Annotated in this window: 48 protein-coding genes and 4 pseudogenes (1 of these 52 running past the window's edge); 28 read left to right on the forward strand and 24 right to left on the reverse strand. The window is 72.8% G+C overall.

Translation table 11 applies throughout. The features are described 5' to 3' along the window. The first annotated feature begins 115 nt into the window (after positions 1-115). Entirely contained in the window at positions 116-1,156 is a 1,041-nt protein-coding gene (locus DEP02_RS13160; protein ID WP_112467511.1) for an NUDIX hydrolase, read from the forward strand. A gap of 147 nt (positions 1,157-1,303) precedes the next feature. On the opposite strand, the pseudogene DEP02_RS13165 reads toward DEP02_RS13160, so the two are convergent. After that, positions 1,304-2,980: pseudogene (locus DEP02_RS13165) on the reverse strand (nuclease/transposase family protein). 95 nt (positions 2,981-3,075) lie between these two features. Between DEP02_RS13165 and DEP02_RS13170 the strand changes: the two are divergent. Next, positions 3,076-3,387, forward strand: a complete 312-nt coding sequence (locus DEP02_RS13170; RefSeq protein ID WP_269809360.1) for an oligopeptide/dipeptide ABC transporter ATP-binding protein — start codon at positions 3,076-3,078, stop codon at positions 3,385-3,387. Further along, positions 3,384-4,451 (forward strand): ABC transporter ATP-binding protein, encoded by a 1,068-nt coding sequence (locus DEP02_RS13175; RefSeq protein ID WP_112467512.1) that lies wholly within the window; start codon positions 3,384-3,386, stop codon positions 4,449-4,451. Before DEP02_RS13170 ends, DEP02_RS13175 begins: the two co-directional genes overlap by 4 nt. On the opposite strand, the gene DEP02_RS13180 is transcribed toward DEP02_RS13175, so the two are convergent. Then, a complete protein-coding gene (locus DEP02_RS13180) occupies positions 4,424-5,476 on the reverse strand; it encodes a protein kinase family protein (RefSeq protein WP_112467513.1) in 1,053 nt (350 codons plus the stop codon). The genes DEP02_RS13175 and DEP02_RS13180 overlap by 28 nt on opposite strands. A gap of 84 nt (positions 5,477-5,560) precedes the next feature. Further along, complete coding sequence (locus DEP02_RS13185; protein ID WP_112467514.1) at positions 5,561-6,916, reverse strand: dipeptidase; 1,356 nt, start codon at positions 6,914-6,916, stop codon at positions 5,561-5,563. Positions 6,917-7,131: 215 nt separating this feature from the next. On the opposite strand from DEP02_RS13185, the gene DEP02_RS13190 reads away from it, so the two are divergent. Then, positions 7,132-8,388 (forward strand): geranylgeranyl reductase family protein, encoded by a 1,257-nt coding sequence (locus DEP02_RS13190; RefSeq protein WP_112467515.1) that lies wholly within the window; start codon positions 7,132-7,134, stop codon positions 8,386-8,388. Here DEP02_RS13190 and DEP02_RS13195 read toward each other — a convergent pair. Next, positions 8,378-8,794 (reverse strand): nitroreductase family deazaflavin-dependent oxidoreductase, encoded by a 417-nt coding sequence (locus DEP02_RS13195; RefSeq protein ID WP_112467561.1) that lies wholly within the window; start codon positions 8,792-8,794, stop codon positions 8,378-8,380. The genes DEP02_RS13190 and DEP02_RS13195 overlap by 11 nt on opposite strands. Positions 8,795-8,983: 189 nt before the next feature. Between DEP02_RS13195 and DEP02_RS13200 the strand changes: the two genes are divergently transcribed. Then, complete coding sequence (locus tag DEP02_RS13200; protein WP_112467516.1) at positions 8,984-9,694, forward strand: TetR/AcrR family transcriptional regulator; 711 nt, start codon at positions 8,984-8,986, stop codon at positions 9,692-9,694. Positions 9,695-9,836: 142 nt separating this feature from the next. After that, positions 9,837-12,344, forward strand: a complete 2,508-nt coding sequence (locus DEP02_RS13205; protein ID WP_112467517.1) for an ATP-dependent Clp protease ATP-binding subunit — start codon at positions 9,837-9,839, stop codon at positions 12,342-12,344. A gap of 45 nt (positions 12,345-12,389) precedes the next feature. Here DEP02_RS13205 and DEP02_RS13210 read toward each other — a convergent pair whose 3' ends face one another. From DEP02_RS13210 to DEP02_RS13220, 3 genes are all read right to left on the reverse strand, one after another. Next, positions 12,390-13,553, reverse strand: a complete 1,164-nt coding sequence (locus tag DEP02_RS13210; protein WP_112467518.1) for an MFS transporter — start codon at positions 13,551-13,553, stop codon at positions 12,390-12,392. 111 nt (positions 13,554-13,664) lie between these two features. Beyond that, the gene (locus tag DEP02_RS13215; protein ID WP_112467519.1) at positions 13,665-13,898 is read right to left on the reverse strand and encodes a hypothetical protein; all 234 of its coding nucleotides are present in this window, start codon (positions 13,896-13,898) and stop codon (positions 13,665-13,667) included. 43 nt (positions 13,899-13,941) lie between these two features. Further along, positions 13,942-14,514, reverse strand: coding sequence for an Rv1733c family protein (locus tag DEP02_RS13220; RefSeq protein ID WP_232839083.1), 573 nt, complete (start codon positions 14,512-14,514; stop codon positions 13,942-13,944). Between the two features lie 240 nt (positions 14,515-14,754). Here DEP02_RS13220 and DEP02_RS13225 point away from each other — a divergent pair, with 240 nt between their 5' ends. Then, the gene (locus DEP02_RS13225; protein ID WP_112467521.1) at positions 14,755-15,135 is read left to right on the forward strand and encodes a luciferase domain-containing protein; all 381 of its coding nucleotides are present in this window, start codon (positions 14,755-14,757) and stop codon (positions 15,133-15,135) included. Between the two features lie 19 nt (positions 15,136-15,154). Here DEP02_RS13225 and DEP02_RS13230 read toward each other — a convergent pair. Further along, positions 15,155-15,856, reverse strand: a pseudogene (locus tag DEP02_RS13230) (DeoR/GlpR family DNA-binding transcription regulator); the annotation flags it as partial. Between the two features lie 117 nt (positions 15,857-15,973). On the opposite strand from DEP02_RS13230, the gene DEP02_RS13235 reads away from it, so the two are divergent. Further along, the gene (locus tag DEP02_RS13235; protein ID WP_112467522.1) at positions 15,974-16,855 is read left to right on the forward strand and encodes an SIS domain-containing protein; all 882 of its coding nucleotides are present in this window, start codon (positions 15,974-15,976) and stop codon (positions 16,853-16,855) included. 25 nt (positions 16,856-16,880) lie between these two features. Continuing rightward, the gene (locus tag DEP02_RS13240; RefSeq protein ID WP_112467523.1) at positions 16,881-17,753 is read left to right on the forward strand and encodes a ketose-bisphosphate aldolase; all 873 of its coding nucleotides are present in this window, start codon (positions 16,881-16,883) and stop codon (positions 17,751-17,753) included. On the opposite strand, the gene DEP02_RS13245 is transcribed toward DEP02_RS13240, so the two are convergent. Further along, positions 17,743-18,876 carry a methyltransferase gene (locus DEP02_RS13245; RefSeq protein ID WP_112467524.1) on the reverse strand — a complete coding sequence of 378 codons (1,134 nt, stop codon included), beginning with the start codon at positions 18,874-18,876 and terminating at the stop codon, positions 17,743-17,745. The two genes, DEP02_RS13240 and DEP02_RS13245, sit on opposite strands and share 11 nt — an antisense overlap. 68 nt (positions 18,877-18,944) lie before the next feature. On the opposite strand from DEP02_RS13245, the gene DEP02_RS13250 reads away from it, so the two are divergent. Continuing rightward, entirely contained in the window at positions 18,945-19,595 is a 651-nt protein-coding gene (locus DEP02_RS13250; protein WP_112467525.1) for an alpha-ketoglutarate-dependent dioxygenase AlkB family protein, read from the forward strand. Between the two features lie 48 nt (positions 19,596-19,643). Beyond that, the gene (locus DEP02_RS13255; protein ID WP_112467526.1) at positions 19,644-20,882 is read left to right on the forward strand and encodes an ROK family protein; all 1,239 of its coding nucleotides are present in this window, start codon (positions 19,644-19,646) and stop codon (positions 20,880-20,882) included. Between the two features lie 57 nt (positions 20,883-20,939). Here the strand turns inward: DEP02_RS13255 and DEP02_RS13260 are convergent, their stop codons facing one another. Further along, a complete protein-coding gene (locus tag DEP02_RS13260; RefSeq protein WP_112467527.1) occupies positions 20,940-21,455 on the reverse strand; it encodes an ATP-binding protein in 516 nt (171 codons plus the stop codon). A 174-nt stretch (positions 21,456-21,629) separates the two neighbouring features. Then, positions 21,630-21,953, reverse strand: coding sequence for a hypothetical protein (locus tag DEP02_RS13265; protein WP_112467528.1), 324 nt, complete (start codon positions 21,951-21,953; stop codon positions 21,630-21,632). 376 nt (positions 21,954-22,329) lie between these two features. Here DEP02_RS13265 and cds1 point away from each other — a divergent pair, with 376 nt between their 5' ends. Next, the gene (gene cds1, locus DEP02_RS13270; RefSeq protein ID WP_112467529.1) at positions 22,330-23,454 is read left to right on the forward strand and encodes an L-cysteine desulfhydrase Cds1; all 1,125 of its coding nucleotides are present in this window, start codon (positions 22,330-22,332) and stop codon (positions 23,452-23,454) included. Positions 23,455-23,463: 9 nt separating this feature from the next. Here cds1 and DEP02_RS13275 read toward each other — a convergent pair whose 3' ends face one another. Both DEP02_RS13275 and DEP02_RS13280 read right to left on the reverse strand, forming a co-directional pair. Continuing rightward, positions 23,464-23,976, reverse strand: coding sequence for an SRPBCC family protein (locus DEP02_RS13275; protein ID WP_112467530.1), 513 nt, complete (start codon positions 23,974-23,976; stop codon positions 23,464-23,466). Between the two features lie 70 nt (positions 23,977-24,046). Beyond that, positions 24,047-24,874, reverse strand: coding sequence for a DeoR/GlpR family DNA-binding transcription regulator (locus tag DEP02_RS13280; RefSeq protein WP_112467531.1), 828 nt, complete (start codon positions 24,872-24,874; stop codon positions 24,047-24,049). Between the two features lie 374 nt (positions 24,875-25,248). Between DEP02_RS13280 and DEP02_RS13285 the strand changes: the two genes are divergently transcribed. Further along, positions 25,249-27,534 (forward strand): hypothetical protein, encoded by a 2,286-nt coding sequence (locus tag DEP02_RS13285; RefSeq protein WP_112467563.1) that lies wholly within the window; start codon positions 25,249-25,251, stop codon positions 27,532-27,534. Here DEP02_RS13285 and DEP02_RS13290 read toward each other — a convergent pair. The 4 genes from DEP02_RS13290 to DEP02_RS13305 form a co-directional block, all read right to left on the reverse strand. Then, positions 27,504-29,942, reverse strand: coding sequence for a right-handed parallel beta-helix repeat-containing protein (locus DEP02_RS13290; protein ID WP_198668425.1), 2,439 nt, complete (start codon positions 29,940-29,942; stop codon positions 27,504-27,506). The two genes, DEP02_RS13285 and DEP02_RS13290, sit on opposite strands and share 31 nt — an antisense overlap. A 111-nt stretch (positions 29,943-30,053) precedes the next feature. Further along, entirely contained in the window at positions 30,054-30,653 is a 600-nt protein-coding gene (locus tag DEP02_RS13295) for an Rv1733c family protein (protein ID WP_112467533.1), read from the reverse strand. 171 nt (positions 30,654-30,824) lie between these two features. Beyond that, on the reverse strand, positions 30,825-31,649 hold the full coding sequence (locus DEP02_RS13300) for an MOSC domain-containing protein (RefSeq protein ID WP_112467534.1): 825 nt from the start codon (positions 31,647-31,649) through the stop codon (positions 30,825-30,827). A 41-nt stretch (positions 31,650-31,690) separates the two neighbouring features. Beyond that, positions 31,691-32,143: a DUF6643 family protein gene (locus tag DEP02_RS13305; protein WP_198668426.1), complete on the reverse strand. Its 453-nt coding sequence runs from the start codon at positions 32,141-32,143 to the stop codon at positions 31,691-31,693. A 248-nt stretch (positions 32,144-32,391) separates the two neighbouring features. On the opposite strand from DEP02_RS13305, the gene DEP02_RS13310 reads away from it, so the two are divergent. Then, a complete protein-coding gene (locus DEP02_RS13310) occupies positions 32,392-33,684 on the forward strand; it encodes a TerD family protein (RefSeq protein WP_112467564.1) in 1,293 nt (430 codons plus the stop codon). A 15-nt stretch (positions 33,685-33,699) separates the two neighbouring features. On the opposite strand, the gene DEP02_RS13315 is transcribed toward DEP02_RS13310, so the two are convergent. Beyond that, a complete protein-coding gene (locus DEP02_RS13315) occupies positions 33,700-34,899 on the reverse strand; it encodes a glycosyltransferase (RefSeq protein ID WP_112467536.1) in 1,200 nt (399 codons plus the stop codon). 39 nt (positions 34,900-34,938) lie between these two features. Between DEP02_RS13315 and DEP02_RS13320 the strand changes: the two genes are divergently transcribed. The 12 genes and pseudogenes from DEP02_RS13320 to DEP02_RS13370 all read left to right on the forward strand — a co-directional run bounded on the left by DEP02_RS13320 (position 34,939) and on the right by DEP02_RS13370 (position 46,923). Further along, entirely contained in the window at positions 34,939-35,724 is a 786-nt protein-coding gene (locus DEP02_RS13320; RefSeq protein WP_112467537.1) for a glutamate racemase, read from the forward strand. A gap of 57 nt (positions 35,725-35,781) precedes the next feature. Further along, positions 35,782-36,324: a hypothetical protein gene (locus DEP02_RS13325; RefSeq protein ID WP_112467538.1), complete on the forward strand. Its 543-nt coding sequence runs from the start codon at positions 35,782-35,784 to the stop codon at positions 36,322-36,324. A 42-nt stretch (positions 36,325-36,366) separates the two neighbouring features. Continuing rightward, complete coding sequence (gene lnt / locus DEP02_RS13330; RefSeq protein WP_112467539.1) at positions 36,367-37,977, forward strand: apolipoprotein N-acyltransferase; 1,611 nt, start codon at positions 36,367-36,369, stop codon at positions 37,975-37,977. A 66-nt stretch (positions 37,978-38,043) separates the two neighbouring features. Continuing rightward, complete coding sequence (locus DEP02_RS13335; protein ID WP_112467540.1) at positions 38,044-38,523, forward strand: NUDIX hydrolase; 480 nt, start codon at positions 38,044-38,046, stop codon at positions 38,521-38,523. A gap of 54 nt (positions 38,524-38,577) precedes the next feature. Next, positions 38,578-39,378, forward strand: a complete 801-nt coding sequence (locus DEP02_RS13340; protein WP_112467541.1) for a 3-hydroxybutyrate dehydrogenase — start codon at positions 38,578-38,580, stop codon at positions 39,376-39,378. 79 nt (positions 39,379-39,457) lie between these two features. Then, positions 39,458-41,422 (forward strand): helix-turn-helix domain-containing protein, encoded by a 1,965-nt coding sequence (locus tag DEP02_RS13345; protein ID WP_112467542.1) that lies wholly within the window; start codon positions 39,458-39,460, stop codon positions 41,420-41,422. 28 nt (positions 41,423-41,450) lie between these two features. After that, positions 41,451-41,615 (forward strand): hypothetical protein, encoded by a 165-nt coding sequence (locus DEP02_RS33425; RefSeq protein ID WP_157977437.1) that lies wholly within the window; start codon positions 41,451-41,453, stop codon positions 41,613-41,615. A 17-nt stretch (positions 41,616-41,632) separates the two neighbouring features. Beyond that, the gene (locus DEP02_RS13350; protein WP_112467543.1) at positions 41,633-42,523 is read left to right on the forward strand and encodes an IS3 family transposase; all 891 of its coding nucleotides are present in this window, start codon (positions 41,633-41,635) and stop codon (positions 42,521-42,523) included. Between the two features lie 30 nt (positions 42,524-42,553). Continuing rightward, a pseudogene (locus DEP02_RS13355) lies at positions 42,554-43,783 on the forward strand (aminotransferase-like domain-containing protein); the annotation flags it as partial. Positions 43,784-44,347: 564 nt separating this feature from the next. Continuing rightward, complete coding sequence (locus DEP02_RS34655) at positions 44,348-45,148, forward strand: glucuronyl esterase domain-containing protein (protein WP_232839085.1); 801 nt, start codon at positions 44,348-44,350, stop codon at positions 45,146-45,148. Between the two features lie 26 nt (positions 45,149-45,174). Beyond that, entirely contained in the window at positions 45,175-45,936 is a 762-nt protein-coding gene (locus DEP02_RS34660) for a cellulose binding domain-containing protein (protein ID WP_438947760.1), read from the forward strand. 195 nt (positions 45,937-46,131) lie between these two features. After that, complete coding sequence (locus DEP02_RS13370; protein ID WP_112467565.1) at positions 46,132-46,923, forward strand: SAM-dependent methyltransferase; 792 nt, start codon at positions 46,132-46,134, stop codon at positions 46,921-46,923. 106 nt (positions 46,924-47,029) lie between these two features. On the opposite strand, the gene DEP02_RS35495 is transcribed toward DEP02_RS13370, so the two are convergent. Then, positions 47,030-47,386, reverse strand: coding sequence for a CAP domain-containing protein (locus DEP02_RS35495; protein ID WP_332871960.1), 357 nt, complete (start codon positions 47,384-47,386; stop codon positions 47,030-47,032). Positions 47,387-47,396: 10 nt separating this feature from the next. Here DEP02_RS35495 and DEP02_RS35500 point away from each other — a divergent pair, with 10 nt between their 5' ends. Together DEP02_RS35500 and DEP02_RS13380 are read left to right on the forward strand one after the other, a co-directional pair. Further along, on the forward strand, positions 47,397-47,798 hold the full coding sequence (locus tag DEP02_RS35500) for a hypothetical protein (protein ID WP_332871961.1): 402 nt from the start codon (positions 47,397-47,399) through the stop codon (positions 47,796-47,798). 491 nt (positions 47,799-48,289) lie between these two features. Then, a pseudogene (locus DEP02_RS13380) lies at positions 48,290-48,762 on the forward strand (catalase/peroxidase HPI); the annotation flags it as partial. A 111-nt stretch (positions 48,763-48,873) separates the two neighbouring features. On the opposite strand, the gene sbnA reads toward DEP02_RS13380, so the two are convergent. The 5 genes in view from sbnA to DEP02_RS13405 are tightly spaced (at most 52 nt apart) and all read right to left on the reverse strand, a layout consistent with a single transcriptional unit that may run on beyond the window. Next, positions 48,874-49,911 carry a 2,3-diaminopropionate biosynthesis protein SbnA gene (sbnA, locus tag DEP02_RS13385; protein WP_112467549.1) on the reverse strand — a complete coding sequence of 346 codons (1,038 nt, stop codon included), beginning with the start codon at positions 49,909-49,911 and terminating at the stop codon, positions 48,874-48,876. Positions 49,912-49,948: 37 nt separating this feature from the next. Beyond that, a complete protein-coding gene (gene sbnB, locus DEP02_RS13390) occupies positions 49,949-51,028 on the reverse strand; it encodes a 2,3-diaminopropionate biosynthesis protein SbnB (protein ID WP_112467550.1) in 1,080 nt (359 codons plus the stop codon). Further along, positions 51,025-52,029 carry a TauD/TfdA family dioxygenase gene (locus tag DEP02_RS13395; RefSeq protein ID WP_112467551.1) on the reverse strand — a complete coding sequence of 335 codons (1,005 nt, stop codon included), beginning with the start codon at positions 52,027-52,029 and terminating at the stop codon, positions 51,025-51,027. Before DEP02_RS13395 ends, sbnB begins: the two co-directional genes overlap by 4 nt. Before the next feature lie 52 nt (positions 52,030-52,081). Beyond that, positions 52,082-55,345: a non-ribosomal peptide synthetase gene (locus DEP02_RS13400; RefSeq protein ID WP_112467552.1), complete on the reverse strand. Its 3,264-nt coding sequence runs from the start codon at positions 55,343-55,345 to the stop codon at positions 52,082-52,084. A 14-nt stretch (positions 55,346-55,359) separates the two neighbouring features. Next, positions 55,360-57,671 carry the 3' portion of a Pls/PosA family non-ribosomal peptide synthetase gene (locus DEP02_RS13405; protein WP_112467553.1) on the reverse strand. It continues 217 nt past the right edge of the window, so the window shows 2,312 of its 2,529 coding nt (coding positions 218-2,529); its start codon lies beyond the right edge, outside the window; the stop codon is at positions 55,360-55,362.

Genomic DNA, 57,671 nt, shown 5'->3' on the forward strand with positions numbered 1-57,671 from the left:
CCGGCACCCCCTCGCGGGGTGCCGGCGCCGTCCTGTGGGATTCCTCAGCCGGGGCTGGTTTCCGTGGCAGGGTGGAGCGGGCAAGCCACAGGGGGCCAACAGAAGAGGGGGACTTGTGATCGTCTGGGTCAACGGCGCTTTCGGTGCGGGAAAGACCACCACCGCACGGGAACTGATCGAGCTGATCCCCAACAGCACGCTCTTCGACCCCGAGGTCATCGGCAGCGCGCTCGCGCACCTGCTGCCGCCCAAACACCTCGCCGAGGTCGGTGACTACCAGGACCTGCCGATCTGGCGGCGCCTGGTGATCGACACGGCCGCCGCGATGCTCGCCGAACTGGGCGGAACCCTCGTGGTCCCCATGACCCTGCTGCGTCAGGAGTACCGCGACGAGATCTTCGGCGGCCTCGCCGCCCGCCGCATCACCGTCCGGCACATCCTCCTCACCCCGGCGGAAACGATCCTGCGGGAGCGGATAGCCGGCCGCGAGGTCCCGCCCGGCCTTCCCGACGGCGAGATGCGCGTACGGCAGTGGGCCTACGACCACATCGAGCCCTACCACGCCGCCCTCGCCTCCTGGCTCACCGCTGACGCCCACCCCGTCGACACCAGCGCCCTCACCCCGTACGAGACCGCCGTCCGGATCGCCGAGGCCGTCAGCAACGGTGCCGTGCCCGTCTGCGACATCGTGCAGACCCCCGAGCCCACCGGCGAGACGGTCGCCTCCGGAGTGCTCCTCTTCGACGAGCAGGACCGGGTGCTGCTCGTCGACCCCACCTACAAGCCCGGCTGGGAGTTCCCCGGCGGCGTTGTCGAACCCGGCGAGGCCCCGGCCCGCGCGGGGATGCGCGAGGTCGCCGAGGAGACCGGGATACGGCTGGACGACGTGCCCCGCCTGCTCGTCGTCGACTGGGAGCCGCCCGCGCCCCCCGGCTTCGGCGGCCTGCGCTTCCTCTTCGACGGCGGCCGGCTGGACTCCGCGACGGCCGAACGCCTGCTCCTGCCCGGCCCCGAGCTGCGCGACTGCCGCTTCGTCACCGAGCGGGAGGCCGCCGGCCTCCTCCCACCCGTCCGCTACGAACGGCTCCGCCGGGCGCTGCGAGCGCGCGAGCGCGGAGCGGCGGTGTACCTGGAGGCGGGCGTCCCGGTCGGCTGACGGCCGTTCACAAGCCCCTCGGGGCTGCTCGTAACTTCCCTTATTCTCCGCGCCGTTGGCCGAAATTTTACTCTTCCGGCCGTGCCACCCGGTGATTTTGCCCGGTGTGGGGGATTTCGAGGTGAAATCCAGGGGGAATTGTCGCCGTCACGGTATGAACACGGGACCGTCCCGGACTTGTGTCACTACTCGTACCAGAAGTACACCGTTCCTGAAGACTGAGCATGAGTTGCACAGGCTCAGCCGTGCGCCCCGAACGGTTGTGGGCACACTGGTCGCCCGCTTTCGCTCCGCGTCCGGCGCCGGCGGATCGTGTCCGTGGTCCGGGAAGGCGGGGGCGGGTCCCTCACGCCCCGGGGCGCCCGGTCGGGCCTGGACGGTCCGATGCCCCGCACGATCGCTCCGGTCGTGTGGGGGCGGTGCCGTCCGACGCCGGATCGGGTGTCCCAGGGCGCGTCGTCCGATCGCCACGGCGGCCGCGTCGTGCCGCGTGGGCTTGCGTGTCTGGCTGGTGAGGGGTTTTTGCCAGTGCTGGGCGCCCCAGCGGCTGGTGTAGGCCGGATCGACCGCGACGACGGGCACGCCCAGCTCGGCGGCCATCGACACCAGCCGGGCCCGCAGTTTCGTGGTGGGCAGGCCGGAGAGCAGCTTGCGGAACCGCTTGCGGCGGCCGTGCTTCTCCCGGGTCTTCTCCATCGCGAAGTCGAGGTCCTCGATCGCCAGGGCCAGGCCGTGCCGCTTCGCCCAGTGCAGCAGGCGGATCAGGGCATGGCGCACCTGGGCGTCCCGGTGGCCCGCGCTGCCGGTCAGCCGGTAGTCGAAGCGGCGGGGGTCGCCGACGGGGTTGCCGTGGGTGTCCAGGCGCCAGGCGGCCAGGTGGTCGGCGTTCAGGTCCACCCCGGCCAGCCCACCCGCCCGAACCGCCTCCAGCGGCACCGCCTGCACCGGCGGGATCTGCCAGGCGGCGGTCACATACCAGCGGCCTCGGTCCGGGTCGTAGTGGATCCGGTAGGCCACCGCACGGCTCGCGGCGACGCGGTCGGCCCACTCCTCTTCCCGGTGGCGGAAGCGGGCCCGGCAGGCGAGCACGTACCGGCCGTGGGGGGCGTTGGCCAGGTGGGCCAGCGGCGCCGGCAGCTTGATGCTCACCTCCCCGCCGGGGCTGATGCGGATGGTCTCGTTGCCGTACCGCTTGCCGGACTCGCCGTCGGCCTGCAGGAACCACCGTTCGGCCTGCCACCGCAGCCGCCACTGCGCCTCGGTGAGCTGGGCAGCCTGAAGGTGGTGCCGGGCGCGCGCCAGCTTCCTGCCGCCGCGTACCACGCGCACCCGTCCGGCCTCGACGTCGGCCCGTACCTGCGCCAGCCGGTCCTGCAGCACGTGCAACCGCCGGGCCTTGGCGAACCACTCCCGCCGGGAGCGGTAGCCGCCCGGCGCGCCCTGGGTGCCCTTGGTCCCGAGGGGCTGCGCGAGCCGGCGTGTGATCACCTCGATGCCTGCCTGGAGATTCTGCAGGTGGGCGAGCTGTCCGCGCCGGGCCAAAGCCCACTGATCGTGGGTGGCCCTGGTGATGCTGCCCGCCCACCGCGCAGAAGACTGGCCCGTCAGCGCCCGCTTGCGCCGTGCCCACTGCTCGCCGTCGTGCTCCAGGCCCGCCGCGCAGCGGGCCTTCAGATCGCCGGAGGCCAGCGAGCCGAGCAGAGCGCCGACCCGGCGCAGCACCGTCTCGTCCTGCCCGGTCAGCCCCTTGAGGCCGGCGCGGACCGCCACGCCGGACGGGCTGGGCACCACGAAGGGTGCCGCCACCTTGCGCAGCCCGCTCACAGCCCACCCCCATCCGATGCCGACCCATCCGTTACCGCACCCAACGACCACCCCCGGTCAAAGGTCACGCATGCGAAACCAGAACTCCTGTCGCTTTGCTGCCCCGCCTGGACCGCGAGGAGGAACGCCTCACCCCCATCAGCGGCTCCCCGCCCTCCCTGCTGAACCTGCCGCCCGGCTGCCCCTTCGCGCCCCGCTGCCCCATGCGCCGTGAGGCGTGCGACAGTTCGGAGCCGCTGCTGCGCGGGGCCGGGCACGACGCCCACCTCAGTGCCTGCCACTTCGCCGACGAACTCGTCGACACCGGCGCCGAGGACGTCTTCGACGCGGTCGGCGCGGACACCGAGGCGCTGGCACGCTTCGCCGGCACACCGCCTTCGACGCGCTCCGAGGAGGACTCCGCGTGAACGTCCCCGCGCACACCGCCACCCTGCCGCCGCTGCCCGGCCACGGCGGCACCGGCGAACCGGTCCTGCAGGTCCGCGACCTGGTCAAGCACTTCCCGGTGATGTCCCGCGGCGTGATCCGCCGACGGACGGGCGACGTGCACGCCGTGTGCCGGGTCTCCTTCGACCTGTACGAGAACGAGACCCTGGGCCTGGTGGGGGAGTCCGGCTCGGGCAAGACGACGATCGCCCGTACGGTCCTCAGCCTGGAGACCGCCACCTCGGGTCAGGTCCTCTACCGGGGCCAGGACCTGACCCGGCTCAGCAGACGCCGGATGCGGCCACTGCGGCGCGAGCTGCAGATCGTCTTCCAGGATCCCTACGCCTCCCTCGACCCGCGGATCTCCGTGCACGAGATCGTCGCCGAACCGCTGCGCATCCACGGCCGCTACGGCCCGCGGGCCGGCGACGAGGTACGGGAACTGCTCCGTCTCGTCGGCCTCAACCCCGAGCACGGCAACCGCTTCGCGCACGAGTTCTCCGGCGGTCAGCGTCAGCGCATCGGCATCGCCCGGGCGCTGGCACTGCGGCCGAAGGTGATCGTCCTGGACGAACCGGTCTCGGCGCTGGACGTGTCCATCCAGGCGGGCGTGCTCAACCTGCTGATGGACCTGCAGAGCGAGCTGGGCCTGTCCTTCCTGTTCGTCGCCCACGACCTGTCCGTGATGCGCCATGTCGCCGGCCGGGTGGCGGTGATGTACCTGGGCCGCCTGGTCGAGATCGCCCCGTCCGCCACCCTGTTCGCCCGCCCCGCGCACCCCTACACCCAGGCGCTGGTCTCGGCCATCCCGCTGCCCGATCCGCGCAAGGAACGTGCCCGCAGGCGGATCGTGGTGCAGGGCGACGTGCCGAGCCCGGTCCGTCCCCCCAGCGGCTGCCGCTTCCGCACCCGCTGCCCGAAGTTCGCGGCGCAGCTCACGGAGAGCGAGCGCACCGCGTGCGTCGAGCAGGTGCCGGAACTGACCGACCGGGGCACCGGCCACCCGGTGGCCTGCCACTACGCGGAGAGCGTGGAGCTGCTGTAGAGGCGCCGCAGCTCGTCGTGCGGGTACGGGGTCAGCCTGCTCTCCTCGAGCAGGCGGTCGTGGAAGTCGTTCAGCCGCGCGGCGAGCGGCGCGTGCCGGCTCAGGAGCGCGGCCGCGGCCACCGGGACGCCGTCGGGCCGGGCTCCCTCGGCCAGGGCGCGGACGAAGGCGCGGCGGTCCTCGAGCCCGTACCCGTACAGCTTGTACGCCAGCCAGTTGACCAGGTGGGTGAGGGTGTAGGCGCGGTCGTAGCCGCGATGACGGTCGAAGAAGGCCTGCTCCTGCTCGGTGAGCCGGAACCGGTGGCTCAGAGCGAGGCCGAAGTCCGTGAGGTACAGCCGCCGGCCGTCGGTGAGGATGTTCCGGAAGTGCGCGTCCAGGTGCAGCAGCCGCTGCTCGTGCAGGAAATCGGCAACGGTCTCCAGGCCGCGTACGACGAAGTCGCACGCGGTGTCCGCCGCGTCCGTGCGCAGCCGGGCGCCGAACCAGTCGTCGAGGGTGTGCGGCACGTACTCCAGGAACAGGATCAGGCTCGCGGTGGCCGTGCGCAGGGCCTCGACGCGGGCCCGTACCTGCGGGGTGTCGCCCCAGTGGGCGACGGTCCGCTCCACGTCGGCCAGTTCGTCCGGCAGCGGCCCGGGCTCGTCGGGCAGCACCCGCCAGTGGTGCAGCAGCGGAAAGCCGGGAAAGCGGCCGGAGAGCACCCAGTTGGTCGCCATCCGGTGCGCGGCGAGCTCCCTCCACGCACCGAGCCCCGGGCTGCCGATGCCGTAGTGGAAGTACGGCGGCAGGTCGAAGACGTTCGCCGTCGACAGCCGGTTGTCGGGGTGCCGTTCGACGTCCGTCAGGCGTACGTGCTTGACGAAGACCGGCCGGCCGTCCACCTCGACGAGTACCGATCGGCCGCCGATCCCGGTGCCGAACGGCTCGCCACGCGCCAGGAGCCGTGTGAGTTCACGGTCGCCGAGGAGCGCGAGCGAGGTGGCGATGTCGGTGTGGGCGGTGATGCGGGCGGAGAGAGGCATGACTCATGTTCAGCCGGACACCGTGTGCCTGTCCGCCGGTTCGGGAAGTGTCGCCCCGGCGCGCCGTGCGCCGGGGCGGTTGGCTCAGCCCGTCGCGTAGTTGCGCAGGAACAGTGCCTCCGTGACCGACAGGCGCTCCAGCTCCTCGGGGGAGACGCTCTCGTTCACGGCGTGGATCCGGGCCTCGGGTTCGCTCAGGCCGATGAGGAGGATCTCGGCCTGCGGGTAGAGCGCGGCGAGGGTGTTGCACAGCGGGATGGAGCCGCCCTGGCCGGCGTACTGCATGTCCTGGCCGGGGTAGGCGACCGCCATCGCGTCGGCCATCGCCCGGTAGGCCGGGCTGGTGGTGTCGGCGCGGAAGGGCTGGCCCTGGCCGACCTGCTCGATGTGCACCCGGGCGCCCCACGGGGTGTGGGCCTCGAGATGGGCCTGGAGCAGTTTGGCCGCCTCGGCCGCGTCGACGCCCGGCGGCACCCGCAGGCTGACCAGGGCGCGGGCGCTCGCCTGCACGGACGGGGTGGCGCCGACGACCGGCGGGCAGTCGATGCCGAGGACGGTGACGGCCGGACGGGCCCAGATGCGGTCGGCGACCGTGCCGGAGCCGATCAGCTCCACTCCGTCGAGCACCTTGGCGTCCTTGCGGAACTGCTCCTCGTCGTACTGGAGGCCCTCCCACGCCGAGTCGCCCGCCAGCCCGTCCACCGTCGTCGAGCCGTCCTCGGCGCGCAGTGAGTCCAGGACGCGGATCAGCGCGGCGAGCGCGTCGGGGGCGGCGCCGCCGAACTGGCCGGAGTGCAGGTTGCCTTCGAGGGTGTCGACCTGGACGCGGACCAGGGTCATGCCGCGCAGGGTGGCGGTGACGGTGGGCAGGCCGACCCGGAAGTTGCCGCTGTCGCCGATCACGACGGCGTCGGCCTTCAGCAGCTCCGGGTGCTCCTCGGCGTAGCGCTCCAGGCCGCCGGTGCCCTGCTCCTCCGAACCCTCGGCGATCACCTTGACGTTCACCGGTATGCCGCCGTTGGCCTTCAGGGCACGCAGCGCGAGCAGGTGCATGATGACGCCGCCCTTGCAGTCGGCGGCGCCGCGTCCGTACCAGCGGCCGTCGCGCTCGGTCAGCTCGAAGGGCGGGGTGGTCCAGCCGGCCTCGTCCAGCGGCGGCTGCACGTCGTAGTGGGCGTAGAGCAGGACCGTCTTCGCGCCCTCGGGGCCGGGCAGATGGCCGTACACCGACTGGGTGCCGTCCGGGGTGTCGAGCAGGGCCACGTCCGTGAAGCCCTCGGCGCGCAGCGCGTCGGCGATCCAGTGCGCGGCTCCCTCGCTCTCGCTCCTGGGGTACTGGTCGAAGTCCGCCACCGACCTGAAGGCCACCAGTTCGGCGAGTTCGGCCCGCGCCCCGGGCATCAGTGAGGCGACGGTCTCGGCGACCGGATTCGGCGACATGGGCACGCTCCTTGTGAGTGCGACGTCGCGCCCGTGGGTACCGGGGTGGTACGTCCGAGCACTTCTGTGTTGCGGATGACCGTGTCAGCGTAGGTGCGACCCGGTGTACGGGGCACGTACGCCGCTGATCCTCCCACAGCGGTCCGCGGCGAGGGCCGCCGTAGGATGCCTCAGACAGCAGCGGCAGCCGGGTTGATCGGGAGCGGTAGACCATCGTGAGCAGCGAGAACTCTTCGGCGGACGACGTGCGGGACGACGCGCGGCAGGTGTGGGACGTCGTCGTGGTGGGCGCGGGACCCGCGGGTGCCTCGGCCGCCTACGCGGCGGCGGTCACGGGGCGGCGCGTGCTGTTGCTGGAGAAGGCGGAACTGCCCCGGTACAAGACCTGCGGCGGAGGGATCATCGGCCCCTCGCGCGACGCGCTGCCGCCCGGTTTCGAGCTTCCGCTGAAGGACCGCGTGCACGCGGTGACCTTCTCCCTGGACGGCCGTTTCACCCGCACCCGCCGCTCCAAGCAGATGCTGTTCGGGCTGCTCAACCGGTCCGAGTTCGACCAGCAGCTCGTCGAGCACGCGCAGAAGGCCGGCGCCGAGCTGCGTACGGGCGTCACCGTCTCGCGGGTCGAGCAGCACGGCTCGGCGGTGCCGGACCGGCGCACGGTCGCCGTGGTGCTCCAGGGCGGCGAGACGGTGCTCGCGCGCGCGGTGGTCGGCGCGGACGGCAGCGCCAGCCGCATAGGGGCCCATGTCGGGGTGAAGCTGGATCAGGTGGACCTGGGCCTGGAGGTGGAGATCCCGGTGCCGGACACCGTCGCCGAGGACTGGCGGGGACGGGTGCTCATCGACTGGGGCCCGTTGCCCGGCAGTTACGGCTGGGTGTTCCCCAAGGACGACACGCTGACCGTCGGCGTGATCTCGGCACGTGGTGAAGGCGCCGCCACCAAGAGGTACTTGGAGGACTTCATCGGCCGCCTGGGCCTGGCCGGCTTCGAACCGGGCATCTCCTCCGGGCATCTGACGCGCTGTCGCGCCGACGACTCGCCGCTCTCGCGCGGGCGGGTGCTGGTGTGCGGCGACGCGGCCGGACTCCTGGAGCCGTGGACACGCGAGGGCATCTCCTTCGCGCTCAGGTCCGGGCGGCTCGCGGGGGAGTGGGCGGTGCGCGTCGCCGAGGCGCACGACGCGGTGGACGCCCGGCGCCAGACCCTGAACTACGCGTTCGCGATCAAGGCGGGGCTCGGCGTCGAGATGGCCGTCGGCAAGCGGATGCTGGCGCTGTTCGCGCGTCGGCCCGGACTCTTCCACGCCGCCCTGACCGGCTTCAGGCCCGCTTGGAGGGCGTTCAAGGACATCACGCGGGGCTCGACCACGCTCGGCGAGCTCGTCCGCACCCACCCCATGGCCCAGCGCGCCCTGGCCGCACTGGACCGGCGGCCGGCCGCGTCCGGCGCGGAGGACCCGGTCAGTCCGTGACCGTGATCCGGAAGACCGGGTGGTCGGGGGCGGCCACGGCGATCTCCTCGTCGGAGGACTTCGCCGTGACGCCCCGGAAGTACTCGTCGACCTGCCAGCCCCACCGCTCCAGATAGGTCCGCAGGACCGGCGGCTTCTCGGCGTCGGACAGTTCCACCGCGGTGAACGTCCGCACCTTCCGCCCGACGCGCAGCTCCCCGCCGCCGGCCGCGCGCATGTTGCGGACCCACTGGGAGTGGCCGCGGGCCGAGACGAGGTACTGCGTGCCCTCGTACGTGTGCGGGTTGACCGGGATGCGCTGCGGCTTGCCGCTCCTGCGGCCCCGCACGGTCAGCTCGGCGGACCCGGCGAGGCTGAGCCCGTACCGGGCGAGCCGGCCGATGACGCTGTTGAGGCGGGCATTCATCCGGCTGCCCTTGAGGTAGTACGGCGACGGTGACGACGACACGGTGACCCCCACGGGTTGGGAGAGCAGTGCTCTCGTTCGAGGACAGTGTGCACTGGATCGGCGATCCGATGCAAGAGCAGCGCTCTCTTTCTGGTTCACCGCTCCGTTCGGTGTGCGCCGCTCCCAAATCGTGGAACACTCCTCTCCATGAGCACCGTGAAAGGCGCCCGCGCCCGGGCCAGGACGGAGATCACCGCGGCGATCAAGGACGAGGCGCGCAGACAGCTCGCGAAGGAGGGCGCCGCGAAGCTCTCGCTGCGCGCCGTGGCCCGTGAACTCGGCATGGTGTCCTCCGCGCTGTACCGGTACTTCCCCAGCCGCGACGACCTGCTGACCGCGCTCATCATCGACGCCTACGACTCCCTGGGCGCGGCCGCCGAGTCCGCGCAGGAGGAGGTGGCCGTCGCCGAGCCCCTCGCGCGCTGGACCGCCGTGTGCGAGGCGGTGCGCGGCTGGGCGCTGGCGCACCCGCACGAGTACGCCCTCATCTACGGCTCGCCCGTGCCCGGCTACACCGCGCCGCAGACGACCGTCCCGGCCGCGGCCCGCGTCGGCCTGGTCCTCATCGGCATCGTGCGCGACGCCCACGAGCACGGGGGGCTGACCGTGCCCCCCCTGCCCGCCGAACTGCTCGGCGAGGCCGAGCGGATGACCGCCGAGCTCGCGCCCGGCCTGCCGCCCGAGGTGGGGGCCGCGCTCGTCGCCGCCTGGGCGCAGCTGTACGGACTGGTCGGGTTCGAGCTGTTCGGTCAGTTCAACCGGGTGGTGGAGGACCGCGAGCCGTTCTTCCGGCACGCGGTGGTCCGGCTCGCCCACGGAGTGGGCCTGCGCCCCGGACTCCCCGGGGAGCGGGCGTGATCACCTCGCTCGGCTGACACCCCCGGCCGCGCGACCGGTACGGGCCCTGTACGACACCGGGTCGGCGTATGTCGCGTTGCGGTGGGCCATTCGGTGGGTTGGGGTGGTGGGAGACACGCTTCCCCTGTCCCGGACGGCGATCATGACGATGTCACCCTTCGGCGCCTCCTTCGGCGGCCCGGACCCATTCTCCGAGATCCTCAACCGCTTCTTCGGCATGACGCCCGCCGCCTCGCCCCCGCAGGTGCAGCGCGTACCGATCGGACGGCTGCTGACCGAGTCCGCGCGTGAGCTGATCAACCAGGCCACCGGGCGAGCGGCCGAGGACGGCAGCTCCGACCTGGACACCGAGCACCTGCTGTGGGCGTGCACCCAGGTGGAGCCGGCCCGGGGCCTGCTCGCCCAGGCCGGAGCCGACCCGGACCGGCTCGGCGCGGACCTCGCCGAGGCGTTGCCCGGTGAGAGCGGCATGCCCTCCGCACAGCCGGGCCTGACCCCGGCGGCCAAACGGGTGCTGCTGCGCGCCTACGAGCACTCCCGGGCGGCCGGAGTGTCGTACATCGGCCCCGAGCACGTCCTCGGCGCGCTGCTGGACACGCCGGGCGGGGCGGCGTCACGCGTCCTCGCCGCGCACGGCATCGAGGCCGACCAGCTGCGCCGCAGCGCCGACACGGCCTCCCGCCCCGACACCGCGCCCGGCGGGGGAGAGACGCCGAGCGCCACCCCGACCCTGGACCAGTACGGCCGTGACCTGACCGAGGAGGCCCGGGCCGGAAAGCTGGACCCGGTGGTGGGGCGCGCCGCGGAGATCGAGCAGACCGTCGAGGTCCTCTCCCGCCGCTCGAAGAACAACCCCGCCCTGATCGGTGAGCCGGGCGTCGGCAAGACCGCGATCGTGGAGGGACTCGCCCAGCGGATCGTCGCCGGGGACGTGCCGAAGACCCTGGAGAACAAGCGGGTGATCGCCCTGGACCTCACCGGGCTGGTGGCGGGAGCCCAGTACCGGGGCCAGTTCGAGGAGCGGCTGAAGAACGTCATCGACGAGGTCAAGGCGGCCTCCGAGTCGACGATCCTGTTCCTGGACGAACTGCACACCGTCGTCGGCGCCGGCGCCACCGGCGAGGGCTCCATGGACGCGGGCAACATCCTCAAACCGGCCCTCGCCCGCGGCGAGCTGCACGTCGTCGGGGCCACCACCCTCGACGAGTACCGCCGGTACGTGGAGAAGGACGCCGCCCTGGAGCGCCGCTTCCAGCCGGTCATGGTGCCCGAGCCCAGTGTCGAGGAGACCGTGCAGATCCTGGAGGGCCTGCGCGACTCCTACGAGGCCCACCACCAGGTCCGTTACAGCGACGACGCCCTGGCTGCCGCCGCCGAACTCTCCGACCGGTACGTCACCGACCGTTTCCTTCCCGACAAGGCCATCGACCTGCTCGACCAGGCCGGGGCACGGGTGCGCCTGCGCTCCATGGGCCGGTCCACCGAGGTCGTCGAGCGCGAGGACCGGCTGGCCAAGCTGCGCCGGGAGAAGGACCAGGCCGTCGCCGCCGAGGACTTCGAGCGGGCCTCCGAGCTCAAGGACCGGATCGCCGAGGTGGAGACGGAACTGGCGGGCCTGGCCGAGCGCCGCGAGGGGGTCCTGGAGGTGACCGTCGACGACATCGCCGACGTACTGTCCCGGCGCACCGGCATCCCCGTCGCCCAGCTGACCGAGAGCGAGAAGGAGCGGCTGCTGAAACTGGAGGAGGCCCTGCACGCCCGGGTCGTCGGCCAGGACGAGGCGGTCACCGCGATCGCGCAGGCGGTGCGCCGCAGCCGGGTCGGCATGAGCGACCCGAACCGGCCCGTCGGCTCCTTCCTCTTCCTCGGCCCCACCGGCGTCGGCAAGACCGAACTGGCCAAGGCCCTCGCCGAGCTGTTGTTCGGCGACGAGAACCGCATGGTCCGCTTCGACATGAGCGAGTTCCAGGAGAGGCACACCGTCTCCCGGCTCGTCGGCGCACCGCCCGGCTACGTCGGCCACGAGGAGGCCGGCCAGCTCACCGAGAAGGTCCGCCGGCAGCCCTACAGCGTGCTGCTGTTCGACGAGGTGGAGAAGGCCCACCCGGACGTCTTCAACACCCTGCTCCAGGTCCTGGACGACGGTCGGCTCACCGACGCCCAGGGCCGTACCGTCGACTTCCGCAACACCGTGGTCATCATGACCTCCAACATCGGCGCCCAGCGGATCCTCGCCCACCACGGCGACGTCTCCGCCGTCAAGGACCAGCTGATGGGGGACCTGCGCGCCAGGTTCCTGCCGGAGTTCCTCAACCGCATCGACGACATCATCGTCTTCCACGGCCTGAGCGAGGACGACCTCGGCCGGATCGTGGAGCTGCTGCTGGACCACAGCCGCCGCCGGGTGCGCGCCCAGGGCCTGGAGCTGGAGGTCACCGACGCCGCGAAGAAGCTGCTGGTCGCCCACGGCCACCAGCCCGAGTTCGGGGCCCGCCCGCTGCGCCGCACCATCCAGACCGAGCTGGACAACCGCATCGCCTCCCTGCTGCTGAGCGACTCGGCCGATCCCGGTGACACGATCGTGGCGGACGTCGACAAGGACGCCCTGGTCTGCCGGGTCGAGCACCCGCAAGCCGCCCCGGCCGCCTGACCGCACGCCCCGTGCCGTCCGGGTGCCCGGCCCGCCGGCCGCCCGTCACTCGTACGCCGACCGCCGGATCGCGAAGGCGATCACGGCGGCGCCGGCGGCCAGCACGGCGACGCTGGTGAGCGCGGCCGGCAGGGAGATCCAGTCGGCCATGAAGCCGATCGCCGGCGGCCCGAGCAGCATGCCGCCGTAACCGAGGGTGGAGGCGGTCGCGACCCCGCTCGGACCGGCCAGCGCACCGGCCCGCTCCACGGCCACCGGGAAGAGGTTGGCGAGCCCCAGCCCGGTGACGGCGAAGCCGAGCAGCGCCGCCCACACCGACGGCGCGAGCGAGCCGAGCAGCATGCCGACCGCGGCGACCGCGCCGCCGGCCACGACCGTACGGGTACGGCCCAGCCGCTCCAGCAGGGTCGTACCGCTCAGCCGCCCGAGGGTCATCGCCAGGGCGAAGCAGGAGTAGCCGGCCGCCGCCGTGCCCGGAGAGGCGCCCAGGTCCTGCTGGAAGTGCAGCGCGCCCCAGTCGGCCATGGCCCCTTCGCCGTACGCCGTGCACAGGGCGATCAGGCCCAGGACCAGGACGAGTCCCCGGGTACGCCGGTCGAGGCGCTGTGGGCGGTCCTCCTCGGGTCGTACGCGCTCCGTCGGCACCGGGGGTTCGTGCCGCAGCAGGGTGGGGCCGGCGAGGGCGGTGACGAGCAGGCCGATCACGGTGAGGCCGAGCAGGTGGCGGGTGGGGGACAGGTGCGCGGCCACGAGCCCGCCCAGGCCCGCGCCCACCATGGCGCCGAGGCTGAAGGCGGCGTGGAAGCTCGGCATGATCGGCCGGCGCAGCGCGGCCACCAGGTCCACGGCCGCGCTGTTGAAGGCGACGCTGATGCCGCCGTACGCCGCTCCGAAGACCAGCAGGACCGCGCCGAGGGCCAGGACGGAGTGGGTGAGCGGGGGCAGGGCGATGCTGAGGGAGAGCAGCACGGCGTACACGACGGTGATCCGGTGGCTGCCGTAGCGGCGGCACAGACGGCCGGTCAGGGCCATCGTGACCACCGCGCCGGCGGAGACGCCGAGGAGGGCGAGGCCCAGGTCGCCGGCCGAGGCGTTGGTCTGCTGCTTGATCGCGGGGATGCGGACCACCCAGCCGGCGAAGACGAAGCCGTCGAGGGCGAAGAAGGTCGTGAGGACGATACGGAGACGGGTGAGGGAGTCGTCCCGCACGGCAGTGTGCGGACGGGTTTTGTTTATGAGCGGCACAAAATCAGGCTAGCAAGCGTCCGCACCGGGGCGAGCGACAGCCCGCCCCGGTGCGGTATGTGCGTCGGGCGAGCGTCACCTCCACCGGGAGCCGCTTGATGCCGTTGACGTGATGCCGTTGACGAAGTTGAAGCGGACCCGGGACACGTCCCCGGCCAGGCCGATGCCGCCGGGCCCGCGGGCCTGCGCGAGCTTCTCGCCCCGGTGAGGGAACGCCGGCCGGGCACGGGCACTCTTCCGCTGATCGCCGGTACCGGGCAGGCCGGTACCGGGCAGGCTGGTGCCGCCCGCCGGGTCGTTCGGGCTCAAAGTGCAAGGCGCCCGGCCTCGGGGGCGGGGTCCGGAGCCGTCGTCAGCCGGTCTTCCAGCCCCAGGGCGTGTCCACGCGCGCCCACTCCTCGTCCCACTGGTCGAAGCGGCGACGGTCGAGCCGGGTCCGTACCAGCTTGGCGCCGCCGATGACCACGCCCGTGGCTGCCGTGCCCGCCCACAGGCCGCCCAGGGTCGACTGGAACGCGCTGTCGGCCCGCGAGGCGGGCGGGGAGGTCAGGACGCCGTGCCCGCTCGTCCACACCGTGACGTGGGTGCCGGGCGTCGCGGAGGCCGGGACCCTGGTCCGGCCCGTGTGCACCGAGCCGTCCGGATCCGTCCAGCGGACCGTCGCCCACATCAGGGCGCCACTCGTCGGCCGGGCCGCCCCGTGGGTCGCGTCCTGGGTCAGCACGGCGGGCAACGGGCGGGTCTCGGCGCGGAGCCGGTCCGCGCTCCGCTGCATCGCGCCCGCCGTCAGCACTCCCGCCAGCACACCGCCGACCACGGCGAGAACCCAGGCGGCGAGCAGGATCCACGCCTCCACGGCGTCACTGGTCCGCTTGAGCGGATTCCGCCGCCACCGCCACAGCCACACTCCCGCACGACGTGTCACCTTCGACACCCCCTCGTGAGCACCGATGGCCCTCCCTCCAGTGTGCCCCCAGAAGCGATCAGAGGCTCCCGGAAGCACGGAGAAGGGAAGCCGAGGCCCTTCAGGCGGTCACGAGCAGGGGCGTACGCCCGCGCGCCCGCTCCTTCCTGCCACCCCGGTGTCGCGCCCTCTTCGGACACGGATCGGTCAAGGCTTGCGTACGCGTCGGTTGCCGTGCGGTGAGCGCGCCATGATGAGGCCATGACGCTCGCCGCGCGCGCCCTTGCCCACCTGGTCACCTGGCCCGATCTGACGGAGGCGGTGCCGAGTTGCGGCACCGGGCAGGCGCTCAGCTCGGCCCGGGGCGAGATCGCGCACTTCCACTCCGGCCGGGACGTCGACCTCCACCTGACCGCCCCGGCCGTCCGACGCCTGGCGGGCGACCTGCGGCGCTTCGCCGCGGTCCGCGTCGTGCCGGACTCCCCCTGGGTGACGCTCCGCCTCGACGCCTCGGCCGACGTGGATCTCCTCGTGAGCCTGATGAGCGTCGCGCTCCAGGCCCACCAGGGCCCGCAGGACGACGGCCGGCCCGCCTCCCGCGGCTGCAACGACGGCCGCGGCGTGGGCTTCCTGCGCACCTGACGACACACGACGGGCACCGTCAGACGGTGAGGACCCGCACCCCCGCCTCCTCGAACCGGCGCACCGTCTCCTGCCCCGCCGCCGTGTCCGTGACCAGCGTGTCCACCGACTCGGCCGGGCAGATGCGGGCGAAGGCACGCCGGTCCGGCTTGCTGGAGTCGGCGGCCACGACGACGCGTTCGGCGCGCTCGAACAGCAGCCGGTTGACGGCGGCCTCGGCCTCGTCGTGGGCCGCCGCGCCGTGCGTGACGTCGAGGGCGACCACCCCGAGCACCGCCACGTCGAGCGTGATCTGGCTCAGCACCCCGTCCGCCGGCGGGCCGACCAGCTCGTACGACTGCGGACGCGCGACCCCGCCGGTCGGCACGATCTTGAACTGGGGCCGTACGGCGAGCTCGTTGGCGATGTTGAGCGCGTTGGTCACCGCGGTCAGCGCGGGTGAACCGGAGACGAGGTCGCCGCGCACCGCCAGGACGCGGGCCACCTCCGTGGTGGTGGTGCCGCCGGCCGTCAGCCCCACCGCCTCGCCGGGCACCACGAGGTCCGCGACCGCCTTAGCGATCCGCTGCTTCTCGGAGGCGTGCCGGGCCGTCCTGTAGCGCAGCGGCAACTCGTAGGAGACACCGTGCACGACCGCGCCGCCCCGGGTGCGGACGAGCACCTGCTGCTCGGCGAGCCGGTCGAAGTCCCGCCGGATCGTCGCGGCCGACACCCGCGGCTCGGCCTCCGTCTCCCGACCCCCCGCGACCCTGGCGCACCCGGCACCCGGCCGGATGATTGAAGATGCTCGGAAGGTGGCACTGTCCTGCAAGAACAAGCAGACGCGGGAGGACGGGTCATGAGCCACGCCGAGGACGAACTGACCAGCCAGCCCGAGTGCTGGGCCCGCGTCGCGGGCGACGCCGCCGCCCACGGCCGGGCGCTGCCCGCGCAGGGGGAGCGGGTCGCGATCGTCGGCTGCGGCACGTCGTACTTCATGGCCCAGGCCGCCGCCGTGCTGCGCGAGGGCTCGGGGCAGGGGGAGACCGACGCCTTCGCCGCGTCCGAGTTCCCCCACGGCCGCTCCTACGACCGGGTCCTCGCCCTCACCCGCTCCGGCACCACCACCGAAGTGCTCGAAGTGCTCACGGAGCTGAAAGGACGCACACCCACCACGGCCGTCACCGCCGACCCCGGGGCCCCCGTCATGGACGCCGCCGACGAGGCCGTCGTACTCGACTTCGCCGACGAACGCTCGGTGGTGCAGACCCGGTTCGCGACCACCGCCCTCACCCTGCTGCGCGCCCACCTCGGACTGCACGGCGACGACGTCGTCGTCGACGCCGGCACGGCGCTGTCCGCTCCGCTGCCCGAAGGGCTCGTCGACCGCACGCAGTTCACCTTCCTGGGCCGGGGCTGGACCGTCGGCCTCGCCAACGAGGCCGCGCTGAAGATGCGCGAGGCATCACTGTCCTGGACCGAGGCCTATCCGGCGATGGAGTACCGCCACGGCCCCATCAGCATCACCACCGGGGGCACGGCCACCTGGATGCTCGGCAGCGCCCCGCAGGGACTGGCCGAACAGGTCCGGGCCACGGGCGGGTCGTGGATCGAGAGCGAACTCGACCCGCTCGCCGAACTGATCCGCGCCCAGCGCCTCGCGGTCGCCGTCGCCCGGGCCCGCGGCCTGGACCCGGACCGCCCCCGCCACCTCACCCGCTCGGTGATCCTCGCGCCGTAACCCCCCGGAAAGGTCAGGACAGGCCGTGCCGCTTGCAGCCACCGGCGAGCTGGTCGCCCGCGCCGCCGCCGCGCGTTCCGCCGTCGTCGCCTTCAACATCATCACGCTGGAACACGTCGAGGCCGTCGTCGCCGGCGCCGAGGCGGCCGGCGCGCCCGTCGTCCTGCAGGTCAGCGAGAACGCGGTCAAGTTCCGCCACGGACGGCTGCTGCCGCTCGCCCGGGCGGCCACCGCCGCGGCCGAACGGGCCACCGTGCCCGTCGCGTTGCACCTCGACCACGTGCGGAGCGACGACCTGCTGCGTCAGGCGCCCGACGCGGGCTTCAGCTCCGTGATGTACGACGCCTCCCGGCTGCCGTACGCGGAGAACCTCGCCGCGACCAGCGCCGCCGCCGCCTGGGCACACGCCCGAGGGCTGTGGATCGAGGCCGAGCTGGGCGAGGTCGGAGGCAAGAACGGCGCGCCGCCGCTGGACGCCCACGCCCCCGGCGCACGTACCGACCCCGCGGAGGCGCACGCGTTCGTCACCGGCTCCGGGGTGGACGCCCTGGCCGTGGCCGTCGGCAACACCCACGCCATGACCGAGCGCACCGCGGCCCTCGACCACGACCTCCTCAAGCGCCTCGCCGGGGCACTGGACGTACCCCTCGTCCTGCACGGTTCCTCCGGCGTGCCCGACGGCGAACTGACCGCCGCCGTCACCGCCGGCATCACCAAGGTCAACGTCGGCACCGCCCTCAACATCGCGATGACCGGAGCGATCCGCGACTTCCTCGCCGCCCACCCCCGGGCGGTCGACTCCCGCACGTACCTCGGCGTGGGGCGGGAGGCGATGGTGGGGGAGGTGCGGCGGCTCATCGGCCTGATCGGCACGCCCCGTACGACGGCTACCTCCTGACGGCCTTCAGCACCACGAACTTCGGGTCGCTCGCGACGAGCCGGCTGTTGCCGAACACCCGGCGCAGCTTGACGTGGTAGCCCAGGTGCCGGTTGCCGATCACCCACAGCTCGCCGCCGGGGCGCAGCGCGCGCCGCGCCCCGGTGAACATGCGCCAGGCCGTCGTGTCCGTCGTCGCCTGGTGCGAGTGGAACGGCGGGTTGTTGAGCACCAGGTCCACGCTGCCGGCCGGCACCCCGGCCAGCCCGTCGCCGACCCGGAACTCGGCGTGCCCGGGCACGCCGTTCTCCCTGTACGTCGCCTCCGCCGAGGCCACGGCCTGGAACGACTCGTCCGTGAACAGCACCTCCGCGTCCGGGTTCGCCAGCGCCAGCGCCGTACCGACGACACCGTTGCCGCAGCCCAGGTCCACCACCCGGCGGGCGCCCCGGCCGTCGGGGAGGTGCCGCAGGAAGAAGCGGGTGCCGATGTCGAGGCGGTCGGCGCAGAAGACCCCCGCGTGGTTGACGACCCTCCGGCCGGACGCCGCGCCGATGCCGTCGGGCAGCGTGTAGCTGTACGGCCACGGATTGGCGGGCCGCTCCAGGGCGGGGTCCGGGGTGCAGAGGATCAGCCGGGCCTTGCGCCGGGCGAGCGAGGTCCTGGTCGGGCCGAGGATCCGCTCGAACAGCGTCAGCGTCGAGGTGTGGATCTCCTTCACCATCCCGGTGCCGACGACGACCGTGCCCTCGTGCAGGCAGGGCGCCAGGCGCAGCAGCTGGTCCTCCAGCAGGGCGAGGCTCTTGGGCACCCGTACCAGCAGCACGTCGATGCGGTCGGGCGGCGGGTCCTGCGTGGTGAGCAGGCGTACCGCGCCGGGCCCGGCGCCGTTGCGGGCGAGGTTCGCACGGGTCGCCTCCTGCCCGAGGAACGAGTCGGTGATCTGCACCGGCCGGTGCGCCGTCAGCGCCGTGACCAGGGCACCCCACCGGTCGCCCACGACCACGACGGTCCCGGACAGGTCCACCCCCTGCTCGTCGAGATGCCGCAGCAGATACTCGTCGGAGGCGTCCCAGGCCCGCAGCCGGTCACGTGGATCCTCGGGAAACCGGGCGAGCACCGGCTCGCCCCAGGGAGTTGTCATACGCTGGTTCATCGCCCGTCAAGGCTAGCCGAGCCGCAGCTCACGGCCGCTGCGGCAGGAGGGGAGACATGGACGCCGAGCTGTTCCCCCGGAGCCGTACACAGGTCGCCCCGGGAGCGGTGCACGTACCGGACTGGCTGGAGCCGGCACGCCAGCGCGAGCTGCTCGCCGCCTGCCGCGAGTGGGCCCGCCCGCCCGCCGGCCTGCGCACGGTGCGCACCCCGGGCGGCGGGACGATGACCGCGCGGCAGGTCTGCCTGGGCCTGCACTGGTACCCGTACGGCTACGCCCGCACGGCCGTCGACGGCGACGGCGCCCCGGTCAAGCCGTTCCCCGCCTGGCTGGGCGAACTGGGACGCGCGGCGGTGGCGGACGCCCTGGGGCCCGAGGCGGTCACGGAGGCGGCGTACGACATCGCGCTGATCAACTTCTATGACGCCGACGCGCGCATGGGCATGCACCGCGACAGCGACGAGAAGTCCGGCGCGCCGGTGGTGTCGCTGAGCCTCGGCGACACCTGCGTGTTCCGCTTCGGCAACACCGGGACCCGTACCCGGCCCTGGACCGACGTCGAACTGCGCGGCGGTGACCTGTTCGTCTTCGGCGGCCCCTCCCGCCTGGCCCATCACGGCGTACCACGGATCCATCCGGGCACCGCCCCATCGGAGTTGGGCCTGACGGGGCGGCTGAACGTCACCCTGAGGGTGAGCGGCCTGTAGACCGCGCCGCTGGTCACCACAGGTGCGGATCATGGGAGACTCGCCCTCATGAGCGGCAAGGCGGGCCCCCGGGCGGCGGGGGAAGGGAGCACCTCGAGGACGCGGCTGGACCGGGGGCGCGGTGCGCTCGGGCCCGCGCTGGAACTCGTGCACACCGGACGCGCCCCGACCCGCGCGGTCCTCACCGCCGAGCTGGGGGTGACCCGGGCGACGGCCGGTGCGGTGGCCGCCGAACTGGAGGCGCTGGGCCTGATCCGGGTGGACGCCCGGCCGGGCGCGGCGGCCGGCTCCCAGGGCCGCCCCTCGCACCGTCTCTCGGTCGCCGAGGACGGGCCCGTCGCCCTCGCCGCGCAGGTGCACGCCGACGGCTTCCGTGCCGCCCTGGTGGGCCTGGGCGGCCGTATCGTGGCGACCGCCCCCGGCTGCGAGAGCGTCGACCCCGACCCGGCCAAGGTGCTCGGGTCCGTCGTCGAGGCCGGCGCGGAGCTGCTGCGCACGACCGGCCGGCGCTGCGTCGGCGCCGGGCTCGCCGTGCCCTCCGCGGTCGCCGAACCGGAGGGGCTGGCCCTGAACCCGCTCCACCTGGCCTGGCCCCCGGGCGCGCCGGTGCGCCGGCTCTTCGCGGAGTGCGTGCGCGCGGCGGGCATCACCGGACCGGCGTTCGCCGCCAACGACATCAACCTCGCCGCGCTCGCCGAGCACCGGCACGGCGCCGGCCGCGGCGCCCGCGACCTGCTGTGCGTGGCGACCGGACACCGGGGCGTGGGCGGCGCGCTGGTGCTGGACGGGCGGCTGCACTCGGGCAGCGCGGGCCTGGCGCTCGAGGTCGGCCACCTCACCGTCAACCCCGAGGGCCGCCCCTGCCACTGCGGCAGCCGCGGCTGCCTCGACGTCGAGGCGGACCCACTGGCCCTCCTCACCGCCGCCGGCCGCGAGCCGGGCCCCGAGGTCTCACTGCTGCAGCAGGCCGACGACCTGATCCGCCACCACTACGACGACCCGGCCGTCCGCACGGCCGTCGAAGCCCTCGTCGACCGCCTCGGCCTGGGCCTGGCCGGCCTGGTGAACATCCTCAACCCCGACCGCATCATCCTCGGCGGCCTCCATGGCACCCTCCTCGACGCCGCCCCCGACCGCCTGCGCGCCGTCGTCGCCGACCGCAGCCTGTGGGGCCAGAGCGGCGGCGTCCCCATCCTCCCCTGCGCCCTCGCCCACAACAGTCTGGTCGGCGCGGCGGAACTGGCCTGGCAGCCGGTCCTGGACGACCCGCTGACAGTGCCGGCCTGAGCAGCTCGGGCGGCACGGGCGAGGGACGGTGCGCTGTGAACACCGCGCCCCGCCCGGTCAGCCGGCGACGGCGGAACGGGTGCCGTTGAGCACGGGGCCGGCGAAGCGGCGCGCGGGTTGCTCCGCGGTCACCAGGGCCGGTACCCGGGCCGGTACCGCGACCGAGGGGGCGGAGGTCGGCAGGGTGAACCAGACGACCTTGCCCTGCTCGCCGTCGGGACGCGCGCCCCAGCTCTCGCTCACCGCGGCCACCATCGCCAGCCCCCGGCCTCCGGTGGCCAGCGGCGCGATCTCGCCCATGTCCTCCACCACGGGAAGACGCGGGTCGTGGTCGCGCACGGAGACCGTGAGCCGGTCGAGCAGCAGCTCGAGCTCGACGGTGCACAGCTTGTCCGGCTGGGCGTGCTGGTGGACGTTGGTCAACAGCTCCGTCACACCGAGCGCGGCCCGGTCGATCAGAGGGTCAAGATGCCAGTAGCGCAAGTGCGCCGATACGATTCTGCGGACCTGGCCGATCCGCGACGGCAGGGCTTGGAGCTCCACCGTGCAGTGCCTGCTTGGGTGACTGATCACGGCTGCGACTCCCCGACGTTGAGGTCCGGAAGAACACGACGTTTCGGATGCAGCAGGACGCCTGCGTGACACCGCCGCCTGCTGCCGTGGCCGGCGGGCTGGTTCGCAGCGTTATCGCCGGTAAACCCTGAGTGACGTGAGACCAGAGTGACTCACGAGGTGGGGTCCCGCAACTCACCGTCGCTCAGCCGCCGCCCGGCGTACGGCCTCGACGAACCGGCGAGCCGCCGGCGGCCCCGGCTCGCCCGGTGCGGGGTCGTGGCCGCCCAGGGTCAGCACGTACCGCTTGCCGTCGAGGTCGGCGAGCGCCCGGTCGTCCGGGGCGTACCAGGGCTTGGACGCGCGCACCGCCCCCAGCGGCGCGCTGTCGATCTCACTGCCGTAGCTGGTGAGCAACTCCAGTCTGCCGTCGCTGATCCGGACCTGTCCGGCCCGGGTGAGCGAGCGCAGTCGCTTGCCGATCCGCACGCCCGTGGCCGTGAACTCCGGTTCCGCCATCCTTTCCCGCCCCCTCGCGCGTGTCGCCGGCTCGATGACTCCGCCTGGACCACGAGCCGGCGGCCCGGCTCGTTCGAGATCCAGTGTGGGTCCCCGTCGGGCTCTTTCGTCCCGCGCGGTGCAGTCTGCACGCCTTCGGCAGCGAGCACCAGTGCCCGGGACGCGCTGACGGCCGGCGCCCGGAGCACTCACGCCAATGCGCCCCCACCCGTGCGCCCACCGCACCACGGGCGGGCTCCGGCGAGCCGCGCTCCCAGGGTTTCTTTGAGCCCCTCAAAGGTGCGTTTATGCAGGTGAGAAGCGTGTCGGAGGTGTCTATCATCGGTGGCGTCCGGCTGCGCGACACGCCGTCGGCACACAGCACAAGGAGCCTCGCGTGAGCATCACCCAGCCGCGGCGGACCAGCGACACCCTGGACGTCGACCGCAGCGACAGCGGATACCGCGACTGGCTGAAAGAAGCCGTCCGCAAGGTCCAGGCCGACGCCAACCGCTCGGCCGACACCCATCTGCTGCGCTTCCCGCTGCCCGAGGAGTGGGGCATCGACCTGTATCTGAAGGACGAGTCGACCCACCCGACCGGAAGCCTCAAGCACCGCCTGGCGCGCTCGCTGTTCCTGTACGGACTGTGCAATGGCTGGATCCGCCCGGACGGCCCGGTGATCGAGGCCTCCAGCGGCTCGACGGCCGTCTCGGAGGCGTACTTCGCGAAGCTGATCGGCGTGCCCTTCATCGCGGTCATGCCGCGCACGACGAGCGCCGAGAAGTGCCGCCTGATCGAGTTCCACGGCGGGCGGTGCCACTTCGTGGACGACCCGCGCACGATGTACGAGGCCTCCGCCGCCCTCGCGGCCGAGACCGGCGGCCACTACATGGACCAGTTCACCTACGCCGAGCGGGCCACGGACTGGCGCGGCAACAACAACATCGCCGAATCCATCTTCCGCCAGATGGAGCTGGAGCGCTTCCCGGAACCGGCCTGGATCGTCGCCACCGCGGGAACCGGCGGCACCTCGGCGACCATCGCGCGCTACGTCCGCTACCTGCAGTACGACACCCGTGTCTGCGTCGCCGACCCCGACAACTCCTGCTTCTTCGAGGGCTGGACCACCGGCGATCCGGACGCCACCTGCGACTCCGGCTCGCGCATCGAGGGCATCGGCCGGCCGCGCATGGAACCGAGCTTCGTGCCCGGTGCCGTCGACCGCATGATGAAGGTCCCGGACGCCGCCGCCGTGGCCGCCGTACGCGCCCTGGAGCGGGCCATCGGCCGCAAGGCGGGCGGCTCCACCGGAACCGGTCTGTGGAGCGCCCTGAAAATCGTCGCCGAGATGCTGCGGGAAGGCCGCCAAGGCAGTGTCGTCACCCTCCTGTGCGACCCGGGCGACCGCTACCTCGACAAGTACTACTCGGACACCTGGCTGACCGAACAGGGCCTGGACAGCGCCCCGTACACGGCGGCGATCGAGTCGTTCCTGACGACAGGGGTGTGGCCGGACTGAGCGGTCCGTTCAGTCCCGTTCGGGTTCGTGCGACCCGGTCCGGCCGGGGCACCGGGCCGACAGGCGGTGGTCCAGGGACGTCACCGCGTTGTGGAAGGCACGGCCGAGACCCCGCCGGGCCAGGTTCAGGGTGAGCCGGAAGGGGGCCGTGCCGTCGGCCGCGAAGGTCCACTGGACGCGGGTGCCGTTGCCGTCCGGGGTCAGGAGCCACTCCTCGGCCAGTGCTCGGGCGCCCGGCGCGTTGGTGGTGTCGACCCGGTGGGCGTGGAGCTCGGGGCGCCGCGCGGCGAGGACCGTCCCCTGGAAGCGGGTCCCGCCCCTGAGGTGTGTCTCGCGTCCGGCGCCGCCGTCGGCCGGCCGCGCGTACGTCACCGCCGAGAACCACTCGGTCCAGCCCGGCACGTCCTCGGCGAGCGCGTCGAAGACCCGCTCGGGGGAGGCGGAGACCTCCCGCGCGAACACCAGCCGTACGGGCGCGGTCCCGGCGAAGTCGGTCCCCACCGGGCGCAGACGGTGAGCCATGGACGAACCTCCCTCAAGGCGTACCGGCAGCACGGTCGGGCCGCGCGCGGTCACCGTAGCTGACGTCCGCTCAGCTGTCTGCCGCGTCCCCGGGCTCGCCCGCCACCACCAGCCGCAGGTGTTCCGAGACCTCGGCGCGCGCCTCGGCCGGCAGCCCGGTGTCCGTCACCAGGGTGTCGACCTGGTCCAGCGCGGCGAAGGAACTCAGGCCCACCACGCCCCACTTGGTGTGGTCGGCGACCACCACCACGCGCCGCGCGGACCGCACCAGCCGGCGGTTGGTCTCGGCCTCCGCCAGGTTCGGCGTGGACAGCCCGGCCTCGGCCGATATCCCGTGCACCCCGAGGAACAGCACGTCGAAGTGGAGCGTGGCGATCGCCTGGTCGGCCACCGGCCCCACCAGCGAGTCGGACGGCGTGCGCACCCCGCCGGTCAGGACGACCGTCGCCGCGCCCTGCCGCTGACCGGAGCCGCGCTGCGCCGAGTGGAAGACGTCCGCCACCCGCACCGAGTTGGTGACCACCGTCAGGTCGGGCACGTCCAGCAGCTGGTGGGCCAGCGCGTACGTCGTCGTACCGCCCGAGAGGGCGATCGCCGTACCCGGCGCGACCAGCCGGGCCGCCGCCCGCGCGATGTCCCCCTTGGCGGTCGGCTCCAGACCCGACTTGGCCTCGAAGCCCGGCTCGTGCGTACTGGCCTCCACGACCGGAACCGCCCCGCCGTGCACCTTCTCCAGCACGCCCTGGCGGGCCAGCGCGTCCAGGTCGCGGCGGACCGTCATGTCCGACACGCCGAGCTTCCGGGTCAGCTCGTTGACCCGGACACCGCCACGGCGCCGGACCTCGTCCACGATCAGGGCACGCCGCTGCTCCGCGAGGAGGTTCTGATTCTCACTCACGTGTGCTCCGGTTCCTTTCGCCTCAAGCCGCCCGACCCGCGCGGAGGTCCCATCCTTTCATGGGGCGGCGCTCGCCGCGCCGGAGCCCACCCGACGCGCACATGCCATCTTTGCCCTCCCCTGCGCGTCGGCGTCACCCGTACCGGGGAGACTCCGGTGACAAGGGGTGTGCCACGGGCCACGAACGGCCATCCTGGTGCCCGCACGGGCACAGACCCACGACACAGAACCACGGCACAGACCCACGACACACACCCACGGACACCCGACGGACGCGTCACGGGGGGCGAACAGTGGAACGTGCGCAGCAGCCGGCGACCGGATGCGCCCTGGAACTCCTGGTGCACGGTGTCGGCGGCACCACGCCCGAGAGGATGCTGGACGATCCGCGCACGGTGCGGATCACCGGCGACGACACCGCGGCCGTCTTCCGCCGCGCCGACGACGTCGACGCCGAGACGCAGCCCGAGAAGCACCGCGGCACGCCGGTACCCGAGGCGTACGTCTGGTGCAACCTCACCTCGGGCAACAGCGCCCGCGCCCTGTGGCTGTTGCTGCTGCCGTTCATGGTGGTCAACCTCGCCCACTGGATGCGCCCCGGCGCACCCGGCCGCCCCCGCACCGTGCGCCTGTACGGCCTGCTGGTAAGGCTGGCCGGCCTCACCCTGACCGTGCTGCTCGTCGCCGCCGCCTGCGAGGTCGCCCTGGACCTCACGGCCTGGCAGTGCGCGGGCACACACGCGTGTGCCGCACGCCACTCCTGGCTGGGCTTCCTGTCGCCCTCGGCCGGCGGCTGGTGGAGTGCGCCCGGCCGCCGTCTCGCCCTCGCCGCCCTGGTGCCCGCGGCCCTCACCGGCCTGCTGTGGTACCTGGCCCACCGCACCTGGAACGCCTACGAGTCCCAGCAGCCGATGTCCCGCGACCCCGAGCCCGAGGAGGACACCGGCAGCGGTTCCCTGGGCCGGCCCGGCTTCTGGTACGGCCGCCGCCTGGTGGCCCGGCTGCGCGCCGCCCACACCGCCGCCGGACTGCTCACCGTCGCCGCCGCGATCGCCGCGCCCGCGGCGGCCCTCGACCGCCGCCCCGGCGGCCCCGTGGTCCTCGACGTCCTGGGCCGGCTCCTGCTCGCCGCTCTGCTCGCCTGGGCCGCCGCCGTGGTCTGGGTCGTCTGCCGCCGCGGCCGCACCGAGCACCTGCTCGACCGGCAACTGGACCGCCACCTCGTACGACGGCTGCCGCTCGGCGCCCTCTTGCTGCTCCTGCTCACCGCCGTGTACGCCGGCTGGTCGCGCCCCGGCTGGACCTCGGCGGGGCGGCTGGCCGGCGACACCACCTTCGGCGGCCTCGCCCTGGGGCAGGGCCTGCTGGTCGTCGCCCTCGGCGTCACCGCGCACGCCCTGTACCGCACCCGCCCCGACCCCCGGGCCGTGCTGCGGGGCCTGGGCGGACCCGCGGTCGCGATGCTGGCCTGCGCGCTCGGCGGCGTGATGTCCGGCGGGGTCTGCCAGCGGGTGGCCGACTGGCTGGACGGCACCGGCACCTCCATCCCGGGCCCGCCGGTCACGCTCACCTGGCAGGCATCCGTCATCCCGCCGCTGCTCCTCGTCCTGCTGGCGCTCTGCGGCCGGCTCGCCGGGCGCGCCCGGCGGCTGGCCCGCGCCCTGCGCACCACGGTCGAACGGGACCACCCCGGCGAGCCGCCCGACCCCGAGCGCACGCGCCGGATCGCCCGCACCCGCGCGATGGCGACGCTCACCGACGACGCTCCCCTCGTCGTCGGCGTCACCTCCGCCGCCACCCTCGTCCTCGGCGCCGCCGCACTCGCCGGCGCCCTCGGCTCCGGCAGGACCCCGGCCGGAGCCGCCGCCGGCACCCACCCCGCCCTCCAGGGCGCGGCCCAGACCGCGCAGGCCCTGGGCTCCTGGCTGATCGGACTGGGCTTCGTACTCTTCGTCACCTGGGGCCGGCGCGCCTACAAGGACGCCTCCGCCCGGCGCACCATCGGCATCCTGTGGGACGTCGGCACCTTCTGGCCGCGCGCCGCCCACCCCTTCGCCCCGCCCTGCTACGCCGAACGGGCCGTGCCCGACCTGACCTGGCGGATGGCGACCTGGACCCGGTCCACGGGCGGCCGGCTGGTGCTGTCCGGGCACTCCCAGGGCAGCGTGCTGGCCGCCGCCGCGGCCTGGCAGCTCACTCCGCCGGTCCGCGGGCGGGTCGCGCTGCTGACCTACGGATCGCCGCTGGAGCGGCTCTACGGCCGCTGGTTCCCGGCCCACTTCGGGCCGGCCGCCCTCGGTGCCCTGCACCGGGACGTGGACTGCTGGCGCAACCTGTACCGGCTCACCGACCCCATCGGCGGCCCGGTCCGGCTCACCGGCGACTGCGGCCCCGAGGTGGACCGTGCCCCGCTGGGGGACCCGCTCGCCTACAGCCGCACCGCACAGCATCCGCTGCCCGCCCCGATCCTCGGCCACTCCGACTACCAGGCGGACCCGGCCTTCGCCGAGGAACGCGGACGGCTGCTCGCCCGGCTGCGCCCGGACCTGCCCGCACCGCGCCACGGTCCGCCCGAACTCCCGGACGCCGAACCGAGGACCGCCCACGAGCCGCCGGGCGGCACCGGGGCTCAGGACAGCGTGGGCAGATCCTCGGGGTAGAGCAGCGTCAGATCGTCCGTGCTGGGGTCGGCGAGCTGGGCGACCCGGCCCGCGTGCCGCTCCACCATCGCCTCGAAGGTCTGGCGCGCGGTACGGCCGTTGCCGAACGCCGGGCCCTTGGGGACCGCCGTGAAGTACGCCAGCAGGGCCTCGGCAGCCCCCGGCGCCAGCCGGTACTCGTGCTCCTCGGCCTGCTGCTCCACGATCCGCAGCAGTTCGTCGGGGCCGTAGTCGCCGAAGGTGATGGTGCGGGAGAAGCGGGAGGCCACACCGGGGTTGACGGAAAGGAAGCGTTCCATCTCGGCGGTGTATCCGGCGACGATCACCACCACCGCGTCCCGGTGGTCCTCCATCAGCTTCACCAGCGTGTCGATGGCCTCCTTGCCGAAGTCCCGCCCGGCGTCCTCCGGGGAGAGCGCGTACGCCTCGTCGATGAACAGCACGCCGCCGCGCGCCCGTTCGAACGCCTCCTGGGTGCGGATCGCGGTGGAGCCGATGTGCTCGCCGACCAGGTCGACACGGGAGACCTCGACGAGATGCCCCTTCTCCAGCACGCCGAGGGCGGCGAGGATCTCGCCGTACAGACGGGCGACCGTGGTCTTGCCGGTGCCGGGGGAGCCGGTGAAGACCAGATGGCGCTTGACCGAGGCGGCCTTCAGCCCGGCCCGCTGCCGGCGCCGGCCCACCTCGATCATGTCGGTCAGGGCGCGCACCTCCCGCTTGACGCTGTCCAGGCCCACCAGCGCGTCGAGTGCGCCGAGGACGTCCTTCGCGGTCCGGCCGGGCGGCTCCGGCTCGGCGGCGGTCACCAACGGCTCCTGCTCGGTGGTGCGCTGCCCGGGGATCGCGCCCAGCAGACCGGGGAACGGACTCGCCGCCTGCACGGCCGTCTCCCGGGCCGCGGGCGGGCGCACACCGCCGCTCTCGTCGCTGGCGCAGTCCTCGACCACGGGACCCGACCCGGCGCCGACGTCCGGCCCGCCGTCCGCGAACTCGTAGCCGCCGCGCGCGCATCGCTCCGTACGGCACTTCCTCAGCGTCGTACGGCAGCCGTCGATCACGTGGAAGCCGTAGCCGCCGCTGTCCGTCACCCGGCAGTCCAGGAAGCTGCCGCGGCCCCCGGCGGAGACGTAGAAGCCGGCCTCGGCGGGGGAGGAGACCGTGCACCGCTCGATGGTGGGGTCGGCGCCCTTGGTGACGATCACGCCGGTCTGGGTGCCGTCCACCGTGCAGTTGCTCAGGGTGCCGCCGCTGCCGTGGTCGCGGAACCAGGCGCCCGTGGCCGCGTCCTTGATCCGGCAGTCGTCCAGCTGAGCGGTGGCGCCGTCGCTCACCGACACCGCCGTGTTGCGCACCTGGGTCAGGTCACTGTCCACGACGTCCGCCCGGGAGCCGCGGTCCAGCACGAACAGCGCGTCCGGCACGTCGTGCACCCGGCAGGCGTCGAGCACCGCGGTCGCGCCGTCGCTGACCCACACCGCCGGGTAGTCGCCGGTGCTGTCGAAGAGCTCGCACTGATTGGCGTCCACGCGTGTGCCCGGATCCCACACCGACAGGCCGTTGCGCCCGAACCGGTGCACCGTCGTCCGCGTCAGCGTCAGCACCGAACGCGACCGCAGGTCCACCGCGTTCTCCGGGATGTCGTGGATACGGCAGTCGGCGAGCGTCAGCACGGCGTCGGTGTCGAGGGTGACGCCGTCCGCGGTGGTGCGGTGCACATCGCAGTCGGTGAGGTGCGCGGTGGCCCCGCCCGTGACCTGGACGCCGCTGCCCCGCACCTCGTAGATCTCGCAACCCACCGCCTCCAGCGTGGAGTTGTCACCCGTCGCCGACAGGCCCACACCGGAGGTGTGGTGGATCCGGCAGCGCTCCAGCCGAGGGTGGGCACCGCCGCGGACCACCACGCCGGACTGCCCGGCCGCGAGGACCTCGCACTCCTCGAACACCCCGCCGCCGCCGTCGAGTACGGCGATGCCTATGCCGGCCGGATTGTCGACCGTGCAGCGCCGCACGGTCGGCCGGGCGCCACCGCGCACCTCGATGCCGGCCGCGGACCGGGTCACGATCCGCACATTGCCGATCTCCGGAGTCCCCTCCTCCACCAACAGGGCCGGTGCGGCGGCGTCCTGGCCCTCCACATGCAGGTCCTGCACCACCGCCGAGGCACGCACGGTCAGCGGCACCCCGTCGGCGGGGGCGATGCGCACCGAGCCGGGGGAGTTCTCGGGGCCGCGCAGTGTCACCGCCCGCTGGACCACGAGGTTCTCGCGGTAGGTGCCCGGGGCGACGGTGAGCACGTCACCGTCGGCCGCGGCCTCCAGGGCGGCGGCGAGCGATGCGTACTCACCCGTGCGGCGCCGCCACCGCGATGTGCCGGTGTGCGTCACCTGGACCGTGCCCTGTGCCATGGCGATGCTGTGCCCCCACCTCGTCGTACGCGGGTTGGTCGATGCCGAGTGCGTCGGCCGGTCCACCGTAGCGTGCCCGCGGACGGTCGGTTGACCGGAGCCGGAAGGCCGTCAGCTGCCGGTGCCGGTACGGCCCCAGTCCGGGCCCACCCGCTCCCAGGCCCGGTCCCACTGCGCGTACCGGCGGCGGACCAGGCGCCAGAGGACCAGCCGGCGTACGACCTCCACCAGGCCCGTGGTCAGCAGGGCCGCGCCGAATCCCGCCAGTACCGCATGGGTGGTGGCAGTGGCGGAGTCCAGGGGCCGGGGCACTGTGGCGCCGTGCGCGTCGGTCCACAGCGTGAAGGTCTCGCCGGGCTTCGGGGACCTCAGGTTCGTGGACACCGGTTCGTGCCGCCGGGTGCCGTCGGGAGCCGTCCAGTCGGCGAGGACGCGGCTGCGCACGTCCCGTCCCGGGGACAGCTCCGGATCGGGCTCCAGCCGGTTCAGCTCCTTCACCACCGTGGCCGTCACCTGGTACCGGGTCTGGCGCTGGTCGCGCACGGACTGCTGCAGGGCTCCCTGAGCGGCGGTGCCGGCCAGGGAACCGGTCACGGGGGCGACGACGAGGGCGAGCAGCAGGGCCGCCAACGCCACCCAGGACTCGACCAGATCGGTCGTGCGCCGCAGCGGATTGTGCCGCCAGCGCCAGAGTCCGCTGATCGCTCGCACGGTCCCCCACCCCCCTTCCCGCTCCGTCATGGCACCCGGCGAGGCAAGTCCGCCCCCGAACCCGGCCGGAGAGAGGGGCACGTCACCTCCGACGGTCCGGCCGGAACCCCCGGGAACGTCTCAGGAGAGCCAACGACCGGGCCCCGCCCCAGGGTTCCCGGCAGACGAGGGTCATTCGAGGACGCTGACCGGGTCGCCGAGCCGGATGGTGCCGGTCGACTCGGGCACCAGGTTCTGCCCGAAGACCAGTTCGCCGCCGAAGCGGCGGTGCCGGCCGAGGGTGCGCAACGGCTCCTTGCCGTGGACGGCTGTGGCCTGGTCGGTGGTGGTCACCACGCACCGGCCGCACGGCCTGGCGACCCGGAAGACGACCTCGCCGATCGCGATGCGCCGCCAGTCGTCCTCGGCCCAGGCGGGGGTGCCGGCCACCACGACGCTCGGCCGGAAGCGGTTCATCGGCAGCGGGCCCTCCTCGGCGTGATCGCCCTGGGCGATCAGCGAGTTGAGGGAGTCGAGGGAGGACCGCGAGGTGAGCAGCAGGGGGTAGCCGTCGGCGAAACTCACCGTCTCGCCCGGCAGGGCGTAGTCCGGGTCGACGGGACGGCGCGTGGCGGGGTCGTCCATGTGGACCAGACGGACGCCGGCTCCGAGGTGGCCGCTGCACCAGGCGTGGGCGGCCTCGTCCGCCGCAACGGCCTCCACCTTGTCGCCGAAGATGTCCACCGTCACCGTGTCACCCGGCCGCGGGACGGGCACCGTGACCGGGGCGCGTCCGGGTGCGGAAAGGCGAAGACCGCCGCCGGGCACGAGCTCGGCGGCGGCCAACGCGAGCTGCGGCAGCTGGCGTTGCGTGACGACCTTTCCCCCGTCGTCGATCAGCGCCCAGCGCCGGTCTCCGGCCAGCCCCCAGGGCTCCACGACAGCCTCCCGGAGCCCGACGGGCCGGAGCGCCTTGACCGGGTGGATGTGCGTGGACCACAGCTCCGCATTCCCCATGACCTCATCCTGCCAGGCGGCACGGACAGTCGGGGAGCGGATCAGTAACCGCGGTACTGCTGGTTGCCGTACGGGTCCTGGTAGGGCGCCGGGGCGGGCCGGGGAGCGGCCGGGCGCATGGCCTCGTAGCCGGTGCCGTTCGCCATCGGGCGCGGGGGCTGCGGCTGCTGCGGGCCGGGGTACCCGCGCGGCGCCGTGGCCTGCTGCGGGATGTAGGCCGTGGGCACCTGCTGCAGCGGGGCGGGCTGCGGCGTCTGCGGGTAGCCGTAGGAGGGCTGGGACGGGGCCGCCGGGAGGGCGGGCAGCGCCGAGGGGAGCGCCGGCAGGTGGCTGCCGCCCGTGCTCAGGTGGCTGCCCGTGTCGTACGGCGCGGGGACCCGGATCGGGGCGATCTGCGGGGTGCCCCGCTCGGCCACGAGCGAGTCGTAGATCGGGGTGTCGGGGAAAGAGGCGGAGTAGTAGCCGCCGCCATAAGAGGAGCGGGGGGAGGTCATGGCCATAAGTTAAGCCCACGATGTGCGGATTGGGGAGACCGATAAGAGGGTTGTTTCCCGCGTCGGCGGTGACGTGAGGTCACTAATACGAGTGAACTTGGGCAAGTGGGTCAGTGGTAGAGGTGCGGTCGGGTGTAAAGGCCGAGCTCTGAGGCGGGTTACCGGCGGTTGGCCAGGCACGTTCCGATCCTCCCCGTGGGAGACTGCCGGCACACGGGACGCCGCTACATGAGGGGGCAAGCATGTCCATGTCGAAGGGGTCGAACACGCCGGTGCCTGCCGCGACCCTGCGCGTCGAGGTGGGATGGCGGTCGGGACCCGGCGTCCCGGACGCGGACGCCTCGGCGCTGCTGCTGGTGGGCGGCAAGGTCCGCTCGGACACGGACTTCGTCTTCTACAACCAGCCCGCACACCCCTCCGGCGCGGTCCGACACGAGGGCAAGCGCACCGTCGGCGACCGGGTGACCGACACGCTGCTCGTCGACCTCACGCGCGTGGAGCCCGCGATCGAGACCGTGGTGCTGGTCGCCTCGGCGGACGGCGGCACCTTCGGCCAGGTGCCCGGCCTGTACGTCGAGGTGCGGGACGCCGCCCAGGGCACGGTGGCCGCGCGTTTCGACAGCACGGGCGCGAGCGTGGAGACGGCGTTCGTGCTGGGCGAGTTCTACCGCCGTCAGGGCGCCTGGAAGTTCCGTGCCGTGGGCCAGGGCTACAGCAGCGGTCTGGAGGGCCTGGCCACGGACTTCGGCATCACGGTGGACGAGCCGCAGCACGCGCCGCGGTCCCCGGCGGGACCTCCGCAGCCACCGCCCCCGGCCGGGCCTCCTGTGCCCCCTCCGCCGCTGACTACGCCCCCGGTCACCACGCCGCCGCCCGCCGCGCCCGCGCCTGCCGCGCCCCCCGTCCGGCTGAGCAAGGTGACGCTCACCAAGGCGGCCCCCGCGGTGTCGCTGACCAAGCAGGGCGGCACCTCCGGCGCCATGCGCGTCAACCTCAAGTGGCAGACGCGCAAGCAGTTCTCCGGCTGGGGCAGCAAGCGCGGCCGGGCGGTCGCCATGCACCGGGACCTCGACCTCGACCTGTGCGCCCTGTACGAACTGTCGGACGGACGCAAGGGCGTCGTCCAGGCCCTCGGCAACGCGTTCGGCTCGCTCCACCGACCGCCGTACATCCACCTCGACGGCGACGACCGCACCGGCGCGGTGGCGGAGGGCGAGAACCTCACGATCAACCTCGACCACACACAGGACTTCCGGCGCATCCTCGTCTTCGTGACCATCTACGAAGGCGCCCGCTCCTTCGCCGACCTGCACGCCACGGTCACCCTCCAGCCACAGCACGGGGCCCCGGTCGACTTCTCCCTCGACGAGTGCACCGTCCCCTCGACGGTGTGCGCGCTCGCCCTGATCACCAACACCGGGAGCGACCTCGTCGTCCAGCGCGAGGCCCGCTACCTGGTGCCCGAGCGCGGGGTGAGCCCGCAGCGGACGATCGACCGCGCCTACGGCTGGGGCATGAACTGGACCCCCGGCCGCAAGTGAGCGGCCACGTGCCGGTCACCCCTCGTCGGGCACGGCGTCCGGACGCGCGTACGTGCGGCCCTTCCAGGCCGCACCCCGCCCCCGGTGGTGCTGCACCGCCGAGTCGACCGTCATCAGCAGATACAGGAGAGCCGTGAACGGCAGCAGGGGAGCGAACCACGGCGGCCGGCGGTAGTAGCGGAGCATCGGCACGTACGTCCCCGTCATCACCAGCCACGCCAGCCCCCCGGCGAGCGCCGCCACCGCGCTGCCCGCCGCCAGGCCCACGGCCAGCGCCACCGGCGGCACCAGGTACACCAGCGTCAGTCCGGCGACCGTGCCGAGCAGTACCAGCGGGTTGTGGCGCAGCTGTGCGTAGGCGCTGCGCGAGACCATCCGCCACAGGTCGCGCAGGAGCGGGTAGGGGCGCACGCTGTCCACCCGCTCGGCGAGACCCAGCCAGACGTGCCCGCCGCCGCCCTTGACGGCCCGCGCGAGGGCCACGTCGTCGATCACCGCCTGCCGGATCGCGTCCGGGATGCGCGCCCGCTCGGCGGCCTCGGTGCGCAACAGCACGCAGCCGCCCGCGGCCGCCGCCGTCCGCGCACCCCTGCGGCCGATCCGGCGGAAGGGGTACAGCTGCGCGAAGAAATAGACGAAGGCCGGCACGACGAGCCGCTCCCACCGGGTCTCCACCCGCAGCCGGGCCATCTGCGAGACGACGTCGAAGCCTCCGGTGCGCGCCGCCGCCACCAGATGGCGCAGGCTGTCCGGGGCGTGGGCGATGTCCGCGTCCGTCAGGAGCAGGTACTCGGGCACGCGCGCGCGTGCCAGGCCGATGCCGTGCCGTACGGCCCACAGCTTGCCCGTCCAGCCGGCGGGCGGCTCACCCGGCGAGGCCACGGTCAGCGGCAGCCCGCCGCGCCGCCGCGAGAGCTCCCGGGCCAGCTCCCCGGTGCCGTCGGTGCTGCCGTCGTCGATCAGGAAGACCTCGGCCCGCCCCTGGTAGTCCTGCGCGAGCAGTGAGGGCAGGCTCGCGGACAGTACGGCGGCCTCGTCCCGTGCGGGGACGACGACGCACACCGCCGGCCAGTCGTCCGGGGCCGGGTCCTCGCGGGGCGGCAGCCTGACGTCCGTACGCCAGAAGAAGCCCTGGCCGAGCAGCAGCCACAGCCAGGCGGCGAGTGATCCGACGGCGCTCCACACGATCACGCTCACCCGCGCAGTCTGCCCCACCCGGGCGGCCGGTTCGAGGGAATCGTCTATCGTGGCCGGGTGAAGATCGCGCTCATGGACTCCGGAATCGGGCTGCTGGCGGCCACCGCCGCGGTACGGCGCCTGCGCCCCGACGCGGATCTCGTGCTCTCCCTGGACCCCGCGGGCATGCCCTGGGGTCCGCGCACGCCGGAGGACCTGACCGAGCGCGCGCTGGCCGTCGCCGAGGCCGCCGCCGCCCACCGCCCGGACGCCCTGATCGTCGGCTGCAACACCGCGACCGTGCACGCCCTGACCGCCCTGCGGGCCCGTCTCGAACCGGACCTGCCGGTCATCGGCACGGTACCCGCGATCAAACCCGCCGCGGCCGGCGGCGGCCCCGTCGCCATCTGGGCGACGCCCGCCACCACGGGCAGCCCCTACCAGCAGAACCTCATCCGCGAGTTCGCCGGCGGCGTGCCGGTCGCCGAGGTGCCCTGCTGGGGTCTCGCCGAGGCCGTCGAGCACGCGGACCGGGCGGCGATCGCCGAGGCCGTCCTCGCGGCCGCCGCGCTGACCCCCGAGGACGTGACGACCGTCGTCCTGGGCTGCACCCACTACGAACTGGTCGCCGACCACATCCGGACCGCCGTGCAGCGGCCGGACCGCCTCCCGCTGGTCCTGCACGGCTCCGCGGGCGCCGTCGCCACCCAGGCACTGCGCCGGATCGGCGCCCGGCCCGAGCCCGAGGCTCCGGCCGAGGGCACCGTGACCGTCCTGCTCAACGGACAGGAGAGCGTCCTGCCCGCACCCGCCCTGACCTACGCGGAAGGCCGTCTTCTTCAGCAGACCGCCCCCGTCCGCTGACGCACGGTCACCCACGACGCACCACCCGCTGGGCAAAACCTGGGTAACCTCATGACTATGAGGGACCACCTCCACCGAGAGAACAGCCCCCACCCCGAGGTGTGGACCGGACGGGCCACCAACCGGATCCAGTGGCTGCTGGCGCTCGCCGGCGCCGCCTGTCTGGCCCTCGGCATCGAGCTGGCCGTCGACTCCGCCTGGAACTCCGGCACCGCCCCGCTGGTGATGTCCGTCGTGGGCTGCATCGCGGCCGGACTGCTGGTCCTCTTCGGCACACTCGCCTTCGTGCACGTGGCGCTGCGCGTCGACAAGGAGGCGCTGGAGGTGCGCTGCGGGCACATGGGCCTGCCGCGCCGCCGTATCCCGCTCTCCCACGTCGCGGGCGCCGAGTTCGCCCCGCACGTCACTCCGCGCCACTGGGGCGGCTGGGGCTACCGCTGGCGGCCCGAGAAGGGCACCGCGGTCGTCGTACGGCGCGGCGAGGGCGTCGTCCTGCGCCTGTGGGACGGCCACACGTTCACGATCACGGTCGACGACGCCGAGTCCGCGGTACGCGTGATCAGGGACCGGCTGCGTCCGCCGGCCCCCGGCCGGGCCTGAGCGCGCTGCCGGCGCCCCGGTGACCGGCCGTAGACTCCCGGGGTGACCGTCACCGCAACATCCGTCGACGAGTCGGACCGGCCGCGCCCACGGGCCACGCCCGCGCCCCGGCGCGCGAGACTCGTTTGGCTCGTGCCCGCCGCAGCCGCGGCGCTGTCCGGCCTGCTCCTCTACCTCAGCTTCCCGCCGCGCCCCCTGTGGTGGCTGGCCCTGCCCGCCTTCGCGGTCTTCGGCTGGACGCTGCACGGGCGTACCTGGAAGGCGGCGCTCGGCCTCGGCTACCTCTTCGGCCTCGGCTTCCTGCTGCCGCTGCTGGTGTGGACCGGGGTGGAGGTCGGCCCCGGCCCGTGGCTGGCGCTCGCCGCGGTGGAGGCGGTCTTCGTCGCCCTGGTGGGCGTGGGCGTCGCCGCGGTCTCCGGGCTGCCCGCCCGGCCGGTGTGGGCGGCGGCCGTGTGGATCGCCGGTGAGGCGGTACGCGCACGCGTGCCGTTCCACGGCTTCCCCTGGGGCAAGATCGCCTTCGGGCAGGCGGACGGCGTGTTCCTTCCGCTGGCCGCGGTGGGCGGCACCCCGGTGCTGGGCTTCGCGGTCGCCCTGTGCGGCTTCGGCCTGTACGAGGCCGTACGCCTGGCGGTGGAGGGGCGACGCACCCGCGCGGTACGGCGCTCGGCCGCCGCCGCGGCCCTGCTGAGCGTCGCCGTCCCGGTGGCGGGAGCGGTGGCCGCCCGGCCCCTGGTGAGCGACAGGGCCGAGGACGGCACCGCGACCGTCGCCGTCATCCAGGGCAACGTGCCGCGCGCGGGCCTGGACTTCAACGCCCAGCGGCGTGCCGTCCTCGACTACCACGCGCGCGAGACGGAGCGGCTGGCCGAGGCGGTGAAGGCGGGCAAGGTCGCGCGGCCGGACTTCGTGCTGTGGCCGGAGAACTCCTCCGACATCGACCCCTTCGCCAACCCCGACGCGCGCGCCGTCATCAACACGGCCGCCAAGGCGATCGGGGTGCCGATCTCCGTCGGCGGCGTCGTGGAGCGGGACGGCAGGCTGCTCAACGAGCAGATCCTGTGGGATCCCGTCCAGGGGCCCACCCAGACGTACGACAAGCGGCAGGTCCAGCCGTTCGGCGAGTACCTGCCGCTGCGCCCGCTGGTCGGGGCGATCAACAAGGACTGGACGTCGATGGTCCGGCAGGACTTCAGCCGGGGCGGCGAGCCGGGCGTGTTCACCGTCGACGGCACCAAGGTGGGCCTCGCCACCTGCTACGAGGCCGCCTTCGACTGGGCGGTGCGCGACACGGTCACCGGCGGCGCGCAGATGATCTCCGTGCCGAGCAACAACGCGACCTTCGGCCACAGCGAGATGACCTACCAGCAGCTCGCCATGTCACGGATCCGCGCGGTCGAGCACAGCCGTACCGTCACCGTCCCGGTGACCAGCGGCGTCAGTGCGATCATCATGCCCGACGGACGGATCACCCGGAAGACCGGCATGTTCGTGCCCGCCCACCTGGTCCAGAAGGTGCCGCTGCGCTCCTTCGAGACCCCCGCCACCCGGCTGGGCGTCCTGCCGGAGATCGCCCTGGTGCTGGTCGCGGCCGGCGGCCTGGGCTGGGCGATCGGCGCCGGGCTGCGCGGGCGGCGCGCCCAGGACGCGTAACCGTGCGCCGGGAGTACGCCCCCTGAACCGCGCGATCACCGGGGCCCCGCCCGTTAGGGTCGCTCCATGGCCACTCCTGACTTCATCCGCACGATCCGGGCCACCGCCGGCAACCAACTGCTGTGGCTCCCCGGGGTCACCGCCATCGTCTTCGACGACGAGGGCAGAGTGCTGCTGGGCCGCCGCTCCGACACCGGCAGATGGTCGGTGATCGGCGGCATCCCGGATCCGGGCGAGCAGCCGGCCGCCTGCGCCGTGCGGGAGGTCCACGAGGAGACCGCGGTGCGCTGCGTCGCCGAGCGGGTGGTCCTCGTCCAGGCGCTGGAGCCCGTCACCTACGCCAACGGCGACATCTGCCAGTACATGGACATCACCTTCCGCTGCCGTGCCGTGGGCGGCGAGGCACGGGTCAACGACGACGAGTCGCTGGAGGTGGGCTGGTTCGCAGTGGACGCGCTGCCCGACCTGAACGAGTTCGGCCTGTTCCGGATCAAGCAGGCCATGTCCGACGCACCCACATGGTTCGACCCTATGGAATCCGGCTGAAATATGGGCCGTGCCCACATGGGGGGAGGCGGGGGCGCTGCCTAGGGTCGACATATGACCTCGCCCACCCCCCTTCCCGCCCCCCACACTCCCTCGCTCGACCTCGGCGGCCGTACCGCGCTCGTCACCGGCGCCGCGAGCGGTATCGGCCGCGCCTGCGCGCTGCGGCTGGCCGCCGCCGGGGCGAAGGTCAGAGCCGTCGACCGGGACGCGGCGGGCCTGGACACGCTCGCCGGGCAGGCGGGCCCGCTGGCCGGCACCCTCGAACCGCGGGTCCTCGACCTCACCGACCTCGACACCGCCGAGCGGGCAGCCACCGGCGCCGACGTGCTCGTCAACAACGCCGGGCTGCAACTGGTGCGCCCCATCGAGGAGTTCCCGCCCGAGGTCTTCCACACCGTGCTCACCGTGATGCTGGAGGCACCGTTCCGGCTCATCCGCGGCGCCCTGCCCCACATGTACCGGCAGCGGTGGGGCCGGATCGTCAACGTCTCCTCGGTCCACGGCCTGCGCGCCTCCGCCTACAAGTCGGCGTACGTGGCCGCCAAGCACGGCCTGGAGGGACTGTCCAAGACCACCGCCCTCGAAGGCGCCCCGCACGGCGTCACCTCCAACTGCGTGAACCCCGGCTACGTCCGCACCCCCCTGGTCGAGAGGCAGCTCGCCGACCAGGCGAGGACCCACGGCATCTCCGAGGAGCGCGTGCTGTCCGAGGTGCTGCTGCAGGACAGCGCGGTCAAACGGCTGCTCGAACCCGAGGAGGTCGCCGAGGCCGTGGCGTACCTGTGCGGCCCGCACGCCTCCGCCGTCACCGGCACCTCGCTGGTGCTGGACGGCGGCTGGACCGCGCACTGACCACCCTCCCGGTGCCCGCTCGCTCCGGAGTTTTCCACAGGCTCCCCACGAGGACCGGGCGATGGGTGATCCTGTGAGCATGTCCAGCGATCACGTGCGGTCCACCGAGCGCCCCGCCACCGGCACGGGACCGGCCACCGGCGACCCGGCGGGCGAGAGCGCCGAAACGCCCTTTCTCGAGCTGCTGGCCCGGGGCGCGTCCACCGCCGCGTACGAACAGCCGGTGCGGCTCGCCCGCGCCGAGGGCCGGCCGGCGGAGTGGATCGGCGCGCTCGAACGCGCCCGGCTGCTCGCGCTGCGCGTGCGCGCCGAGCTGGAAGGACGGAGGCGGCGCGAGGCGGAGCTGTCGGCGCTGTTCGAGACCGCCCACGACCTGGCCGGCCTGCGCGACCTGGACGCGGTGCTGCAGGCCATCGTGCAGCGCGCCCGCTCCCTGCTCGGCACGGACGTCGCCTACCTCACCCTCAACGACCCCGCCCGCGGCGACACCTACATGCGCGTCACCGAGGGCTCGGTGGCGGCCCGCTTCCAGCAGCTGCGCCTGGGCATGGGGGAGGGACTCGGCGGCCTGGTCGCGCAGACGGCCCGCCCCTACGTCACCGACGACTACTTCAAGGACGCCCGCTTCCAGCACACCGGCACCATCGACGGGGGCGTACGCGACGAGGGCCTGATCGCCATCCTCGGGGTGCCGCTCATGCTCGGTCCGCACGTGATCGGCGTGCTGTTCGCGGCCGACCGCCGGGCCCGGATCTTCGAACGCGAGCAGATCGCGCTGCTCGGCTCCTTCGCGGCCCTCGCCGCGGCCGCCATCGACAGCGCCAACCTGCTCACCGAGACCCGCTCCGCCCTCGCCGACCTGGAGCGGGCCAACGAGATCATCCGCGACCGCAGCGCGGTCATCGAGCGCGCCTCGGACGTGCACGACCGGCTCGCCGAACTCGTCCTGCGCGGCGGCCAGGTCCACGACGTGGCCGCCGCCGTCTCCGAGGTGCTCGACGGCACCGTCGACTTCACCGAGGCCACCGCCGCGCCCGCCGACGCCCTGGAGGCCTCCCGGGCCGAGGGACACGCGGTGCGGCACGGGCAGGACTGGATCGCCGCCGTCGCCGCGGGCGGCGAACTGCTCGGCGCCCTCGTGCTGCGCGGCCAGCCCGGCCTCGACCCCGTCGACCAGCGCACGCTGGAACGGGCCGCGATGGTCACCTCGCTGCTGCTGCTCGCCAGACGGTCCGCCGCCGAGGCCGAACAGCGCGTCCGCGGCGAACTGCTCGACGACCTCCTGGACGCCCGCGACCGCGACCCCCGCCTGCTGCGCGAGCGCGCCGCCCGGCTGCACGCCGACCTCGACGCCACGCACGTCGTGCTCGCCGCCCGCCTCGACGCCCCGGCAACCGACGCCGAGCAGGAGGCCGCCGCCCGCCGCCGGCTGTGGTCCGCGGCCTCCCATCTGGCCGCCACCCGGCAGGGCCTGGCCGTCGCCCGCGACGGCGGCACGGTCCTGCTGCTGCCCCTGCGCCGCGGGGACAGCGCGACGGAGCTGGCCCGCCGTACCGCCCGCCATCTGGGCACCGGCGTCAACGAGGCGGTCACCGTCGGCGCCTCCGCCCCCGTCGAGAGCCTGACCACCGGATCCGACACCGTCACGGCCGCCTACGACGAGGCCCGGCGCTGCCTGGAGGCCCTGCGCCTGCTCGGCCGCAGCGGTGACGGCGCCGCCGCCCAGGACTTCGGCTTCCTCGGCCTGCTGCTGGCCGGTGACCGGGACGTCGCCGGCTTCGTCGACCGCACCATCGGCCGGGTCGTCGCCTACGACGAGCGCCGCGGCACGGATCTCATACGCACCCTGGAGGCGTACTTCGCCTCCGGCATGAGCCCGGCCCGCACCAAGGACGAGCTGCACGTCCACGTGAACACCGTCGCCCAGCGCCTGGAGCGCGTCGGCCGTCTGCTCGGCGAGGACTGGCAGGCCCCCACCCGCGCCCTGGAGATCCAACTCGCCCTGCGCCTGCACCGCTTGTCGGCACCGGCAGCGCACGACTGAACCCCGTACGCACGCGTACGGGGGCTGGGTGAAGCAGGCGAAGACCGACCGGGGTGAGGGGCCGGCTGGTGCGCTGACGACGGCGGAGCGTGAGGAGCTCGTGAGGCTGCGGCGCAAGGTCCGCGAGCAGGAGCAGACGATCGAGGTGCTGGGAAAAGCGACAGCCTTCTTCGCGCAGCAGAGGACGAAGTAGCCGCGCGCTACCGGTTCATCGACGCGGAGAGGGCCAGTGAAGCCAATCCCGGCGGGTACAGCGTGTCGTTGCTGTGCCGGGTGCTGAAGGTGGGTCGCTCGGCCTACTACGCCTACCTTGCGGGCCGTGAGGCCGCTGGGGCCCGGCAGGGGGCCGAGGACGAGCTGGCCGGGGAGATCCGGCGGATCCATGCCGGATCGCGGGGCGCCTACGGTGCCCCGCGAGTGACCGCGGTCCTGCGGCGCGGGGGTCGGCCGATCAACCGGAAGAAGGTCGAGCGGATCATGCGGGAGCACGGCATCCGCGGGATCACGCGACGCCGGCATCGTAGTCTGACGAAGGCCGACACCAGGGCGGCGCCGTCGCCGGACCTGGTCGGCCGAGATTTCACCGCTGCCGAGCCCGGCACGAAGCCGGTGTCCGACATCACCTACCTGCCCACGCTGGCCGGCTGGTGGTATCTGGCGACGGTCATCGATCTGGCCACACGCGAAGTGATCGGCTACGCGACGGCCGACCACCACCGGGCCGGGCTCGTCGTCGACGCCCTGCGGATGGCCGCCGCCCGCGGCGTACTGAAGGAGGGCTGCATCACGCACTCGGACCGCGGTTCGGAGTACACATCTGGTGAATACCGCTCCCTGATACAGGAGTTGAGTCTGCGGCAGAGCATGGGACGAACTGGGTCATGTTACGATAATGCCGCTGCCGAAAGCTTTTTCGGTCTGCTGAAAGCGGAGATCGGCACCACGGTCTGGGAGTCCCACGAAGCCGCCCGGGCCGACGTCTTCCACTTCATCGAGGTCGAGTACAACCGCACCCGCTTGCGCAAGCATCCCGAGTACGGCTACGTCACCCCACTCGAAACCAGAGCCCTGGCGACGCAAGACCTCACCCCCGCAGCGTAAACACCCGCTGTCCAAGCGCAGGGTGGAACTTCAATCGCCGCTTCCACCGCCACTCGCGTCTACCAGGAACTGGCGCGCCGGGGCCTCACCGTCGGCGAAGTGGGCCGCGGCACCTTCGTGTCCACCACTCCTGGCCCGGCCGTGCCGTCCCTGATCGAACCCACCGAAAGCCGCGTGGACCTCGAACTGAACTACCCGGTGGTGCCCGAGCAGACCGGGCTGCTGGCTGCCGGACTCGGCAGGCTCTTGCGCCCCGACCCGCTGGCGGCGGCCCTGCGCCCGGTCGGTCCGGCCGGCACCCCTGCCGTGCGTGCCGCCGCTGCCGCTCTGCTGGCACGCGGCGGCTGGCACCCCGATCCGGCAGGCGTGCTCTTCGCGGGCAGCGGTCGCCAGGCGATTCTGGCCGTCGTCGCCGCGGTGACGAGGCCGGGTGCCCGGCTGGGTGTCGAGGAACTCACCTATCCGGTGCTCAAGGCGATCGCAGCCCGGCTCGGCGTCACCCTCGTGCCGCTCGCCATGGACGATGCGGGACTGGTTCCCAAAGCCGTCGAGGAGGCACACCGGGCCGGGCCGCTGCACGCGATCTACGTCCAGCCGACCCTGCACAACCCGCTGTCGCTCACCATGCCCGCCGAGCGGCAGGACCGGCTGGCCGGCCTTCTGACGGAGCTGGGCATTTACGCGATCGAGGACGGCGTCTGGTCCTTCCTCCGCGACGACCTGTCCCCTCTCGCGTCGCGCGCGCCGGAGCGGACGGTTCTTGTCGACAGTCTGTCGAAGCGGCTCGCCCCCGGACTGTCCCTCGGGATGGTGGTGGCCCCCGCCGCCGTGGCGAACAGCGTCTCCGTGGCACTGCGTTCGGGGGGCTGGGCCCCTGTGCGGTTCGCGCTGGAGGCGATGGCCCAGTGGCAGGCGGACGGCACTGTGCGGACCGTGGTGCGGGCCAAGCAGCGTCAGGCCGCCGAGCGGCAGGAGATCACTCAGCGACACCTTGGTGAATTCGTGACACGGGGCGACCCGGGTTCGTACTACCGCTGGTGGGAACTGCCGCAGCCCTGGCGTGCCGACACTTTCGTCGCGGCTGCCGCGCGGCACGGCATCGGGGTGACCCCGGCCGCGGCGTTCTGCGTAGGCCGCCATCGGGTTCCGAACGCGGTTCGCCTGGGCCTTGCCTCACCCAGCTCCGAAACCCTCTCCCGGGCACTCGCCACGCTGGCCGACCTCGCCCGGTCCGCACCGGACGATCTCGTCACCGACTGAAGGCGACGCCAGGAGGAGCGTGACGTCTCCCGTGCCCCACGTTCAGCCGGCTACCGGTGGTTTGTCGACCTCGGACCGGCCGGGCCGAGCCGGTCGTCGACAACTCCGCAGACCGTGACAGGACCTCATCGCGAGCGTGCGCGCCGAAGGAAGTTCCGAAAGTTTCGGCGAGGTGTGCGAAAATGTCCGGAGTCTTCGTTGCGTACAGCCGCAGAGGGTGGTCGGTGCGGTCGAATTCCCTCTGTCCGTCCAGCTGTGCCGGTCTTCGAGTGTGTCAGCAGTGGGGGCAGAACGGCCAATTCGAAGTGGTTCGGCTCCGGGTGTTGTCATGCTCCGACCCCATCCCTACGCGCGGGAGCGCTCCCAAATCTCTGGCTCGGCGCGCTGCGGCCTACGAAACATTCGGACCGGGAAACCCCGTGTTTCTGCACGGTCACCGGGCTCGCGGCGGCACCGCCTCCAGGCCGGACCCGCGTCCCCCGACCGCGCATCTTCCTCCGGAGGTCCCCCATGCGCTTCCATTGGCACCGATATCGGCCTCGGGTATGGGCAGCCGCGGCCCTGATGGCCGCCGCGAGCCTGACCGCCCCTTCCCTCACCGCGCAGGCGGACGCAGCAGACGGACACGTCGCTGCCGCGCAGGTGCAAGCCGCCGTCGAGGACGACGGCGCCGGCTGCGCGGTGCCCACCCCGGGCTCCTCACCGGCCAACCCCCTGCTTCCCGACCCCTTCAGGAAGGTGAACGGTACGCGTATCTCTGCGAAATCCGACTGGCGGTGCCGTCGTACGGAAATCAGAGAGCTGGCGCAGAGTTCCGTCTACGGCCAGAAGCCCGCAAGACCCGCCAGTGTTACGGGGACGGTCTCGGCGAGCGGCATCACGGTGAACGTGACGGACCAGGGAAGGAGCGCGAGTTTCTCGGCGAGCGTGAGTCTGCCGAGTGGTTCCGGTCCCTTCCCGGCCGTCGTCGTCCTGGGCGGGCTCGGCGCGGACACGGCCACCCTCAAGGCCTCCGGCGTCGCCGTCATCAACTACGACCCCTACACGGTGGGGCGTGAGGGCACCGCGCGGAACAACAAGCAGGGAGCCTTCTACAGCGTCTACGGCTCCTCGAGCAGTACGGGGCTGCTGATGGCCTGGTCCTGGGGAGTCAGCCGGATCATCGACGTCATCGCGCAGTCGGGCGGCAACCTTCTCAAGGCGGACGCGACCGGCGTCACGGGATGCTCACGGTTCGGCAAGGGCGCCCTCGTGGCCGGCGCGTTCGATCAGCGCATCGGTCTGACCATGCCGATCGAGTCGGGCAGCGGTGGTGTTCCCGTCCTCCGGGGGGGATTCCGGGGGAAAACGACGCCCAGCCTCTGAGCAGCGCCTACTCGGAGCAACCGTGGCTGGGCGACGCGTTCGGCTCCTTCACGGGCAACCCGAACACACTGCCGGTGGACACCCACGAAATCGTGGCCATGGTCGCGCCGCGAGGGCTGTTCGTCATGGAGAACCCCCACATCGACTGGCTGGCCGCCAGGTCGGGGAGCGTGGCGGCGCTGGGTGGAGCCGAGGTCTACAAGGCGCTCGGCGCGGGGAGCAACCTCACCTACTGGTCCGACGTCCGGGACGGGACCCACTGTGCCGTCAGGTCCGAGTGGAGGACCCCGTTGCAGCAGAGCATCCAGAAGTTCCTGCTGGGCACGGGCAGCGGTTCCGGCGCGTTCAGGATCGCCGCCGGCAAGTCCGGCAACCTGTCCGCATGGAGGGACTGGCAGACGCCGGCCCTGTCCGACGGCGGGGGCGGCACCGGAGGCGACCCGGGCGACGGTGACCCGGGAGGCGACCCGGGCGGCGGTACGAACGGCACCTGCGCCGCCGCCTACCGCAACGTCAACAGCTGGCCCGGCGGTTTCCGGGGTGAGGTGACGATCCGCAACAACGGCACCAACACGCTCAACGGCTGGACCGTCGGCATGACCCTGGCCTCCGGTCAGTCCATCAGCAGCCTCTGGGACGGGGTGAACACCGGGACCAGTGGATCCGTCACGGTGCGCAGCACGCCGTACAACGGCACCCTCGCGGCCAACACCACCGCCACCTTCGGCTTCACCGTCACCGGCGGCTCCACGGCCGCACCCGGCAGCATCACCTGCAAGAGCCCCTGATTCCCGCACACATCCCGTGGTCCCGCCCCGGCACCCCCGTGCGCCCCGCCGGGGCGGGACGCGGCGGCCGGCCTTGAGGCGGGCCAACTTCCCCTGTCATCAGCCGTGTTGCTGGCGCGGAGTGGGTTAGTCTGTGCTTCAACAACCATGGTGGCAAGGGAGCCCAGCGCTGTGAGCGAACGGCCGGCCGGCGGCATGACGCCGATCAACTCTTCCGTGGCGCACCCAGCCCGGGTCTACAACGCCTGGCTCGGGGGGAAGGACAACTACCCGGCCGACCAGGAGGCGGCCGAACTGGCGGCGGCGGCCAACCCCAGCATCATCCCCGCGGTCCGTGCGAACCGGGCCTTCCTCGGACGTTCCGTGCGCGAGCTGGTCGACAAGGCGGGCATCCGGCAGTTCCTCGACATCGGCACCGGCATTCCCGCGGCCGACAACACCCACGAGGTGGCCCAGCGGCACGATCCCGGCGCCCGCGTCGTCTACGTCGACAACGATCCCGTGGTCCTGGCCCACGCCGAGGCCCTCCTCGTCAGCACGCCCGGCGGAGCCACGGACTACGTCCAGGCCGACCTGCGCGACGTAGAAGCCATCCTGGCCCGGGCCCGGCGGACGCTCGACTTCTCCCAGCCCGTCGCCCTGATGCTGATCGCGGTGCTGCAGTACATCCCGGACGCCGACGATCCCCACGCCCTCACCCGTGCCCTGCTCGACGGGCTTCCCTCCGGCAGCCACCTCGTCATCTCCCACCCGGCCTCGGACATCGCCGCCGAGGAAGTCGCGGCGTCCATGCGCGTCTACAACGAGCGCGCCGACAAACACGCCGGCGCGACCCCGCGCCCTCATGAGCAGGTCACCCGCTTCTTCGAGGGCACCGAGCTGCTGGAGCCCGGGGTCGTCCAGCTCACCGAGTGGCACCCCGACGCCGACACCGCCGTGGACGCGGGCCCGCTTCCCATGTGGTGCGGCGTCGGACGCAAGCCCTGACACCTCCGGTGCGGCGGGGACCCGGCGGCAGGGGCCGGAGCGGTTCTCGCCGAAGGCGAGCGGGAGGGGGCGTACCGCGACCGTCCCCGGGGCCGGTGCCGTCGGCCTACCGGGAGGTTCCGAAGGCCTGGGTCCAGTAGTTGCCGGGCTGGGCCAGGCCGACGCCGATCTCCTTGAACGCGCAGTTCAGGATGTTGGCCTTGTGGCCGGAGCTGGACATCCAGCCGGCCATGACCTGCTCCGGAGTGCTGTAGCCGTAGGCGACGTTCTCGCCGTAAGTGCGCCAGGTGTAGCCGGCACGGGTGATCCGGTCGCCCGGGGAGGAGCCGTCGGACCCGGTGTGCGACATGTTCCGGTGGGCCGCCATGTCCTCGCTGTGCGCCTGTGCGGCCCTGTTCAGCGCCGCGTTCACCGTCAGGGGCGAGCAACCGGCCTTGGCCCGCTCGGAGTTGACGAGCTCCACGACGCGCGCGGTGGTACCGGACGCCGTGGCGGTGGGCGCCGGCGTGCCCGGCGACGTGGGGGCGGCGGAGGTGGGAGGAGCGGAGGGAGTGGAGGGGGCGGTGCTCGGCGTGCCGGCGGACGGAGTCGGCCTGGGCTGGGGAGCCGTGGTCCGTCCCGTGTGCCAGGGCGCGGCGGCCCTGGGCTTCGACGGGGCGGTCCAGGGCTTCTGGGGCGCGGTCCAGGGCTTCGGGCCGGCGGGGGCCGGAGTGCTCGCGGCGGCAGGAGTCTTCCACGGTGCCGAGACCGGCGCCCGGTTCCCGTCGCCGGGGAAGCGGCTTCCTCCGCTCTCCCGCCAGTCGCCACAGGCGAGGGCGACGGACGGCACGCCCACGGCGCCCACGGCGATGGCGGCGACGACGATGCGACGGTGACTCTGCTTCTTGCGGTGCTTGCCCATACGTGACCTCACTAGGTGATCGCCGAACGCTGCTGACCTGCGGCGATGTCCTGCGGATGGTCATTGTTGGGATGGCTTCACAGCGAACGCAAAGGGCTTCGCCACTACTGTGCTTCGTAGGTGCGGGCGGCTCTTGCGAAGGTGAGCGGGGGCGTGCTGCCCCGGCTTCTGTCTGCTTTCCGAAATACCGCCACCCCGTCAGATGTGCGCCGTGCGCGAGGTACCGGCGAGTACACCGGGCAGAGGGACAACCTTGCGAGCCTGCCGTGACGCACGACTCCACCAATCCGGACAAATGCTGTATGTCGCCAGGGCGTCGTCTACTACCCGGCACGCTCAGGTGCGACATTCGACGTGACGGATGTCACCGGCCTGGCCCTTCAAAGCTTGTCCGTTCGTTTTCTTGAGCCGTTCGTGTGTGCCGCGTAGGTTCCGTGCATGACCGGACCTCGGCCCCCGTCCACCGCAGAGGAGGGCGGTTCCGAGATCGAGGCGCCCTTCACGCCGGGTCGCGTGGACGCCTCGCAGGGGCAGACCGACGTGCAGTCGTTCGCGGCGCTCGAACCGACCGCCGACGGGCTCCGCGACCAACTCGGCAGGGGCGACCGGCTCCCGGCGGAGCACCCTCCGCTCGACCGGGCGAACCTGCTGACCCCGAGCGCCCCGGAGGTGACGGTCCTCGTCGGCGGCCTGCGGGTCCTCGGCGCGAACCACCAGCGCTCCCAGCCCGGTGTCCTCACCCGGACCCCGGCGTGCCGACCGACGACTTCTTCGTCACGTGGGCGGGCAGCCGCGCCGACCTGCTCTTCGGGTCGAACTCCGAACTGCGCCTGCTCGCGGAGGTCTACGCGAGCGACGACGCCGAGGAGAAGCTCGTCGAGGACTCCGTCGCGGCCTGGGCCAAGGCCATGAACCTCGACCGGTTCGACCTCGCCTGATCCCGACCGAGCACAACCGGACGCGACCCCCGGGCCGGGCCGGTCGGCCCGGCCCGGGGGTCGGCCCGGGAGTGTCCGCACGGGACCCTCTCCGGCGGTTTCGGCGGCGCGCTATCCCTCGCGGTGTCCGTCCGGGGTCTGCCGTGGGTGGGACTTGGCGACCGGGGAGCCCGCGGTGACCTCCTGGGGGTCGACCGCGTCGAGGATCTGGTCGCCGTACAGGTCCTCCAGCCAGGTGGACTGGTAGATCGTGTCGAGGTAGCGCTCGCCGAGGTCCGGGGCGATGGCCACCGCGGTCAGGTCGCGTGTCCCGTTCCGGGACAGCCAGTCCAGCGCGCCGCTGACCACCGTCCCGGTGGAACCGCCGAAGAGGAACCCGCGCCGGGCCAGTCGATGGCAGGCGCGGATGGTGTCCGCCTCCTCCACCTGGATCACCTCGTCGACGTAGGACTCGTCGAGCAGCGGCGGGCGCATGCTCATGCCCAGGCCGGGGATCATCCGGCGGCCCGGCTTGCCGCCGAAGGCCACCGAGCCGACGGTGTCCACCGCGACGATCCGCACCGGCCGGTGCCATTCGCGGAAGTAGCGCGCGCACCCCATCAGCGTGCCGGTGGTGCCCGCGCCGATGAACAGCACGTCCAGCCGGGGGAACTGCCGGGCGATCTCCGGCGCCGTCCTGCGGTAGTGCGCTCCCCAGTTGCCGGGATTGGTGTACTGGCTGAGCCAGACGTACCGCTCGTCCGAGGCGCACAGCGCGCGCACGTAGTCGAGGCGCGCGCCGAGGAACCCGCCGTTGGCGTCGAGGTCGGCGATGACGTGCACGTCGCTGCCCAGCGCCTCCATCAGCAGCCTGGCCGACAGGTTGCAGCGGGAGTCCGTCACACACAGGAACCGGTAGCCCTTACTGGCCGCGATCATGCTGAGCGCCACGCCCAGATTGCCCGACGAGGACTCGATCAGGGTCGAGTCGGGCTTCAGCAGCCCGTCCCGCTCCGCGGCCTCCACCATTTCTATCGCGGCCTTCAGTTTGATCGAGCCGGCGAAATTGAAGCCCTCGCACTTCAGGTAGAGCGAGCGCCCGAAGACCGACCGCAGGTCGACGTAGAGCTGACCTTCGTTGAAGGCGTGGGGAGCGGAGATGACGGTCACGCTGGCCTCCTGATGCCTGGGCCGAGGGAAGGAACGTTCAGCCGTACCGGCGCAGCTCATGAAAGAAGTCGTCGATGACGTGCAGGTCTCCGGCGCGGACCACCGCGTCGTAGACGTACTTGCCGACGGCGAGGTCGAGGACCCCGAGACCGAAGGGAGAGAAGATCACCGGCCGGTCGGTGCGCGGCTCCACCCGTCCGGTGATGACGTCGTCGAGGGTGCCGTCCAGGAAGGCCCGGCCGCCGGTGAGCTGCTCGGTCAGATGGGGCGAGGTGCCGGCCTTCAGACAGTGCTCGACGTCGTCGACGAAGTTGGCCGAGGCGAGCAGCACCTGTGGGGCGAGGTCGCGCAGCGACACATGCAGCACGACCGGATGGTGGGCGAACCAGGCCGGGTCGGTGACGTGCGGCTCCGAGGCGATCGTCGCGAAGACCACCAGGTCGCTGGAGCGGATCAGCTCCTCGGCGCTGTCGTGCACGGTGATGTCCGCGGCCTGCCCGGCTTCACTCGCCTGCTGCAGATGGCCGCAGAAGCCGGCGGCGCTGTCGGGCGACAGGTCGTACACCCCGACGCTGTCGAAGACGAAGCCCGTGCCGGTCAGGAACGTGTGGATGTAGCGGGCGATCAGACCCGTGCCGAAGAAGCCCACCCGGGTGGGCCGGGGCCGGTTGCGGGTGAGCCGGTCCGCGGCCAGCGCGGCGGACGCCGCCGTCCTGGTGGCGCTGATGATGGAGCTCTCCAGGCAGGCGAACGGGTAACCCGTGTCGTGGTCGTTGAGGACCAGGACCGCCGACGCCCGGGGCAGACCGGAGGAGATGTTGGCCGGGAAGCTGGAGATCCACTTCAGGCCGTCCACCCGCACCGGCCCGCCGACCGAGGCCGGCAGCGCGATGATCCGGGAGGCGGGACGGTCGGGGAAGCGCAGGAAGTACGACGGCGGATTCACCGTCTCGCCGGCGCCGTGCAGCCGGTAGGTCGCCTCGACCAGGTGAACGAGCTCCTTCTCGCGCCCCTGGAGCGCCCTGTGGACCTGGGCGCCGGAGATCACCGCGAAGGACGGCACCGGGGCCGGACGGGAGGCGGCCGGGTCGGTGGCGGGGGAGGTCACAGGGGTCATCGTCGGCTTCCCTTCGGGTGCGGGCCGTACTCGGCCAGGCGCTGCGGCTCGGCCATGGCGACCAGCACCTGGCGGTCGCCGGTGAAGGCCTCTCTGCTGTGCGCGGTACGGATGTTGTCGACCAGCATCAGATCGCCGGCCTGCCAGGGCTCGCGCCGGGTGTGCTCCTCGTAGGTCGCGTTGAGCAGCTGGACGACGTCCTCATCGATCGGATCGCCGTCCCCGAAGCGGGTGTTGAACGGCAGCCCGTCCTCGCCGTACTCGTCCACCAGGTACTCGCGCACCTCCGGGGCCAGCGTCCACTCGTTCAGGAAGGCGATCTGGTTGAACCAGCAGCGCCGCCCGGTGACCGGGTGCCGTACCACGGCGGCGCGGCGCTGCCGGGTGCGCAGGGCGCCGTCGGGCTGCCAGGTGAAGTCGATGGCGTGGGCGCGGCAGTAGTTCTCCACGGTCTCGTGGTCGTCGGTGCCGAACGACTCCGCGAGGGAGGCCCCGATCTCGTCGTTGTAGCTGCGGGTCAGCAGCCAGCCCTCGCGCTCGAACCGCTCGGTCAGCTTGGTGGGCAGCGCCTCCAGCACGGCCTCCGCGTCGGCCACGGCGGTCGCTCCGCCCTCGGCGGGTGGGACCGGGCAGGCGAAGAGCATCAGACCGGGGACCTGAAGCGCGTAACTCAGCTCGTGGTGCATGCACATGGGCTGGTTGGCCGGCCAGGCGGTGGAGGAGTACAGCCCCGGCCCGTGGGACTCCCGGGGGGCGAAGGCCTCCCGTTCCGCCATGAGCGGGCCGCCCAGCTCCTTGAAGACGGCGGCGATCCGGTCCGGCTCCCGCAGGCCCAGGCCGCGCACGAGCAGCGCTCCGTGCTCGGTGACCTGCGCGCGCAGCGCCTCACGGTGCTCGGCCGCCCACCGGGCCGCGTCCACAGGGGTCTCCACCCGCAGGACGGGCGGCCTGTCCGGCCGCAGCTCCACCTCCAGCACCGACGCCGGGGACGAGAACGACATCTCGGTTTCCTTTCGTTCGTCACCTAGGAGGCCCGGGCGGGCCTCGGGGTGTTCAGGAGGAGGCCAGCAGTTCGGTGGCGCCCAGGACGGCCCGCGCGGCCTCGGCGGGGCGGGTGCGTAGGAAGTAGTGGCCGCCGTCGGCGAGTTCGTGCAGGTCCACCTGTTCGGCCAGCAGCTCCCAGTCCCGCCAGCGGTCGCGGAACTCCGCGGTGTTCGCGTCGTCGGCGGCGACGACCACGGTGACCGGCGCCGCCAGTTTCACCGTCGGTGGACGCTCCAGGGCGTCGGCCAGGCAGCGGTGCGCACAGACGCAGTCGTGCCGGTAGGCGGCGCCGATGTGCTCGGCGTGCTCCGCGTTCAGCTCGCCGAGCACGCTGTAACCGCTGTCCGCGCCCAGCCGGGCGGCGATCTCCGCGTTGTTCTGCTGGATCAACTCGCTGACGGCGGCTCGTCGTTCGGCGGCGGTGCCGAGCAACTGGGCGCCGAGGAACACCCGCGTCACCTCGACCCCGTGCCCGGGCAGCGCCCGGGCCGTCTCCACGGCGGGCGCGGCACCGGAGGAGTGGCCCCACAGCATGACCCGCTTCAGGCCGCGCCCGGCGATCTCGGCGGCGACCCGCTCCACCACCTGCTCCAGCGGCGCGAACGGCTCCTTCGCGGTGGCCAGGTCGTGTCCGGGCGGATCCACGGCGTACACGGCGAGGCCGCTGTCGGCCAGGGCGCTCGCCATCGGCTGGAAGTTGACCGCGTTGCCGCCCGCGTACGGAAAGCACACCAGCGCGCACTCCGGCGTGCCGTCCGGCGCCGACAGCGGCTGCAGCAGCTCCGGGCGCCGGCGGGCCGTGCCGTCGAGACGTGCGGCCAGTTCGGCGAGCACCGGGTGCCGGGTGATGTCCTTCAGGGACACCGCGCGGTGCAGGGCGATGGTGAGCTTCACCGCCGACAGCGAGGTACCGCCGAGGTCGAAGAAGTGGTCCCGCCGGCCGATCGTGTGCGGGGCCAGGCCCAGCAGTTCGGCCCAGGCGGCCGCCAGCCTGCGCTCGGTCGGGGTGCGCGGCGCGTCGCCGTGCTCCCCGGCGTCACCCTCCGCCCCCGGCGTGCTCCGTTCGGCCAGCGCGGTCAGCACCTTGCGGTCGATCTTGCCGTTGGCGGTCAGCGGCAGCGTCTCCTGCCAGTGGAAGGCGGACGGAACCATGTACGCGGGGAGCGCGGCACCGAGCGCCTGCCGCAGCTCCTGGGGCCGCAGGCGCCGACCGGTGTAGAAGGCGATCAAGTGCGTGCTCCGGCCCGCCAGTTCGGCGACGACCACCGCGCCGTCCCGGACCCCGTCCACCCGCAGCAGGGTGTTCTCGATCTCCCCGATCTCGATGCGGAACCCGCGGATCTTCACCTGGCTGTCCCGGCGGCCGAGGAACTCCAGCTTCCCGCCGGGGTGCCAGCGCCCCCAGTCGCCGCCCAGGTAGAGCCGCTCGCCCGGCCGGTACGGGTCCGTGCGGTAGGCCTCACGGGTCCGCTCGGGATCGTTGACGTACCCGCGCCCCACGCACACCCCGGAGAACGCGATCAGCCCCGGGGCGCCGAGCGGCACCAGCGACAGGTCCTCGTCGACGACGTGGACACGTACGTTGTTGACCGGGCGCCCCAGCAGCACCCGGTCCGGCACCGCGTCCATCACCTCGTGGTTGGTGTCGTCCGACGTCTCCGTCAGCCCGTAGGCGTTGACCAGGCCGATGCCCGGCTGGAGGGCGAACCAGCGCTGCACGAGCTCCCGCTTCAGCGCCTCACCGGTCACCGACACGCACGCCAGGTCGGGAAGTTCGCGCGGGTGCCGCTCCAGGTACGAGACCACCACCTCCAGATAGGAGGGCACGACCTGCGCCACCGCGACCCGGCCGCGCACCAGTGTGTCGACGAACCGCTCCACGTCCACGACCGCGTCCTGCTCGACCAGCAGGGTCCGCCCGCCCACCAGCAGCCCGGCGATCAGCTGCCACAGCGAGATGTCGAAACACTGCGGAGCCGTCTGCGCCACCACCCGGCCGGGGCCGATCCCCAGGTCGTCGATCTTGGCGTACAGATGGTTGAGCATGCCCGCGTGCTCGCACATCGCCCCCTTCGGCTCGCCGGTGGAACCGGAGGTGAAGTAGATGTACGCCAGCTGGTCGGGCAGGACCTCCACACCCGGGTCCCCGTCGGCGTGCTCCTCGGCGTACGCCGTCCCGACGAGCAGCTTCCCGGGCCTCGCCGGCAGCGTGGCCAGGGCCTCGTCGAGGGTGGCGGTGCTGCCCGGCTCGGTCAGCACCAGCCGGCACTCGGCGCGGGAGAGCGTCGCCGCGATACGGCCGGCCGGGAAGTGCGGCTCGATCGGCAGGTAGACGCAGCCGGCCTTGAACACCGCCAGCACCGCGGCCAGCCAGTCGAGGTCGCGCTCGGTGACCACGGCCACCACGTCCTCCCGGCCCAGCCCGCGCGCCAGCAGCGCCCGCGCCAGCCGGTTGGCCCGCGCGTTCAGCTCCCCGTACGTCCACGAGCGCTCCCCGTGCACCGCGGCCACCGCGTCCGGGTGCTCCCGCACCCGCTCCTCGAAGATCTCGTGCGCCCGGGCCGGCGGCAGCTCCCGGTGGGGTCCGGCCAGCCCCTGGAGCTGGTGGCGCACCTCCTCGGGCGACAGCAGGCTCTGCCCGGTGTGCCCGGCGTCCGCGTCGGCCGTCATCAGCCGCAGCGCGGTCAGGTGGTAGCCGCCGACACGGGCCGCGGCCTCGGCGTCCAGGGCGTCCGTGCGGTACCGCAGCCGCAGCGCCGTCCGCCCGTCCCGCTCGCCGAACGCCACCCGCAGCACCGCCTCCTCGGGCAGGTCGCATCCGGCGTCCGCGGGGTCGAAGACGACCTCGTACGACCGCCCCGTCAGCCCCAGGTCCCGGCGCAGCTCGCCGACGGGGAAGTCCCGGTGGGTGATCAGGTCCGCCTCGACGCGACGGGTGTCGCGCACCAGTCGGCGCCACGACCGCGGTGCCACGGTCAGCCGGCAGGGCAGTGGACCGCGCCCGGGCCCCGTGACATACCCGGTCACCACCTCCCGCTCACCCGACAGCGCGGCCAGCGCCTTGGCATGGGCGGCCAGCAGCACCGCGCTCACCGGTACGTCCAGCTCCGCGGCCAGAGCGTGCACCGCCCGAGCGGTGTCCGCCGGCACGGTCTGCTCGTACTCGGCCACACCGGCCACCGGCTCGCGCGCCCACCGCGGAACGGCGGTGAAACCGCCGGCGGTCAGCACCTCGCTCCAGAATTCCCTGTCCGCTGCCACGAGCGCTCCCATTGAATGCCTCTTCCTCAACTCGCCGTCGGCGCGGCCGGGTTTCCGCCCCATTCCGCCTGCGCGGGGACTTCCTCGCCTTTCATGAGGAAGGAATCGGGGGCCAGCACTGCTTCGTCGCCCACCGTCACGCCGTAGTGCACGTGCGCGCCGACCCCGATCGTGCAGTCGGCGCCGAGCGTCGTGCGGTCGGATTTGAAGGTGCCGTCCTCCTGCGAATGGCACTGGACCTTGCTGCCGACGTTCAGGGTGCAGTCGTCCCCGATGGTGGTGAGCGTGCGCTCGGTGATGTAGCAGCCGTCGTCGAAGACCCTGCGTCCGATGCGCACCCCCAGCAGACGCCACACCAAGCTCTTGAACGGCGTCCCGTTGAACACCTCGAGCCATTCGTCCGGCACCTTCCACAGGCGCTCGTGCCACCAGAAGTACGGGTCGTAGATGGAGCACAGCCTCGGGCTCAACGCACGGAAGGAGGCCACGGCCCGCTCCACCAGGACCCAGTAGAGGGCGGTGAACCCCAGGGTGAGCGCCAGGTAGCCGGCGATCACCACAGGGCCCAGCGCGCCGTACAGGTCCACGGAGGCCAGCGCGAGTGCCGTGAGCAGCGCGGCGTGCACCCAGCGCAGCAGCAGGAACAGCGTCATCGAGCGGAGGTTGTAACGGTTCTTGGCGGTGAGGCTGCGGCGCAGCGCGTCGCCGGTCCTGAGATGGTCGAAGCGGGTGTCGCGCTCCACCGACCGGGGGATCTCGAAGCACGGTGAGCCGAGCAGCCCGACGCCTTGGCGCAGTTCGCCGTCGAGGGGGACCATCACCTTCGTCGCGAGCAGGCAGTTGTCGCCCGTCCTCGCCCCGGCCGGGAAGGCGATGTTGTTGCCGAGGAAGTTCTGCGGACCGATCGACGCCCGGCTCACCCGGAACGAGGTGCTGGAGAAGTCCGCGTTGACGACGGACAGCCCGTCGGCCACCATCGTGCCGCTGCCGACGGACACCAGGAACGGCGTCTCGTGCTGGACCTCGGTGCCGAAGTTCGACCCGGTCTGCTCCACCCGGGACAGGTCGTATCCGAGGCCGCGCAGATAGGGAACGATGTAGGAGCTGTCGCCGCACAGCCAGGTGAAGAACTTGATGTTCGTCATGCCGGCCACCACCCGGTGCAGGGCGTAGTGGAAGCCGTAGAGCGGATAGACCCGGTCGGGCTCGATGGCCAGGCTCAGCAGCCGGGGAACGGTGAACAGGACGACCAGCCCCAGGACGGCGGTCCCGAAGAACAGCACGCTGGATACGAGCAGCGTGTCGGTGACGAACTTCGGGACCGTGGACAGGGCCGTGCCCGAGTCCAGCCGCGTGCGCAGCGCCGGCACCTGGGCGAACAGCATGTAGAGGCCGCCGACCGCGAACGGCAGGTACAGCAGGAACAACTGCAGCAGGGCGGTCAGCGCGAAGCCGGCCCGGCGCAGCGTGCCGCACCGGGCCGGTTCCACCCGGACGTAGTCGACCGTCGTGGGCTGTGCCGGGGAGCCGTGCCGACGCTCACCGGCCGGGACGTGCTGGCCGCGGTACAGGGCGGAGGCGTGGCCGAGCTGCGCCCCGTCGCCCATCGAGGTGTCGATGTCGAGCACCGTCTTCTCGCCGAGGAAGACGTCCCGGCCGAGCGTGATCCTGCCGGTCTGGATACGTCCGGCGTGCGCGCGGTAGCAGAGGAAGAACGAGTCCTTGCGGATCACCGTGCCGGCACCGATGGTGAGCAGGTCGGTGCAGACCGGAACGGAACGGGAGAGAATCGTGACGTCCTTGCCGATCCGTGCGCCCAGGGCCCGCAGATACATTACGTACAGCGGATTTCCCACGAAGAGAACCATCGGATTGGCGTGCAGCAGTGACTTGACGAGCCAGAAACGCAGATAGGCCGCACTCCACAGAGGGAACTCGCCGGGCCTCCAGCGGCCGACGAGAATCCACTTGGCGGCGACCGGGAAGGCGCACAGGGTGATGAATCCGGCGCCGCCGAACACGAGTGACCGCAGGTAGATGCCGGCGATTCCGGATCCCGCGGCGACCCACTCGTAGGCCCTGACGGTGGCCATCCCGATGACGAATGAATATCCGAGGAAAATGAGCAGTTGGGCGGTTCCGCACAGTACATAACGCGTTGTGCTCGCCGGTGTCGTCCGGGCCGGTGGGACCGGCCCCGCGGGCGAGCCCGGGACCGCCGGGTCCGGGGCGCCGACGGGTGATGGGGCGGCCTGGACGAGAGCGGCGGCCAGGCTGCGGACCGTGGGGTTGCGGTAGATGTCCTTCATGGACACGGACGGCAGGTCAGGTCGTTTCC

It is taken from the genome of Streptomyces triticisoli (assembly GCF_003270085.1).
Lineage (GTDB): Bacteria > Actinomycetota > Actinomycetes > Streptomycetales > Streptomycetaceae > Streptomyces > Streptomyces triticisoli.

Coding starts and splice junctions, on each gene's coding strand:
- DEP02_RS13255 (WP_112467526.1), top strand. CDS start 19,644: ATGAGCGGCAAGGCGGGCCCCCGGGCGGCGGGGGAAGGGAGCACCTCG.
- DEP02_RS13245 (WP_112467524.1), bottom strand. CDS start 18,876: ATGACAACTCCCTGGGGCGAGCCGGTGCTCGCCCGGTTTCCCGAGGAT.
- DEP02_RS13185 (WP_112467514.1), bottom strand. CDS start 6,916: ATGTCGCCGAATCCGGTCGCCGAGACCGTCGCCTCACTGATGCCCGGG.
- DEP02_RS13235 (WP_112467522.1), top strand. CDS start 15,974: ATGAGCCACGCCGAGGACGAACTGACCAGCCAGCCCGAGTGCTGGGCC.
- DEP02_RS13195 (WP_112467561.1), bottom strand. CDS start 8,794: ATGAATGCCCGCCTCAACAGCGTCATCGGCCGGCTCGCCCGGTACGGG.
- DEP02_RS13345 (WP_112467542.1), top strand. CDS start 39,458: ATGTCCAGCGATCACGTGCGGTCCACCGAGCGCCCCGCCACCGGCACG.
- DEP02_RS13395 (WP_112467551.1), bottom strand. CDS start 52,029: ATGTCGTTCTCGTCCCCGGCGTCGGTGCTGGAGGTGGAGCTGCGGCCG.
- sbnB (WP_112467550.1), bottom strand. CDS start 51,028: ATGACCCCTGTGACCTCCCCCGCCACCGACCCGGCCGCCTCCCGTCCG.
- DEP02_RS13250 (WP_112467525.1), top strand. CDS start 18,945: ATGGACGCCGAGCTGTTCCCCCGGAGCCGTACACAGGTCGCCCCGGGA.
- DEP02_RS13285 (WP_112467563.1), top strand. CDS start 25,249: ATGCTGGACGATCCGCGCACGGTGCGGATCACCGGCGACGACACCGCG.
- DEP02_RS13305 (WP_198668426.1), bottom strand. CDS start 32,143: ATGACCTCCCCCCGCTCCTCTTATGGCGGCGGCTACTACTCCGCCTCT.
- DEP02_RS13400 (WP_112467552.1), bottom strand. CDS start 55,345: ATGGGAGCGCTCGTGGCAGCGGACAGGGAATTCTGGAGCGAGGTGCTG.
- DEP02_RS13370 (WP_112467565.1), top strand. CDS start 46,132: ATGACGCCGATCAACTCTTCCGTGGCGCACCCAGCCCGGGTCTACAAC.
- DEP02_RS13225 (WP_112467521.1), top strand. CDS start 14,755: ATGACGCTCGCCGCGCGCGCCCTTGCCCACCTGGTCACCTGGCCCGAT.
- DEP02_RS13200 (WP_112467516.1), top strand. CDS start 8,984: ATGAGCACCGTGAAAGGCGCCCGCGCCCGGGCCAGGACGGAGATCACC.
- DEP02_RS13300 (WP_112467534.1), bottom strand. CDS start 31,649: ATGGGGAATGCGGAGCTGTGGTCCACGCACATCCACCCGGTCAAGGCG.
- DEP02_RS13340 (WP_112467541.1), top strand. CDS start 38,578: ATGACCTCGCCCACCCCCCTTCCCGCCCCCCACACTCCCTCGCTCGAC.
- DEP02_RS34655 (WP_232839085.1), top strand. CDS start 44,348: ATGGCCGCCGCGAGCCTGACCGCCCCTTCCCTCACCGCGCAGGCGGAC.
- DEP02_RS13325 (WP_112467538.1), top strand. CDS start 35,782: ATGAGGGACCACCTCCACCGAGAGAACAGCCCCCACCCCGAGGTGTGG.
- DEP02_RS13275 (WP_112467530.1), bottom strand. CDS start 23,976: ATGGCTCACCGTCTGCGCCCGGTGGGGACCGACTTCGCCGGGACCGCG.
- DEP02_RS13180 (WP_112467513.1), bottom strand. CDS start 5,476: ATGCCTCTCTCCGCCCGCATCACCGCCCACACCGACATCGCCACCTCG.
- DEP02_RS13310 (WP_112467564.1), top strand. CDS start 32,392: ATGTCGAAGGGGTCGAACACGCCGGTGCCTGCCGCGACCCTGCGCGTC.
- DEP02_RS13265 (WP_112467528.1), bottom strand. CDS start 21,953: ATGGCGGAACCGGAGTTCACGGCCACGGGCGTGCGGATCGGCAAGCGA.
- DEP02_RS13335 (WP_112467540.1), top strand. CDS start 38,044: ATGGCCACTCCTGACTTCATCCGCACGATCCGGGCCACCGCCGGCAAC.
- DEP02_RS13290 (WP_198668425.1), bottom strand. CDS start 29,942: ATGGCACAGGGCACGGTCCAGGTGACGCACACCGGCACATCGCGGTGG.
- DEP02_RS13205 (WP_112467517.1), top strand. CDS start 9,837: ATGACGATGTCACCCTTCGGCGCCTCCTTCGGCGGCCCGGACCCATTC.